56 protein-coding genes and 1 pseudogene (1 of these 57 only partly in view) are annotated in these 57,671 nt (G+C 48.1%); 16 read left to right on the top strand and 41 right to left on the bottom strand.

Going from position 1 to position 57,671, the window contains the following annotated elements:
- Both trmB and E6W40_RS02275 read right to left on the bottom strand, forming a co-directional pair.
- Nucleotides 1-403, bottom strand: partial view of a tRNA (guanosine(46)-N7)-methyltransferase TrmB gene (gene trmB, locus E6W40_RS02280; RefSeq protein ID WP_136603991.1) — the 5' portion only. Its footprint begins 353 nt before the window's first position; 403 of the gene's 756 nt are visible here — the first part of the coding sequence; it begins with the start codon at nucleotides 401-403; the stop codon falls past the left edge of the window.
- A gap of 248 nt (nucleotides 404-651) precedes the next feature.
- Nucleotides 652-840 (bottom strand): hypothetical protein, encoded by a 189-nt coding sequence (locus tag E6W40_RS02275; protein ID WP_136606794.1) that lies wholly within the window; start codon nucleotides 838-840, stop codon nucleotides 652-654.
- Nucleotides 841-1,193: 353 nt separating this feature from the next.
- Between E6W40_RS02275 and mnmL the strand changes: the two genes are divergently transcribed.
- The 4 genes from mnmL (at nucleotide 1,194) to E6W40_RS02255 (ending at nucleotide 4,803) form a co-directional block, all read left to right on the top strand.
- Entirely contained in the window at nucleotides 1,194-2,144 is a 951-nt protein-coding gene (gene mnmL / locus E6W40_RS02270) for a tRNA modification radical SAM protein MnmL/YtqA (protein WP_136603990.1), read from the top strand.
- Nucleotides 2,144-2,728 carry a tRNA 5-(aminomethyl)-2-thiouridylate-methyltransferase MnmM gene (gene mnmM / locus E6W40_RS02265; protein ID WP_136603989.1) on the top strand — a complete coding sequence of 195 codons (585 nt, stop codon included), beginning with the start codon at nucleotides 2,144-2,146 and terminating at the stop codon, nucleotides 2,726-2,728. The genes mnmL and mnmM overlap by 1 nt, the downstream gene beginning before the upstream one ends.
- A 97-nt stretch (nucleotides 2,729-2,825) precedes the next feature.
- Nucleotides 2,826-3,797 (top strand): type I phosphomannose isomerase catalytic subunit, encoded by a 972-nt coding sequence (locus E6W40_RS02260; RefSeq protein WP_136603988.1) that lies wholly within the window; start codon nucleotides 2,826-2,828, stop codon nucleotides 3,795-3,797.
- A gap of 70 nt (nucleotides 3,798-3,867) precedes the next feature.
- Nucleotides 3,868-4,803: an alpha/beta hydrolase gene (locus E6W40_RS02255; protein ID WP_136606793.1), complete on the top strand. Its 936-nt coding sequence runs from the start codon at nucleotides 3,868-3,870 to the stop codon at nucleotides 4,801-4,803.
- 109 nt (nucleotides 4,804-4,912) lie between these two features.
- On the opposite strand, the gene E6W40_RS02250 is transcribed toward E6W40_RS02255, so the two are convergent.
- From E6W40_RS02250 to E6W40_RS02235, 4 genes are all read right to left on the bottom strand, one after another.
- Entirely contained in the window at nucleotides 4,913-6,697 is a 1,785-nt protein-coding gene (locus tag E6W40_RS02250; protein WP_136603987.1) for a B12-binding domain-containing radical SAM protein, read from the bottom strand.
- Between the two features lie 18 nt (nucleotides 6,698-6,715).
- Nucleotides 6,716-8,578, bottom strand: coding sequence for a DNA helicase RecQ (gene recQ, locus E6W40_RS02245; RefSeq protein ID WP_136603986.1), 1,863 nt, complete (start codon nucleotides 8,576-8,578; stop codon nucleotides 6,716-6,718).
- Between the two features lie 214 nt (nucleotides 8,579-8,792).
- The gene (locus E6W40_RS02240; protein WP_136603985.1) at nucleotides 8,793-9,329 is read right to left on the bottom strand and encodes a hypothetical protein; all 537 of its coding nucleotides are present in this window, start codon (nucleotides 9,327-9,329) and stop codon (nucleotides 8,793-8,795) included.
- Nucleotides 9,326-9,676 carry a DUF6509 family protein gene (locus E6W40_RS02235; RefSeq protein ID WP_342774672.1) on the bottom strand — a complete coding sequence of 117 codons (351 nt, stop codon included), beginning with the start codon at nucleotides 9,674-9,676 and terminating at the stop codon, nucleotides 9,326-9,328. The genes E6W40_RS02240 and E6W40_RS02235 overlap by 4 nt, the downstream gene beginning before the upstream one ends.
- A gap of 97 nt (nucleotides 9,677-9,773) precedes the next feature.
- Between E6W40_RS02235 and E6W40_RS02230 the strand changes: the two genes are divergently transcribed.
- Entirely contained in the window at nucleotides 9,774-10,043 is a 270-nt protein-coding gene (locus tag E6W40_RS02230) for a PQ-loop domain-containing transporter (protein ID WP_136603983.1), read from the top strand.
- A gap of 105 nt (nucleotides 10,044-10,148) precedes the next feature.
- Nucleotides 10,149-11,246: an FAD:protein FMN transferase gene (locus E6W40_RS02225; protein WP_246072811.1), complete on the top strand. Its 1,098-nt coding sequence runs from the start codon at nucleotides 10,149-10,151 to the stop codon at nucleotides 11,244-11,246.
- Between the two features lie 7 nt (nucleotides 11,247-11,253).
- On the opposite strand, the gene E6W40_RS02220 is transcribed toward E6W40_RS02225, so the two are convergent.
- Together E6W40_RS02220 and E6W40_RS02215 are read right to left on the bottom strand one after the other, a co-directional pair.
- Nucleotides 11,254-12,192 (bottom strand): AEC family transporter, encoded by a 939-nt coding sequence (locus E6W40_RS02220; RefSeq protein ID WP_136603982.1) that lies wholly within the window; start codon nucleotides 12,190-12,192, stop codon nucleotides 11,254-11,256.
- Nucleotides 12,193-12,374: 182 nt separating this feature from the next.
- A complete protein-coding gene (locus E6W40_RS02215) occupies nucleotides 12,375-12,998 on the bottom strand; it encodes an NUDIX hydrolase (protein ID WP_425464905.1) in 624 nt (207 codons plus the stop codon).
- Between the two features lie 124 nt (nucleotides 12,999-13,122).
- Here E6W40_RS02215 and E6W40_RS29355 point away from each other — a divergent pair, with 124 nt between their 5' ends.
- Together E6W40_RS29355 and E6W40_RS02210 are read left to right on the top strand one after the other, a co-directional pair.
- Entirely contained in the window at nucleotides 13,123-13,281 is a 159-nt protein-coding gene (locus E6W40_RS29355) for a hypothetical protein (RefSeq protein ID WP_168928802.1), read from the top strand.
- A gap of 235 nt (nucleotides 13,282-13,516) precedes the next feature.
- Nucleotides 13,517-14,557: an LCP family protein gene (locus E6W40_RS02210; RefSeq protein ID WP_136603981.1), complete on the top strand. Its 1,041-nt coding sequence runs from the start codon at nucleotides 13,517-13,519 to the stop codon at nucleotides 14,555-14,557.
- Between the two features lie 95 nt (nucleotides 14,558-14,652).
- Here the strand turns inward: E6W40_RS02210 and E6W40_RS02205 are convergent, their stop codons facing one another.
- The 11 genes from E6W40_RS02205 to arfA all read right to left on the bottom strand — a co-directional run bounded on the left by E6W40_RS02205 (nucleotide 14,653) and on the right by arfA (nucleotide 28,317).
- Nucleotides 14,653-15,039 carry a rhodanese-like domain-containing protein gene (locus E6W40_RS02205; protein WP_136603980.1) on the bottom strand — a complete coding sequence of 129 codons (387 nt, stop codon included), beginning with the start codon at nucleotides 15,037-15,039 and terminating at the stop codon, nucleotides 14,653-14,655.
- Nucleotides 15,040-15,218: 179 nt separating this feature from the next.
- A complete protein-coding gene (odhB, locus tag E6W40_RS02200; protein ID WP_136603979.1) occupies nucleotides 15,219-16,454 on the bottom strand; it encodes a 2-oxoglutarate dehydrogenase complex dihydrolipoyllysine-residue succinyltransferase in 1,236 nt (411 codons plus the stop codon).
- 6 nt (nucleotides 16,455-16,460) lie between these two features.
- Entirely contained in the window at nucleotides 16,461-19,337 is a 2,877-nt protein-coding gene (locus tag E6W40_RS02195; protein WP_136603978.1) for a 2-oxoglutarate dehydrogenase E1 component, read from the bottom strand.
- 289 nt (nucleotides 19,338-19,626) lie between these two features.
- Nucleotides 19,627-20,511 carry a DUF72 domain-containing protein gene (locus E6W40_RS02190; RefSeq protein WP_425464904.1) on the bottom strand — a complete coding sequence of 295 codons (885 nt, stop codon included), beginning with the start codon at nucleotides 20,509-20,511 and terminating at the stop codon, nucleotides 19,627-19,629.
- A gap of 276 nt (nucleotides 20,512-20,787) precedes the next feature.
- A complete protein-coding gene (locus E6W40_RS02185) occupies nucleotides 20,788-21,762 on the bottom strand; it encodes a glycoside hydrolase family 43 protein (protein ID WP_136603976.1) in 975 nt (324 codons plus the stop codon).
- 44 nt (nucleotides 21,763-21,806) lie between these two features.
- A complete protein-coding gene (locus tag E6W40_RS02180) occupies nucleotides 21,807-22,085 on the bottom strand; it encodes a DUF6171 family protein (protein WP_136603975.1) in 279 nt (92 codons plus the stop codon).
- 10 nt (nucleotides 22,086-22,095) lie between these two features.
- Complete coding sequence (locus E6W40_RS02175) at nucleotides 22,096-23,577, bottom strand: alpha-N-arabinofuranosidase (RefSeq protein ID WP_136603974.1); 1,482 nt, start codon at nucleotides 23,575-23,577, stop codon at nucleotides 22,096-22,098.
- 57 nt (nucleotides 23,578-23,634) lie between these two features.
- Entirely contained in the window at nucleotides 23,635-24,468 is an 834-nt protein-coding gene (locus E6W40_RS02170) for a carbohydrate ABC transporter permease (protein ID WP_136603973.1), read from the bottom strand.
- A gap of 2 nt (nucleotides 24,469-24,470) precedes the next feature.
- Nucleotides 24,471-25,364 (bottom strand): carbohydrate ABC transporter permease, encoded by an 894-nt coding sequence (locus E6W40_RS02165; RefSeq protein ID WP_136603972.1) that lies wholly within the window; start codon nucleotides 25,362-25,364, stop codon nucleotides 24,471-24,473.
- Nucleotides 25,365-25,436: 72 nt separating this feature from the next.
- The gene (locus E6W40_RS02160) at nucleotides 25,437-26,771 is read right to left on the bottom strand and encodes an ABC transporter substrate-binding protein (protein ID WP_136603971.1); all 1,335 of its coding nucleotides are present in this window, start codon (nucleotides 26,769-26,771) and stop codon (nucleotides 25,437-25,439) included.
- Between the two features lie 19 nt (nucleotides 26,772-26,790).
- Nucleotides 26,791-28,317, bottom strand: a complete 1,527-nt coding sequence (gene arfA / locus E6W40_RS02155; protein ID WP_136603970.1) for an arabinosylfuranosidase ArfA — start codon at nucleotides 28,315-28,317, stop codon at nucleotides 26,791-26,793.
- A 390-nt stretch (nucleotides 28,318-28,707) separates the two neighbouring features.
- Between arfA and E6W40_RS02150 the strand changes: the two genes are divergently transcribed.
- Nucleotides 28,708-29,625 carry an ArsR/SmtB family transcription factor gene (locus E6W40_RS02150; protein WP_136603969.1) on the top strand — a complete coding sequence of 306 codons (918 nt, stop codon included), beginning with the start codon at nucleotides 28,708-28,710 and terminating at the stop codon, nucleotides 29,623-29,625.
- Nucleotides 29,626-29,746: 121 nt separating this feature from the next.
- Here the strand turns inward: E6W40_RS02150 and E6W40_RS02145 are convergent, their stop codons facing one another.
- From E6W40_RS02145 to araA, 5 genes are all read right to left on the bottom strand, one after another.
- Entirely contained in the window at nucleotides 29,747-30,874 is a 1,128-nt protein-coding gene (locus E6W40_RS02145; RefSeq protein ID WP_136606790.1) for a sn-glycerol-1-phosphate dehydrogenase, read from the bottom strand.
- A 70-nt stretch (nucleotides 30,875-30,944) separates the two neighbouring features.
- Nucleotides 30,945-32,615 carry a ribulokinase gene (locus tag E6W40_RS02140; protein ID WP_136603968.1) on the bottom strand — a complete coding sequence of 557 codons (1,671 nt, stop codon included), beginning with the start codon at nucleotides 32,613-32,615 and terminating at the stop codon, nucleotides 30,945-30,947.
- Between the two features lie 55 nt (nucleotides 32,616-32,670).
- The gene (gene araD, locus E6W40_RS02135; RefSeq protein WP_136606789.1) at nucleotides 32,671-33,366 is read right to left on the bottom strand and encodes an L-ribulose-5-phosphate 4-epimerase; all 696 of its coding nucleotides are present in this window, start codon (nucleotides 33,364-33,366) and stop codon (nucleotides 32,671-32,673) included.
- 77 nt (nucleotides 33,367-33,443) lie between these two features.
- Nucleotides 33,444-34,538, bottom strand: coding sequence for a GntR family transcriptional regulator (locus E6W40_RS02130; RefSeq protein ID WP_425464931.1), 1,095 nt, complete (start codon nucleotides 34,536-34,538; stop codon nucleotides 33,444-33,446).
- Between the two features lie 120 nt (nucleotides 34,539-34,658).
- Nucleotides 34,659-36,149, bottom strand: a complete 1,491-nt coding sequence (gene araA, locus E6W40_RS02125; protein ID WP_136603966.1) for an L-arabinose isomerase — start codon at nucleotides 36,147-36,149, stop codon at nucleotides 34,659-34,661.
- Between the two features lie 257 nt (nucleotides 36,150-36,406).
- On the opposite strand from araA, the gene E6W40_RS02120 reads away from it, so the two are divergent.
- Nucleotides 36,407-37,135: a YwaF family protein gene (locus E6W40_RS02120; RefSeq protein WP_246072810.1), complete on the top strand. Its 729-nt coding sequence runs from the start codon at nucleotides 36,407-36,409 to the stop codon at nucleotides 37,133-37,135.
- A 147-nt stretch (nucleotides 37,136-37,282) separates the two neighbouring features.
- A complete protein-coding gene (cysK, locus tag E6W40_RS02115; RefSeq protein ID WP_136603964.1) occupies nucleotides 37,283-38,203 on the top strand; it encodes a cysteine synthase A in 921 nt (306 codons plus the stop codon).
- Nucleotides 38,204-38,322: 119 nt separating this feature from the next.
- Here cysK and E6W40_RS02110 read toward each other — a convergent pair whose 3' ends face one another.
- Genes E6W40_RS02110 through E6W40_RS02100 form a run of 3 tightly spaced genes read right to left on the bottom strand, consistent with a single transcriptional unit; the run spans nucleotide 38,323 to nucleotide 41,755 of the window.
- On the bottom strand, nucleotides 38,323-39,930 hold the full coding sequence (locus tag E6W40_RS02110; protein ID WP_136603963.1) for an extracellular solute-binding protein: 1,608 nt from the start codon (nucleotides 39,928-39,930) through the stop codon (nucleotides 38,323-38,325).
- A gap of 42 nt (nucleotides 39,931-39,972) precedes the next feature.
- A complete protein-coding gene (locus E6W40_RS02105) occupies nucleotides 39,973-40,884 on the bottom strand; it encodes a carbohydrate ABC transporter permease (protein WP_136603962.1) in 912 nt (303 codons plus the stop codon).
- A gap of 16 nt (nucleotides 40,885-40,900) precedes the next feature.
- Nucleotides 40,901-41,755: an ABC transporter permease gene (locus E6W40_RS02100; RefSeq protein ID WP_342774705.1), complete on the bottom strand. Its 855-nt coding sequence runs from the start codon at nucleotides 41,753-41,755 to the stop codon at nucleotides 40,901-40,903.
- A 383-nt stretch (nucleotides 41,756-42,138) separates the two neighbouring features.
- Here E6W40_RS02100 and E6W40_RS02095 point away from each other — a divergent pair, with 383 nt between their 5' ends.
- From E6W40_RS02095 to E6W40_RS30325, 3 genes are all read left to right on the top strand, one after another.
- Nucleotides 42,139-43,872, top strand: a complete 1,734-nt coding sequence (locus tag E6W40_RS02095; protein WP_342774671.1) for a cache domain-containing sensor histidine kinase — start codon at nucleotides 42,139-42,141, stop codon at nucleotides 43,870-43,872.
- A gap of 14 nt (nucleotides 43,873-43,886) precedes the next feature.
- Complete coding sequence (locus E6W40_RS30330; protein WP_342774670.1) at nucleotides 43,887-44,516, top strand: response regulator; 630 nt, start codon at nucleotides 43,887-43,889, stop codon at nucleotides 44,514-44,516.
- An 80-nt stretch (nucleotides 44,517-44,596) separates the two neighbouring features.
- A complete protein-coding gene (locus E6W40_RS30325; protein ID WP_342774669.1) occupies nucleotides 44,597-45,472 on the top strand; it encodes a helix-turn-helix transcriptional regulator in 876 nt (291 codons plus the stop codon).
- A gap of 89 nt (nucleotides 45,473-45,561) precedes the next feature.
- Here the strand turns inward: E6W40_RS30325 and E6W40_RS02085 are convergent, their stop codons facing one another.
- The 3 genes from E6W40_RS02085 to E6W40_RS02075 form a co-directional block, all read right to left on the bottom strand.
- The gene (locus tag E6W40_RS02085; protein WP_136603959.1) at nucleotides 45,562-46,377 is read right to left on the bottom strand and encodes a DUF817 domain-containing protein; all 816 of its coding nucleotides are present in this window, start codon (nucleotides 46,375-46,377) and stop codon (nucleotides 45,562-45,564) included.
- Nucleotides 46,378-46,497: 120 nt separating this feature from the next.
- Nucleotides 46,498-47,022 carry a hypothetical protein gene (locus E6W40_RS02080; RefSeq protein ID WP_136603958.1) on the bottom strand — a complete coding sequence of 175 codons (525 nt, stop codon included), beginning with the start codon at nucleotides 47,020-47,022 and terminating at the stop codon, nucleotides 46,498-46,500.
- 220 nt (nucleotides 47,023-47,242) lie between these two features.
- On the bottom strand, nucleotides 47,243-47,944 hold the full coding sequence (locus E6W40_RS02075) for a YjjG family noncanonical pyrimidine nucleotidase (RefSeq protein ID WP_136603957.1): 702 nt from the start codon (nucleotides 47,942-47,944) through the stop codon (nucleotides 47,243-47,245).
- A gap of 356 nt (nucleotides 47,945-48,300) precedes the next feature.
- On the opposite strand from E6W40_RS02075, the gene E6W40_RS02070 reads away from it, so the two are divergent.
- Nucleotides 48,301-49,107, top strand: coding sequence for an SDR family NAD(P)-dependent oxidoreductase (locus E6W40_RS02070; protein WP_136603956.1), 807 nt, complete (start codon nucleotides 48,301-48,303; stop codon nucleotides 49,105-49,107).
- 84 nt (nucleotides 49,108-49,191) lie between these two features.
- Here the strand turns inward: E6W40_RS02070 and E6W40_RS02065 are convergent, their stop codons facing one another.
- From E6W40_RS02065 to E6W40_RS02025, 11 genes are all read right to left on the bottom strand, one after another.
- A complete protein-coding gene (locus tag E6W40_RS02065; protein WP_342774668.1) occupies nucleotides 49,192-50,121 on the bottom strand; it encodes a sugar phosphate isomerase/epimerase in 930 nt (309 codons plus the stop codon).
- Complete coding sequence (locus E6W40_RS29350; protein WP_168928801.1) at nucleotides 50,118-50,288, bottom strand: hypothetical protein; 171 nt, start codon at nucleotides 50,286-50,288, stop codon at nucleotides 50,118-50,120. The genes E6W40_RS02065 and E6W40_RS29350 overlap by 4 nt, the downstream gene beginning before the upstream one ends.
- A 67-nt stretch (nucleotides 50,289-50,355) precedes the next feature.
- Entirely contained in the window at nucleotides 50,356-50,748 is a 393-nt protein-coding gene (locus tag E6W40_RS02060; protein WP_136603955.1) for a VOC family protein, read from the bottom strand.
- A 105-nt stretch (nucleotides 50,749-50,853) separates the two neighbouring features.
- Nucleotides 50,854-51,012, bottom strand: a complete 159-nt coding sequence (locus E6W40_RS29345; protein WP_168928781.1) for a hypothetical protein — start codon at nucleotides 51,010-51,012, stop codon at nucleotides 50,854-50,856.
- Nucleotides 51,013-51,062: 50 nt separating this feature from the next.
- Nucleotides 51,063-51,602, bottom strand: coding sequence for a hypothetical protein (locus tag E6W40_RS02055; protein ID WP_136603954.1), 540 nt, complete (start codon nucleotides 51,600-51,602; stop codon nucleotides 51,063-51,065).
- Nucleotides 51,603-51,817: 215 nt separating this feature from the next.
- Nucleotides 51,818-52,570 carry an enhanced serine sensitivity protein SseB C-terminal domain-containing protein gene (locus E6W40_RS02050; protein WP_136603953.1) on the bottom strand — a complete coding sequence of 251 codons (753 nt, stop codon included), beginning with the start codon at nucleotides 52,568-52,570 and terminating at the stop codon, nucleotides 51,818-51,820.
- Between the two features lie 93 nt (nucleotides 52,571-52,663).
- The gene (locus E6W40_RS02045; protein WP_136603952.1) at nucleotides 52,664-53,554 is read right to left on the bottom strand and encodes a TIGR01777 family oxidoreductase; all 891 of its coding nucleotides are present in this window, start codon (nucleotides 53,552-53,554) and stop codon (nucleotides 52,664-52,666) included.
- A 34-nt stretch (nucleotides 53,555-53,588) separates the two neighbouring features.
- Nucleotides 53,589-54,038, bottom strand: coding sequence for a hypothetical protein (locus E6W40_RS02040; protein WP_246072808.1), 450 nt, complete (start codon nucleotides 54,036-54,038; stop codon nucleotides 53,589-53,591).
- Between the two features lie 48 nt (nucleotides 54,039-54,086).
- The gene (locus E6W40_RS02035) at nucleotides 54,087-54,524 is read right to left on the bottom strand and encodes a VOC family protein (protein WP_136603951.1); all 438 of its coding nucleotides are present in this window, start codon (nucleotides 54,522-54,524) and stop codon (nucleotides 54,087-54,089) included.
- 39 nt (nucleotides 54,525-54,563) lie between these two features.
- Complete coding sequence (gene pgsA, locus E6W40_RS02030; protein ID WP_136603950.1) at nucleotides 54,564-55,154, bottom strand: CDP-diacylglycerol--glycerol-3-phosphate 3-phosphatidyltransferase; 591 nt, start codon at nucleotides 55,152-55,154, stop codon at nucleotides 54,564-54,566.
- A 52-nt stretch (nucleotides 55,155-55,206) separates the two neighbouring features.
- Nucleotides 55,207-55,854: an HD domain-containing protein gene (locus E6W40_RS02025; protein ID WP_136606786.1), complete on the bottom strand. Its 648-nt coding sequence runs from the start codon at nucleotides 55,852-55,854 to the stop codon at nucleotides 55,207-55,209.
- Between the two features lie 508 nt (nucleotides 55,855-56,362).
- Between E6W40_RS02025 and E6W40_RS02020 the strand changes: the two are divergent.
- Nucleotides 56,363-57,671: pseudogene (locus tag E6W40_RS02020) on the top strand (IS1182 family transposase); the annotation flags it as partial.

The raw sequence follows: 57,671 nt of genomic DNA, 5'->3' as shown, positions 1-57,671 counted from the left end.
GGCGTGCATGCTTAGCTTTTGGCCAAGGATCACTGAAGTTCAGGAAAATCCGTTCGAGTTCCCCTTCTGCAAAAACTTCCTCCAGAAACTCCACATTTGCCAAAGCCAAACGCAAATTCGGAGGATCCTCGACATTACGCTCGGACCAGGCCAGGCGCGCCTTTTCACTAGACCGGCGAATCAGCTCATCGTACATATCGATACCTATAAAATTAATGTCGGGATTTCGGAAGCTCATTTGGCTGATGAACTGTCCTTTTCCCATGCCAAGCTCTACGTAAATGGGATGATAATTACCAAATAATGTATGCCATTTTCCTTTATACGACCGGGGATCAAGAATAACGAAGCCTTCCTGCTGCTCCAGATTCTCCCGGATTCCTTTTCTGCCGCGTAAACGCATGATATACCTCCGCTTTCATACTAAACTGACTGATATCCGAGCAATGAAAGGAATTCTGCTGCGGACAGCTACTGCAATATTGTGCCGAAGATGCGGCCAAATGTAAAGAGCTCCTGCGAATAAATTACAAATAAGCGGGCCGTACCCCCGAAAAAAAGAAAAAGAATCCCGGCCTCTCTGTAAGCAGAAAGGCGCAGAATTCCTTTTCCATATCTATTTGGAATTGGGGTCCAACGAATTCATTGTTGCTAGTCTAACCTATCTTGACACTGAAAATCAAATGTCTTTTCGAAGGCTTTTCGAATTTTGCGGCGTGCCTCCGCCGTCACCTCTGGATTACCGTTAAATTTGACGCCTGTCAGCGCAAGCGCTTCGTCGGGAGTCAATTCCACGGCAATTTTACCCTTACCTAAAGCTTCTGATGTTAAAGAATTCATCATTATCACCTCACGGATCATATGGTAGCCGAGACGTCATGCTTTTATGAATTCTATAATGTATTTACCCAAGATGAGAGCTGCTGACGCTAAAATAAATATAACATTCCGTGTAAGTTATTTCAATAAATCATATGCCCGTTTTTCGCCTATGATGACTTGATTCTTTGGCGCTCTCATACCTTTTATAGTTTTTTTTTGCTACAATAGAGCAAGTGTAAGAGAAAACGTCTTTCGGGCGTACTTGCACAGAAGTTCCGTACCGCTTTTTGATGTTATTTTCATTGCGGATATATCATCTAAAAGCCTGCCAGGTTGCAGCCTGGCTGACATGCAAAAAAGGAGTACCTCGAATGAAACCAATAACTGACGCTCCGCTTCTGTGGGGAGATAAAAGATTTCATACCTGGAATACCGAAATGCGCGGGGTGTTTGACGAAAAGGTCTTTAAGGTCATGCTCGATGCAGGCTTTACCTGCCCCAACCGCGATGGCACAATCGCCAGAGGCGGATGCACCTTCTGCAGTGCCAGAGGATCGGGTGATTTTGCCGGCAAACGCCGTGATGATCTTGTTACCCAGTTCAATGATATACGCGACAAGCAGCATCTGAAATGGCCACATGCCAAATACATCGGATATTTCCAGGCATACACCAATACGTATGCTCCAGTTGAAGAATTAAGGGAATATTACGAGGTTATTTTAGAGCAGCCGGGTGTCGTTGGTTTATCCATCGCTACCCGTCCTGATTGCCTGCCGGATGATGTCATCGAATACCTGGCCGAGTTGAACGAGCGGACATACCTATGGGTAGAAATGGGGCTGCAGACAGTTCATGACTCGACATCCGAGCTAATCAACCGCGCACATGACACACAGTGCTTCATCGATGCCGTTGAAAAGCTCCGCAAGCACAATATCCGGGTATGCGCACACATCATTTACGGTCTGCCTCAGGAAACTCATGAAATGATGCTCGAAACCGGTCGTGCCGTGTCAAAGATGGATGTCCAGGGAATAAAAATTCATCTGCTGCATCTTATGAAGGGTACGCCGATGGTACGGCAGTATGAAGCCGGCCTCCTGCGCTTCTTGGAACAAGATGAATACATCAAGCTGATTGTCGATACACTGGAAATGCTCCCTCCGGAAATGATCGTCCACCGTCTCACAGGCGATGCTCCGCGTAAGCTGCTCATCGGTCCGATATGGAGTATGAAGAAATGGGAAGTGCTCAATGGCATTGATGCCGAGCTGAAATCACGCGACTCATGGCAGGGTAAATACTGGAGGAACGCATAATGGGCTTTCTATCCGTGCTCAGCTTCGCGCACAAGCAGATTGAAGGCCGCTTACAGCCAGGTGACTCTGCCATAGATGCCACGGTGGGCACAGGGGCCGATACGGTATTTCTCGCCAAATTAGCTGGCTCTAAAGGCCATATCTACGGCTTTGATATCCAGGAGCAGGCACTTGAGCTTGCTAAGGAACGTATCTCCCGGGAGCCGGCTGACAGCTTGGCTTCCGTTTCCCTGTTCCTTGCCAGTCATGCTCGGATGAAGGAATCCCTTCCTCCCGAATCCCAAGGCAGCATCGGCGCCATCATGTTTAATCTTGGGTATCTGCCTTCGCAGGAAGCCGATAAGAAAATTATTACGGAGACCGAAAGCACCCTCCGCGCTTTGGACGCAGCGTTATTACTGCTTCGACCGAAGGGTATCATTACGTCGGTGCTCTACCCCGGCCATGCCGGCGGCGAAACAGAAGCTGATGCTGTTACAGCATGGGCTTCCCGTCTGCCGCAAGATCACTATCAATCCGTGATATACAGACAGCTCCAACGCAGCGATTCACCTTACGTTATTGCCATTGAGAAAAAGCGGTAGACCGCAGTGACACATTCATCATGTGCACCTTAACATATATAGATATGCGGTTTAATTCATTAATCAGATTATTTGACTATGAAAGGAAGATGCATCTATGACACAACCTTATCCATTACAATTCCAACCTGAATTCAAAGAACGCGTTTGGGGCGGCCGCGCCCTTGAGCAATTTGGACTCACCCCTCCCGAAGGACATATCGGTGAAGGCTGGATGATTGCCGATCATCCAAACGGAACGACTTCTGTCGTGAACGGTGAGCTGGCTGGGCAAGGACTCGACCAGATTCGTGAGCAGCTGGGCAAGGAATGGTTCGGCAGCAAGGGCTTTTCCGAAAAAAACGGACGTTTTCCGCTGCTGATCAAGCTGCTGGATTGCAATGACAATCTTTCAGTACAAGTACATCCAACCGATGATTACGAAGGCCTTCCAAAGGGCGAGCTCGGTAAAACCGAAATGTGGTATGTGCTGGATGCCAAACCAGGAGCCAAAATCATCTATGGTTTGAAGGATGGCGTCACACGCGAAAGTATGAAAGAGGCTTTGGAAAATGGAACCGTAATGGATACGCTGCAAGAGGTATCTGTTGCAGCCGGAGATACCTTCTATATTCCGGCCGGAACGGTCCATGCTCTCTGTGCAGGCGTAGTCGTAGCGGAAATCCAGCAAAACTCGGATACTACATACCGAATTTACGACTACGACCGTCCTGGACTCGACGGCAAGCCACGTGAGCTTCATATTGAGGATTCCTTAAATGTAACCGCATTTGAAGGCTCCGGCGCCACCACCATGAAGACAGACGGGCTCAACGCCGGGGAATGGCTTCAGCTTGCCCAGTCTCCTTATTTTATTGTTGAAAAGGGAATTGTGGGCGGATCCTGGAATCTTGAGACCACGCCGGAAAGTTTCACCATTCTTGTTATTTGCGAAGGCGCTGGTACACTGAGCTGGAACAACGGCTCTATGGAATATAAAGCGGGCCAATGCTTCCTCCTTCCGGCGAATCTGGGTTCCTACACATTGGAAGGACAGGCTACAGTACTTCGTTCTTATTTACCGGAATGAGATCGTCCCTTCCTGAAAGAAGCATAGATTAAAATATGGGTTCCGATTGGATGATGAGGGAGTGATGGTATTGCTCGAGCAAACCTTTACGATGACTGACCCGCATGGAACAGAATTACATGTGTATAAGTGGCTTCCCGATCCGGGAGTCTCCATCAAGGCAATATTGCAGATCGCACATGGCATGTGTGAGACAGCGGAGCGTTACGTTCGCTTTGCTTCTGCTCTGACTCAGGCAGGCATTGCCGTATATGCACCGGATCAGCGCGGTCATGGGCTAACTGCCGGCTCGATCGAGCGGCTTGGAGATATTGGAGAAAACGGCTTCCAGCTGATGGTTGAGGATCTCGCGCAGCTGGGCAGGATGGTGAGAGTCAATCATCCCGGGATTCCTCTCTTTCTGATGGGACACAGCATGGGTTCATTCCTGGTCCAAAAGATCATGATGACGAAGTCTGAAGGCTTCGACGGCTTTATACTATCCGGAACCAACGGACCTCGCGGCATGCTGCAGGCCGGCAAAGTCTTGTCTTCGATCCAGCGCTCGTTTCAGGGAGATACCCACCGCAGCCTGATGATGAATGCCATGGTCTTCGGCGGATTCAACCGCTCCTTCTCCCCGTCTCGTACGCGGTTTGACTGGCTGTCACGGGATCCGGATGAAGTCGACCGTTACATTGAGGATCCATTCTGCGGGGCAATCTGCACAACGGCCTTTTTCAGGGATTTTTTCGGTCTGCTTCAGGAAATACAGCAGCCTACCAGATACGAGGGCATTCCGAGGAATAAGCCCGTCTATCTCTTTAGCGGTGAGCGGGATCCTATCGGTATGAACGGTAAGGGCGTCCGCCGACTGGAATCTGTGTACCGCAAGCTTGGCGTCTCCGATGTGGAATGCCTCCTGTATCCGGAAGGGCGTCATGAAATGTTAAATGAGATTAACCGGGACGAGGTTACAGCCGACGTACTGGATTGGCTTGAGCGACATATCCCGGCTAATGTGTGAATGAAATCATCATCCATTTAGACGAAAAAAAGAAAATGCTCTTGGTCCTGTGAAGATTTCCCTTCACGGCCAAGAGCATTTTTTGCATGCATTGAATGATCAGTTATTTTTACTGGGCAGCAGAGCCTGCAGATGACAGCCTCATGGTGTAATAGATCGGTTGTTCGCTTTCATCCTGCTGGTAAAGCACCATCAGCAGCTGCTTCTCACGGTCCCCTTCTTCCAGCGGCTCTCCTGTTCCCCCTGTCAGCACATCATTCAGAGAGAAAGGAAGCACCTCAAGCACCGCATGCTTCTGCAGCTCGCGTTCGCTCAAATGGAGTTCAGCGAAGTTACCGGATACCGCCTCCGGCTGCTCCACAACCGTACGCATAAACAAGCTCCACTCGTCTTTTGTAATCGGTGTATCCCACCAGATTTTACGCGGTTTATATTTATGGTTGAGGAAATAATCCAGCTTCATCAGTCCGAGCACCACATCCATCCGTTTCACTCCCCGGTACGTCAGGAACGCAGACAAACGGGTGAACAAATCCTCAAGCTGGTGGCCGATTTTCTGCCAGTCCTGCCCTTCCCAGTAATCCCCGAACTCCTGGAAGAAATCGAATGGCGATTCAAACTCATGTTTCATTAAATAATTTAATGTGTGATCCAGGCGATGGGCGTTCCAGTATTTCTCCAGCACATCCTCCAGCCGCTTCAAACGGACAATATCTCCGAAAGAAAGCTTATGGCTGCCCAAAATTTCATACGGGGCTTGGTCCATATACGTATAATCGTACTTTTCAGCATTCATTCTGAGCCCGGTTCCCCGCAGCATCTTCAAAAATCCAAGCTGCAGTTCCTCCGGTCTGAGCGCAAACACATCATTAAAGGTTTTACGGAACGTATCATAATCCTCTTCAGGCAGACCGGCGATAAGATCCAAATGTTGTGCGATTCTTCCGCTGTTCTTGATAATATTGACGGTCCGTGACAGCTTCTCGAAGTTCTGCCGGCGCTTCACCAGTACATTCGTCGGATCATTCGTAGACTGAACGCCGATTTCAAACCGGAAAATGCCTTCCGGCGCGTTGTCTGCCAGATACTGAAGCACCTCGGGCCGCATAATATCCGCTGTTATTTCAAATTGGAATACGCAGCCGCGATTATTTTCAATCAGGAATTTAAACATTTCCATGGCGTAGGTATGGTTGATATTAAAGGTCCTGTCCAAAAACTTGATAATCTTCGCCCCGTTATCGATCAGATACGTGATGTCAGCCTTGACCCGCTCAATATCATAATAGCGCACGCCATTTTCGATACTCGACAGGCAGAACTGGCATTGGAACGGACAACCGCGGCTCGTTTCAAAATAAACGATACGCTTGCCGAGATTCGAAATATCCTCCTGAAAACGATGCGGTGTCGGAAGCACATTCAAATCACTTTTCGGACGGGGAGGATTGATGATGACTTCATCGCCTTTCCGATAAGCGATACCGTACACAAAATGATATTTCCGGTCTCCCTCGATCACCTGCAGCAGATGATGCAGCGTCTCTTCGCCTTCTCCCATGACGATGAAATCCACGCCACGCGCGCGATCCATCCAGATTCCTGTGTCATAGGAAACCTCCGGTCCGCCGAGGATAATCTTCACCTCCGGCATGACCTTCCGGACAATGTCGATGACTCTTAGCGTCTCTTCAATATTCCAGATGTAACATGAGAAGCCGATCACGTCGGGTTCCCGCTGGAACAAATCCGAAACAATATTCATCACCGGATCCTTAATCGTATATTCAGTCAGCTCAATATCAAACTCATGCTCACTGTAAGCCTTCAAAAGGCGGATCGCCAATGAAGTATGAATGAATTTGGCATTCAGTGTAGTTAAAATGACTTTCATGGATTCACATTCCTTCTGTTATTCATAATCGCTGTCGTCTTGAACCTCGCCCTGTTCCCGGAAAAAATCAAGGAAGGGCTGGCCATACTTGCGGAATTTCACTTCACCGACACCTTTAACATTCAGCATTTCTACTTCGGTCTGCGGACATACCACGCTCATCTCCCGCAGCGTTGCATCATTAAAAATAATATAAGAAGGTACATGCTCCTTGCCCGCCAGCTCACGCCGGATCAGACGAAGCTGCTCGAATACCGTCTCATTGACAGCTGATGGCGAATGGTCATGTCTGCGCGAGCCACCGGAGCGGCCACCCGCTGCCTCCGTAACTCCCTTGGCAGGCATACGCTGCATCACGCGGCGCTGCCCCTTCAATACCTCTGCCGCCAGCGGCTGCAGCCTCAGCACCGGGTACTGCCCCTCGGAGAGTACCAGGTAGCCTTCTGAAGCCATGACATTGATGATTTCAGATATTTCCTTTTCCGTCCGGTTGGACATCGCCCCGTAGGTCGACAGATCATCGAATCCATACTGGAGCACCTTCTTATTGCGGGAGCCTTTAAGCACTGAAGCCACCATGGATACGCCAAAGCGCTCACGCATGCGGTGAATGCATGAGAAGACCTTTTGCGCGTCAATGGTCATATCCACCAGTTCACGCTCATCCGTGCACGAACTGCAGATCTTGCACGGTTCATCCTGATGCTCCTCACCAAAATAATCCAGCATGGCATTGCGCAAACATCTCGTCGTATAGCAGTAATCCACCATCTGCTGGAGCTTGCGGTAATCATTCGTTTTACGTTCCGACTCCTGCGGGTTCTGCTCAATCAAGAACTTCTGTGTCATAATGTCCTGGGCGCTGAACAGCAGGATGCATTGGCTGGGTTCACCGTCACGTCCCGCACGTCCGGCTTCCTGAATATAAGCCTCCATGTTTTTCGGCATATTGAAGTGAATGACATACCGCACATTGGATTTGTCGATTCCCATGCCAAAGGCATTCGTCGCCACCATAACCCGAATATCATCATACAAAAAGGCTTCCTGGCTTGCAGCCCGCTCATCATCGGTCATACCGGCATGGTATCTTCCTGCCGCAATACCAGAGCTTCTCAGGCGTTCATATAAATCATCTACGTCCTTGCGGGTCGCGGCGTATATAATCCCCGGCTCATGTGCATGCACTGCGGCGTACTTCAGCACAAACTCGCGCTTGTTCTCTCCCCGCAGCACCGACATGGCCAGATTATCACGGCCCAGACCCGTAACAAACACTTCCGGCTGCTCCAGACGCAGAAGGCGAACCATATCCCCCGTAACTTCCTGTGTCGCCGTAGCCGTAAAGGCCGCTACGATCGGGCGCACGGGCAGACTCTGGACGAATGGGGCCACCGACAGGTAGCTTGTCCGGAAATCATGCCCCCACTGGGATACGCAGTGAGCCTCATCGACCGCTACGCAGGAAATGGACAACATGTTCATCTCGTCCCGGAACCAGTCCACTTCAAGCCGTTCAGGCGCGACATAAAGCAGCTTCAGATCCCCGCGTTTAGCCGCGCGAATCCGTTCGTTAACCTCTTTGCCGCTCAGTGTGCTGTTGATATACGCAGCCGGGATGCCCATCGCGGTCAGCGCATCCACCTGATCCTTCATCAGCGAGATAAGGGGCGAAACGACCAGCGTCAGTCCCGGCAGCATCAACGCAGGAATCTGGTAACAGATCGACTTGCCTCCGCCCGTCGGCATAATACCCAGTGTGTCGCTTCCATCGAGCAAACTGAGGACGATTCTTTTCTGGCCTTCCCGGAAATCCGGATAGCCATAATAGGTTTGCAGCAGCTGCTGTGCCCGTTCCAGTGTCATCATCTCTACACTCATAAACTTAAGAACTCCTAACGAAATCTATTGGAAAATGGTTTTGAAATTTTCAAGAGAATACGATCGCTTCTTAAAATCTTATGAAAACGACTACCCTTAAGTTTAACGGGCTTTACAGGAATGAGCAACTGCATGTACATTTTTTGGAAACATGCATTATGGCATGCAAAAAGCCGGCAGTTCCCTGCCGGCTTTCTTTTGCAGATCGAGACGTCTATCCTTCTTCTTTCGGTTCCCCTGCCACATCCCACCGGCTCCGGTATTTCTCCAGCAGCGGGTGCAGATCGTCCGGCTTGTCCGCCAAAATGATGCGCAGCTTTACGATCCATTCGGCAAATGAAGAATAGGAAGCAAATAAATTAGCCATCTCAGGTGTGAGGTAAAGAAAATGCGGTGCAGGATATTTCTCAGTCAGATGCCGCAGAGCTGAATCCATCGGGGTGTATTTTTTCCGTTTCGCTTCAAAACTCTCAATAACCGCTTGAGAACCGCGATCCTTCTTCCAGCTTTCAAGCTGCTGCTCCCTCTTGTAATAAGCTCTGACCGGATGCTTAAGCATACGTCTTACCGTTTCTTCATGCAGCGGGTACAGCACAAATCGCGAGAAATTACGTTCCTCCGCTATGTTCTCCGCCTTATCCAATTCTTGATCGCTTGTATCCTCAAAGATGTCATAGTAGATCAGCGTACCTTTGTACTGCTCTTTTGGCGGTTCATACCCATAGGGCACGGTCGTAGCAACATGCTTCATTCCTCAGCATCTCCCAGATGATCACGACAGAATGCCTCGATCACCTGTACCTCATCGTCCTCCAGGTCAAAATCGAGGTAAACCTCTGTTGACTTCTCATACAAGTCGTATTTAACGAGTTTGCCTCCATCCTCCTGATCACTGTATAAAGCCCGTACAAACAGTCCGTTCTCCGAATAAAGCTCATCATCCTCCGGTACTTCAATATCCAGCTTATACTCATAACGCTTGCCCTCCAAAATGCGGAATGGGTCCTTGATATGTTCTACCTGAAATTCCGTAATCGTCAGCATCATGTCATCCTTTCCAAATTCGGCTTCTTTTCTTAGAAGGTCATATTTTGCCATTACTTCTTATTCTAACAGACATCAAGCAGAACATTCACGTTTCTGGGCATCTGCTGCATATATTAACCCCAAAAAGATCAGACGGGAGAGCTTTTAGATGATATATGCAATCATGCAGCTTATTGGCGGGCTAATCCTGGCCGTTGCCTGGATTCCACAAATCATTCAAATTCTGCGGACCAAATCCGTTAAGGATCTCAATAATAAAACATTCCTGTTTCTTGTGGCCGGTATTGCACTCATGGAGGTGTATGCCGTTCATATGGCACTCGGAGGCGTAGGGTTTGCCTTTCTGATTACGAACTCCGTATCGCTTCTCATTATGCTCACGATCCTCGGATGCATCCTCAAATACCGAAAAGGATAATTTAAAATTTTTTCTACATGAGGAATGACACAGCGGGCTCCCCCACCCGCAGGTATGATGTGATTAGAAGAAATGACGAAGAGAATAAGAGCCATGGGGGGATGGATGATGAAACGAAAATGGATGATAGGGATGCTTGCATTGGTGCTCATCGCAGCCGGTGGTGCGGCCGTTTTTGGACGGGGCAGCCTTCCTTTCTTATCCGGAGCCGGTCCAGAGGCCAAAGCCGAGGCTAAACAGGCGGCAGCCATTTCAGAAACCTACTTTATATTCGATACCGTTGTGAATGTGAAGCTGTACGGGGAGCATGCATTGCCTCAACAGCTTGATGACATTAAGAATCTTTTGGAAACCATGGACCAAGAGCTGAGCCGTACATTGCAGACCAGTGAGCTGTATAAAGTCAACCAGAGTGCGGGTAAGCAAGCGGTTCATGTATCGCAGGATACGTTTGATGTGGTGAAAAAGGCTCTGGATTACGCCGTACAAACCGGCGGCTTGTATGATCCCACTGTCGGACCGCTGGTCAGCCTCTGGAATATTGGCAACGAGGGGGCGCATGTTCCGGCCAACAATGAGCTTGCTTCGGCTAGGAGCCTGATCGGGTATAAAAATGTTCTTCTGAATTCTGAGGAGAGAACGATTAAGCTGACCCGGCCTGGAATGGCGCTTGATCTCGGGGGGATTGGCAAGGGCTATGCCGCCGACCGCGTGGCCGCATATCTAAGGAAACATCAAGTGGAAAGCGCGATGTTTAATCTTGGGGGAAGCAGCATTATCGCTTTGGGGAGCAAGCCCGGTGGGCTTAGCTGGAATATCGGTCTGCAGGATCCCGACCAAAGCCGTGGCACTTCACTTGGCAGCATGCAAATCCATAACAAAACGATTGACTCATCCGGCGTTTACGAACGCTTTTTCGTGGAAAACGGAGTCAAATACCATCATATTCTCGACCCGCGGACAGGCTATCCAAGCCAAAGCGGGCTCAAAAGCGTGACCATCATTTCCGATTCGGCAGCGGATGCCGATGCACTATCCACCGCCGTGTTTATTATGGGGCTTGAAGAAGGTTTGAAATATATCGAGAAACAAGCAGGTGTAGAGGCTTTTTTCATCACGGATGACAACCGGATCTACAAATCGTCTGGTCTGAAGGATCAAATCCATTTTAACAATCCGGAGTACACGGTAACCGCGCCGTAAGTAAATGTCAGGAAAGCCAGCCAATCATGAGCGGCAGCAGGATGAACGAAGCCAGTGTGGTCCATAAGATACAGCGTGTCACAACCTTCGGTGCTGCATCGAACTGCTCTGCCAGAATGACCGCATTTACCGCAGCCGGCATAGAGCTGAGAATCAGAATAACGTTAAACAGCGTACCATGTACACCCATCAACAACAGAAGCAGCATGGATGCCAGCGGGGAAAGCACCAGCCGGAGCGACATACCGGCATAAAATGCCTTTTGCGCCACAGCTGAATAAACGGCCTTCGCAGCGCCACCGGTATTCACACTGACCATCTGCGCACCCAGGATAAACAGGGCAACCGAAGAATAGGCTCCCGATACCATGGATACTCCCTGCTCCAAGCCCTCTGGCAATGACCATCCACTCATACGAAGTAAAACGGCCAGCGCAGCGGCGTACACCGATGGTAGCTTGAAGATGGACAGTGCTGCCTGCTTCATGGAAAAATGTGAACGTGCCGCAAAATATACCCCGATCGTATTCACAATGATAATCTGTAAAATAACATACACCGAGGCCTTATCCATTCCGGCTTGGCCGAAGGCCAGCAATACAAGCGGCAGACCGTAATTGACGCAGTTGGTGAAGAGGGCCACCAGGGTAAGACCCGAACGTTCCGCCGCAGGCAGGATCAACAGCTTGCCAAGCCCGGCCGCGAGCGCCCAGAGCAGCAGCATGTTCAATATCGTAAACAGTACGGTCTGAGTTACATCTCCATATGAAATATCCGCGTGCATCAGCGTCTCAAAAATAAGCGCAGGGCTGAGCAGATACAGGGATAGTGTGGAGAGCGGCTTGGTTTCCATTTTCTTAAAACGCTTAATCAAAGCCCCGCCGATCACAGGCAAGGATATAGGAAGAAATACTTGATATATGGTATGGACAAAAGTAGACAGCATGATGCCCCTCCTCAGTTGCAGCGTTCAGCAGTATAAATTGGATAGCAGCTACAATACTACAAAAACAGCTACCATCCGTCCAACAGTTAATTTCTATAAGCTTATAGGCGAGGAAGATGGTAGAACGTTTGAGGCAAAAGAAAAACTGCTGCAACAGGCAGCAGTTTGATCAGATATATTCATCAATCGAATACCGGAATACGCTGCGGATTCTTCAGGAGATCAAACATGAGCTTAATCTGTTCTTCAGTATTCCGGTTTTGTGAAAGCTGCGGCAGCTCGTCTTTGCCAAAAAACGCTACGCCGCTGGTTTCGACTCCTTCTTGAGCTTTACCGCCGATAATTTCGCAGTGAATAAACAGCTTGTAAGCATGATAAGGAGCGGGCGGGTTATGCTTGTGATTATCCAGCACAGCAAGCAGGTGCAGCGTCTTGACCTCATAACCCGACTCTTCTCTGACTTCCTTTACCGCAATTTCAGACGGGGAAAGCAGCAGATCGGCCCAGCCTCCAGGCAGTGACCACTCTCCTTCCTCTTTCTCTCTCACCAGCAGAATCTGATCATCCTGAATCACAACGCCGCGGATATCCACCTTCGGTGTAGCATAGCCATATTCGCCTGCGAAGAGGTCCAGCAGCTTGCTGCTCTCCACATCCGTGTATTGTCCCATGATCTCCAGACTGAGCGCACGGAGCTGCTCATAGCGTTCCTTGTCATAAACGTCTTTGGTATATGCCAGACCCGTCTGAGCAATCCCCTGAATTTGTTTGGCCCAATCCAGCCATTTTAACGTTGCTTCCATCATATGCATGTTCCTCTCCAAAAAAAATTTATGTTTTTATTGAGAAAGATTATCATTGAGAATGAGTTTATGATACAATGATTCTCAGAGAAGCAATTTACAATCAACGGTTAAGGAGTCGACGAGCATGGTGAAAACATCGGCGCAATGCGCAGAGATGCGGATTGACGATTATTTGGATCTTCTGAATCTCGCAAAACAGCTGAATGACATCCGATGGCAAAAGGAAATCATCCGAAAATTGGAACGTCTTAACGATAGACTGCAAACCCCTGCCCTGTACTAGAAGGAATGGTCCCCCTTTATATATAATCCATTCTAAGCTCATTTGAAAAGACGGCACATCAAGTCGTCTTTTTTTGCTGCCTTGATGTTGAAAAATATCGGTTGCTGGCGATTGACATGAGCCCATGTGTTGATTTTTTTTAAGAGAATACTATAAAATAGTTTAATAGCATAAGAAAATTTTGTAAATTGTTGTCCAGCAGCTTGACCCATGACGAACCAAACAGGAGATTTAGATGGAAAATCAAGAGCCGCAAAGGCTGACACGCCCCCGAAAAAAAAAGAAAAAGAAACGCAAAGGAACCTGGCTGCTTATCACGCTTGTTTGCCTCCTACTCATAGCAGGAGCAGGTTACATATTCAGGAAGCAAGCCGCATTACTCGCTTTTGATACCTTAATGAAAGATACCGTTACAGAGACATTGGATCAATCCTACGAAAAAATCGACGAAGAGGTTAAGCCGGATAAGGTTCAAAACCCATTTTCCTTACTCCTGCTTGGAACGGATGAGCGCAAAAATGAACCTGGACGCTCCGATACGGTCATTTATTCTGTCGTACGCCCAGAGGATAGCAAGATTCTTCTTATTTCCATACCACGAGATACATACACCGAGATTGCTGAAGAAAATAAGAAGAGCAAAATTAATGCCGCTTATGCGCGCGGAGGAATTAAACGAAGCGTGGATACGGTTGAAAATCTGGTTGGAAATAATGTCGACTTCTATGCCACCATTAACTTTCAAGGCTTAAAAGACGTGGTCGACAAGCTTGGCGGTGTGCATCTGCCGATTACCAAGGTCATTGAAAACAAGCAGAAGATTCATGAGAAGCTGCGGATCGAGCCTAACAAATCAATTTATGACGGTGACGACGCACTAAGTTATGCCCGCTATCGTGAGGATTCTGATTTTAATCGAACCATGAGACATCGGGTTCTTATTGATGCCGTCATGGCCAGAGCGCTTGAGATCAAAAACATTACGAAAATTCCGGACCTGATCAAGGTCGCCGGAAACAATTTCAAAACCAACATGAACTCCACGTTCATGATCGACCTGGCCAAATCCTTCTATGAAGGCAGCATGCCTACCTTCAGTAACTATATGCTTAAAGGCAAAGGAGCCATGCGTGATTCCATCTGGTATTACGATCCGGATGAGGAGGATATCGAATATATCCGCAAGCTGATTACCAACTGGCATGATCCAAGCACGCCTGCAGACCAGCTGATGCAGCCGTCGATGGAGGATGGTTCAAATGCCAGCGGCCAGTAAATGAAGACAATACCGCTGTGATATGATTAAAAAAGGGCATCTCCAGATCCGACTTACGGAGCTCTGGGGATGCCCTTTTAACGTTGAAGTGTATTCTAACGGATACGTTTTCCAGTCCAGGAAGATATACCGCCCATTAGGTTGTTCACTTCCGGAAAACCGCTCTTCAGCAGCATTTTAGATGCTTGCTTGCTTCTCATGCCGCTCTGGCAATAAATGAAAACATCACTGTCCTTGGTGATTTCTGAAGCTCTGCTTCCAATTTGGGACAGGGGAATGTTGACAGCGCCCGGAATATGCCCTGATTTGAATTCATGGACTTCCCGGACGTCAATCAGATGCTTATGTTTGGACTGCTCCAGCTTCTTGCGAAAGGGTTCGTCACGAAGCTGCACAAGCCCCTTAACAGGTGCGAACATGCGATAGAGCATCCATAAGACGAAGAGTGCCAGTACGATATAAAATATGGTTGATGAAGTCATAAATAATCCCCTTTTCTTCTCTTGGAGCAAAAATATGTGTATGAATTGGCATACCCTATAGGGTATATAAACAGCATAATTCAGTCCTACAGAAAAGTCAACGGATGTACGTTTTTAATACATAGCAAAAAGCCGAACCGCAATGTACGGTTCGGCTTTTTTCATATGATATCGATTGATCAGCCTTCAAGCAGCAAGGATTCTGGATCTTCCAAGAGTTCCTTAACCGTCACGAGGAAGCGGACAGCTTCACTGCCATCCACGATCCGGTGGTCATAAGACAACGCAATGTACATCATCGGACGGTTCTCCGAGCGTTCTGCGTCAATCGCTACCGGACGAAGCTGGATTTTATGCATACCTAGAATACCTACTTGCGGCGCATTCAGGATTGGTGTAGACATCAGGGAACCGAATGTACCACCATTCGTAATCGTGAACGTGCCTCCTTGAAGCTCAGACAATGCCAGAGAGTTATTGCGTGCTTTCGAAGCAAGCGAAGCAATTTCCTTCTCGATTTCGGCAAATCCCAGACGATCCGCGTCACGAACGACCGGAACGACGAGGCCTTCCTTCGCCGATACGGCAATACCGATATCATAATATTTCTTCACGATGATATCCTCACCGTCAATTTCAGCATTCAGATGCGGGAATTTCTTAAGTGCACCCACAACAGCCTTCGTAAAGAAGGACATGAAGCCCAAACCGATCTCATGCTTCTCTTTAAAAGCATCTTTACGGCGTTTGCGGACATCCATGATAGCCGTCATATCCACTTCGTTGAAGGTAGTCAGCATCGCAGCAGTGTGCTGTGCTTCAACCAGGCGCTTCGCAATCGTTGCCCGGCGGCGGGACATGCGTGTGCGCTCAGCCGGTTTGCCTGGCTGGCTTACTTCAGCCGGTGCTGCCGCAGGGGCTGGAGCCGATGGGCGTGGAGCCGGTGCTTCCGTATGACTCTTCACGTTATCCTGGAAGATGCGTCCCTTCGGATCACGGTTAACCTGTTCCAGATCAATGCCTTGCTCGCGTGCAAGCTTGCGTGCTGCCGGTGATGCTGCAAGGTAAGAATCCCCTTCTTTCGCAGATTCAGCCGGTGCAGGAGCACTAGGAGCAGCTGGTGCTGTCTTCTCTTGTGCCTTCGGCTCTTCTTTAGCTGGAGCAGCTGCAGCCGCTTCACCGCCTGCAGAAATTCTGCCCAGAACTTCGCCGATTTGAACGGTGTCACCATCGTTTCTCAAAATCTTCTCGACCACGCCGGATTCCTCGGCACTGATTTCAAGATTGACCTTATCTGTTTCCAGTTCCAGAAGAACATCCCCCTGGTTAACTGCGTCCCCTTCTTTGACATGCCACTTAAAAATAGTTCCCTCTGTGATAGATTCACCCATTGCCGGTACTGTAATTTCGCTCACTGCCTGCTACCTCCCCAGTGCGATGTTATGCTTAATAGATTTTTGGTTCAATGCTGTAGATACGATTTGTTGTTGTTCAAAGCTGTGTATCTGTTGGAAGCCGCTGGCGGTACTCGAACGTTCCGGACGACCGTTGTAATTTACTGGCGTACCTTGTGGTGCCACTCTGCGGAGATGAGGCTCGATATAACGCCAAGCACCCATGTTTTCCGGTTCTTCCTGTACCCACAATATTTCCTTAACATTTGTAAAACGTGCGAGAATCTCACGAACTTCTTGTTCAGGGAATGGGTAAAGCTGTTCTACACGGAGGATATGCAGCCAATCCTTCGCTTCTTCTTCTTTATCGAGTGCTTCCTCAAGCTCCACGGCAATTTTACCGCTGCAGAGAACTAGGCGCTCAACACGCTCAGGATTTCCGCCAAGACCTTGTTGTTCAAGCACACGCTTGAAGTGTCCTTCGCTAAGCTCCTGTCCGTTTGATGCAACACGCGTGTTACGGATGAGGCTTTTCGGCGACATCACGATCAGCGGGCGTGCATCTTCACTTTCGGTCAATGCTGCCTGACGGCGAAGCAAGTGGAAGTACTGAGCTGCACTGGACAGATTAACAACGGTAAAGTTCTCTTCGCCGCCAAGCTGGAGGAAACGTTCCAGACGTGCACTGGAGTGCTCTGGTCCCTGTCCTTCATAACCGTGAGGAAGCAGCATTACCAGACTTGATTTTTGTCCCCATTTAGAACGTCCAGCCGAGATGAACTGGTCCGTGATCACCTGCGCGCAGTTCGCGAAATCACCAAACTGGGCTTCCCAGATGACAAGCGTCTCTGGAGAATATACGTTGTATCCATATTCAAATCCGAGCACCGAAGCCTCGGAAAGCGGGCTGTTGTAGATCGCAAAGGATGCCTTCGCCTGCGGAAGCTCGTGAATCGGGCAGAAGGTCGAACCGTTCTTCGTATCATGCAGCACCAGGTTACGGTGTGCGAACGTCGCACGTTCGGCATCCTGGCCTGTAAGACGGATCGGCTTACCGTCAGCAATAATGCTTGCGAAGGCCAGCGTTTCCGCTAGACTCCAGTCTACCTTTTCACCATCGTTTAATGCGGATTCGCGGCGTTCCAGAATACGCTGCAGCTTCGGATAGACATTAAAGTCGGCCGGACGTTTCAGCAGATCCGTATTGATTTCACGCAGCGTGTTCAGAGGCACGCCCGTCTTAATCGCCTTGATCCGGTCTTCAGCAGGTGTTTGCTGATGAGAATTCGCCGGCTCCTGCTCTAGATCCTTAATCTTGTCGTAAGCATCCTTCATGCGGTTTTGAACCTGCTGAATCATATCATTGGACTGCTCTTTATTCACCACGCCTTTTTGGTTCAGTACATCTGCATAGATGCTGACAACACGCGGGTGGCTCTTCACTTTGTTATAAATGAGCGGCTGCGTAGTATCCGGATCATCCGTTTCATTATGTCCGTATCGGCGGTAGCCGACCAGATCAATCAGGAAGTCCTTCTTAAATTTATTGCGGTATTCGCTCGCAAGGCGGATGGCGGACATACATGCTTCCGGATCATCAGCATTCACATGGACGATCGGAATCTCGTAGCCCTTCGCCAGGTCACTTGCATAATGAGTCGAACGGGAATCCCGGCTTTCGGTCGTGAAACCGATGTTGTTGTTGGCGATGATATGGATCGTACCGCCGTTTTGGAAGCCAGGAAGCTTGTTGAAGTTCAGTGTTTCCGCCACAATGCCTTCGCCAGGGAAGGCGGAGTCGCCGTGAATCAGAACTGTCGCGGCCTTGTTCACATCCTGCTGCGGATAGCCTGGCTGCGTGCGGTCTTCCTGCGCTGCGCGGGCAAAGCCTTCAACAACCGGATTGACAAACTCAAGGTGACTCGGGTTATTCGCAAGCGTAATCCGGGTCTGCACGACACTGCCATCCTTCAGGACACGTTTTGCGCCCAGATGGTATTTCACGTCGCCGGTCCAGCCGAAGTTGATGCCCATCGAGCCTTCCGAAGGGAACAGCTTCTTGTTTGGCGAATGGTGGAATTCAGAGAAAATCTTATCGTATGGCTTGCCGAGTACATGAGCCAGAACGTTCAAACGGCCGCGGTGTGCCATACCCATCAGGATATGCTCTGCGCCTTCGTCGGACATGATGCGTACCATTTCGTCGAGCATTGGAACCAGCACGTCATTACCTTCAATAGAGAAGCGTTTCTGTCCTACAAAGGTACGGTGCAGGAATTCCTCGAACTGCTCAACTTCGATCAGTCTCTCAAGCAGGTTCGTTTTCTCCGACTCACTCAGGGGAGCAGGGAAAATTCCGCTTTCGACATGACGGTTCAGCCATACGCGCTCTTCCGTGTCATGCACATGGCTGAATTCAAAGGCAATGGTTCCTGTATATGTTTGACGCAGCTTCTGGATGGCTTCCCAACCGGTTCTAACATTCTCAGGCGCCCCGTCCCAGATCAGGGATGCAGGGAAAGCCGTTAGATCGGACTGACTCAGTCCGTATTGTTCAGGTTCAAGTATGCGTGTGTCCGGCTTCGGAATGATGCCGAGTGGATCGATGTCTGCAGCCAGATGGCCGTATGCACGGATATTCCATACAAGCTTACCGGCATCCACACCCTTCTTCAGCATGCTGCTGTCGATTGGCGCGCTGGCGGATGCTGCGTTTACCGGTGCCAGTGCAGCCGGCGCAATTGGAGGTGCGCCCCACATCTGAAACACTTTGCGGAACGTTTCATCCACAGAATCAGGATCTTTCACGTAACGTTCATACTGTTCCTGAACATATCCCAGGTTGGGGCCGTAGTAGTTTTCCCAGGCTCCCTGCGTTTGTGTGTCATTCTTATTGGTTATCATCGCTAAAGTGATACCTCCGCCTTGATTTTTTAATAGTCATATAGAATGAGTTGACCTTCGAACCATTCTTCTATGCGTTGGACGGAAATCTGAAAAAATGATTCTTGTAAGCCGTTTCACCATAAATGAAAGCGGCTCAACTTCTATTATAAACATATCTTCTCCATACCTGAAATAACCATTTAATATAGTTATGATCTAAAAAACAGATCAATCAGGACAAAAGGGCATTTTACATATGACAATGTTTACAACACGGGTCATATCTTCCATAAAACTTATAGGTTCTTTAATCTTCAAAAAGCATCAATTGGTCTGGAGGCAGCTCGGGAGCATCCAAATTCAATAAATTCATCAGCTGTATAGCATTACCCGCAGCGTCACCGCCGGAGTTATTATTAAATATGACCCAGCAGTTTTGGGTCGATTCGAGTAATTTGTTAATATTTCCCTCCCATTCCATAAGTTCTTGCTCATTGTACCGGTACAGGTATCTGACCTCCCGCCAATTGGGCTGTCCGCTCGAATGCCACCCGGCTGCATTCCGGCCATGAAGGCGGACGAGTGTGAAATCGTCCCGAGTCGGTTCAAGAATCATCGGTACGGACCCTTCGCCAGCCTGCGGTTCATCGCAAATCGAATGAATCCAGCCTTCCTCCCTCATAAAAGCGAGTGTCTTGTCCATCATTTCCCCATGGAACCAGCTTTGATGCCGAAATTCGAGAGCCAGCGGAAATCCGTCCATCCATTCCCGGGTTCTGCGCAGCATTTCAACATGCTTCCGATCACAATCAAACCATGGCGGATACTGAAACAATATCGCCCTCAGCTTGCCCGCCTTCTGCATCTCTTCTGCCGACTCCCGAAAAGCCTGAAACATGGACCTGGTGTCCGCAAAGGGGATTTTCCCACGGGCATGTCCCGTCATTCCCTGATATGCTTTGACAATAAAACCGAAGGAATCGGGCGTCTGTTCGCTCCATTTCTGCATTCTTTCCGGTGAAGGCACAGCATAAAAGGAGCTGTCAAGCTCCACAATCGGAAATCGGTTGCTGTATACCTGAAGCTTCTCTCCCGCTTTGGTCCCTTTTGGATAAATTTCATCATGATCTCCCCAGCCCGAAAGGCCGATTTGAACATTTTTATCATCCAGCTCTGTATGGTTCAACGGCAATCGACTCCATCATGTCTTAGTATGACCAACTATTTTCTTCCAATAACTTTATTCCTCTATAATACCCTTTAACCTTAAACAGCCATAATCCATCATAAAATGCGGAATTCGTGTTATTTCATGCTCCGCTCAGTTCCTTCCAACATATAATCGCCTTCTGCAATAGTATACATTTTATTCGCATGCAGGTTCATATCAGCCGTTATGATGCAATAATTCACAAAAAAAGAGCCCGCTGTTTTGAAAGCGGACCCTTTTATCGGCATTAGCTTAGTTTTACTTCATTTCCTTAACCGGTGCATCCGGAGCCGGAACACCGAAGTCTGGCATCCCGTCCTCATTCCAGGTAAACATCTGAGCTCTGGTATGGCGGTTTGGATCATACAGCGGATCACCTGTAATTTCTTTATAATTACGGGCATGATACACGATCACATCTTTTCCATCCTCCGAAACCGTAAAGCTGTTATGCCCCGGTCCATATTGACCATTTTCTTCCGATGTCTGGAATACGGGCTGAGATGATTTCACCCAGGAAGCAGGATTCAGCAGGTCGGACGATTCATCCGCATACAGCAGGCCCATGCAATAGTTGTGATCCGTAGCACTGGCTGAGTAACTGATATAAATGCGCCCATTCCGCTTCAGAACCGCTGCTCCCTCATTGACTTTAAAACCAATGATTTCCCAAGGGTATTCCGGAGTCGAGATCATCACCTGTTCCCCCGTTAACGTCCACGGATTGCTCATGACCGAGATATACAGATTCGAATTCCCCTCGATTTCCGGATCCTTTTGCGCCCATACGTAGTACAGGACGTCATGATGTTTAAACGTGGTTGCGTCCAGAGCGAACGATTCCCATTTTGTACGAATCTGTCCCTTTTCAACCCATTGCCCTTCCATTGGATTGGCCGAGTCATTCTCCAGCACGTACATCCGGTGATCGAATAAGCCAGCTTTTGTCTCCGTCGTCCGTGCAGCTGCAAAATAGATGTACCATTTGCCGCTTATATAGTGAAGCTCCGGCGCCCAGATATTCGCGCTGAGCGGGCCGCTGTCATATTTTCGCCATGCCACTGTTGGCTCAGCTTCACCCAATCCCTGCAGGGTTCGGGATCTGCGAATCTCAATCCGGTCATACTCTGGCACGGAAGCTGTAAAGTAGTAATAATGATCGCTGTGCTTATACACCCACGGGTCGGCTCGCTGCCATACGATAGGATTGTTGTATTCCTGGTTTGTATTCATGTTGGTTTCTCCTTTATGTAGCACAGTTTAGTCTGGATTGGAATTCACAGGGCTGCCGACGAATCCCATTTCGGAACGAGAGGAAACGGGCAGACAGACTCCTGCAAGCGGGCCCTTACGGCAACCAGGCAGCCGCAATAGCGGCAGGTGGTTCCATACTGGAGGCCAGGGCATTGCTGACATTGCTCCATACGCCATGCGTATTCTTCGTCCGGCACGCTTTCTCTGCCACGGGTCGCAATTTCCACAAGCCGTTCCAATTTTTCAGATGAGATCTGAACACTCTCCATGCATCCTCTACACTGATTCTGACGCTGCTCCATCAAAGCCACCTTATTTCAGATCCAGAACAACTACCGAGGCAGGCGGAAGTTCAACAATCAGCTCGCCTTCTTCCAGCTTGGCCCCGGTAAATGTCACCGGTGCAACCTCGTTAGGATGTTGGAATGTGTTATGGGCATTCAGTGAAGAATGTGCAAGGATGGTACCTGTCACCTGCTTGTCTTCCACTCCTTCCAGAAGGCAGCGGACTGAAACACTTTCCGCATGATGAAGGTTACAGATGGACAAGTGAATGACGCCATTGGCATCCACAGAAGCGGACATGTTAATCTGCGGAATCATCTCTGCTCCATGTTTATACATTGGACTATCAAACGATACATCCAACAGCTCGGCATCCTGATGTACTTTATACATATGAAATACATGGTACGTCGGAGTGAGCAGCATCTGATCTCCCTCTGTCAGCACCATGGCTTGCAGCACATTGACCACTTGGGCGATGTTTGCCATTTTCACGCGTTGACTGTACTTGTGGAAAATGTTGAGATTGGTACCGGCGATCAATGCATCGCGAAGCGTATTTTGCTGATACAGGAATCCCGGATTCGTGCCCGGCTCGACATCATACCAGCTGCCCCATTCATCAATAATGAGCCCGACTCTGCCTTCAGGATCGTATTTATCCATGATTTTGGAATGCTTGACGATGAGTTCTTCCATATACAACGTGTTCTTCATCGTGGAGAACCACGCATCCACACCGTATTCCGTTGCAGAACCTTTGCTTCCGGACCACTCGCCCGTAGGCAGTGTATAGTAGTGCAGGCTGAGACCATCCATCAGTCCTGCGGCTTCACGCATCAGGACCTCTGTCCAGTGATAGTCGGCGGTATTGGGTCCGCAAGCGATTTTATATATCCGGTTACCGCCGTAATTTCGGACATAGGTAGAATAGTGGCGGTACAGATCCGCGTAGTATTCCGGCCTCATATTCCCGCCGCAGCCCCAGTTTTCGTTCCCCACACCGAAAAAGGGCAGCTTCCACGGCTCCTCACGCCCATTTTCCTTACGCAGGCTGGCCATCGGCGATTCTCCGTCAAGAGTCATATATTCCACCCACTGCTGCATTTCCCGTACGGTGCCGCTGCCCACGTTTCCGCTGATGTAGGGCTCGGTTTGCAGCAGCTCGCATAAGCGCAAAAATTCATGCGTACCGAAGTGGTTATTTTCCTCCACGCCCCCCCAGTGATTGTTAATCATCCGTGCCCGCTTTGATTTGGGGCCGATGCAGTCCATCCAGTGGTATTCATCCGCAAAACAGCCGCCAGGCCAGCGCAGTACCGGTATATTCAGATTCTGAAGTGCCTTCAGAACATCATTGCGGTAACCCTCCGTATTCGGGATGGGCGAATCTTCTCCTACCCATATGCCTTCATAGATGCATCGGCCGAGATGCTCGGCAAATTGTCCGTACAAATAACGGCTGATCGTCCCATGGGTCTGCTGCTTGTTAATATGCATTTTAATCATCAAATCTTCCTCGCTCTCTGCCAGTTGTTTTATTGAAAATCATTTTTTTAAAACGGTCTAGCCTTTAACCGCACCTGCCGTCATGCCATCGATAAAGTATTTCTGGAAGGCGACGAACAGGATGAAGATGGGGATAATCGAAAAGAAGGACCCTACGATAAGCAGATCATAGTTGTTGCCGTAAGGAGTAAGCAGCGTCTTCAGACCAATGGGCAGCGTGTACTTTCTATCATCGCTGAGAACCATGAACGGCCACAGGAAATTGTTCCAGCTGTTCATTCCGTTCAAAATCGCCATGGCTGCAAACGACGGCTTCATGATCGGCAAAATCAGACGAATGTATATTCCGTATTCGGAGGCGCCATCCACACGGCCTGCCGAAATAATTTCCTTGGGAATGCCACTGAGATATTGTCTAAAGAAGAAAATCGTGGCCGCACTCGCGACCCCGGGCAAAATAATCGCAGAGTAAGAGTTCATCAGTCCAATGTTGAAAATCAGCGTATAGAGCGGAAGCAGCAAAATCTCAAATGGAACCATCATAATGAGTAGCACACATATAAAAAGAATGTTTTTTCCCTTAAATTCATATGCCGAAAAGCCATAGGCCACCGTCGCGCTAACAATCAGCGTCAGAGCAACCTGAGCAACCGTCAAAAATAAGGAATTAAAGAACCATGTAAAATAGGCATGATCTCCCGTAAACAAATAAGCGAAGTTATCCAGGCTCATCACGGACAGATCAAACCGCAGGTTAAGACCGTAGCGGATGAGATCCCCGCCTGGCTTAAACGAGGCAATCGTTACCGCATAGAATGGAATGAGAATAAGAAGACCCACAACCGCAAAAAAGATAAAGAGGACTGTTTTCAACACCATATCCTTTTTCATGCTTAATCCTCCTTCTTAAACATTCCGGAGAATGCCAGTTGAGTCAGGTTGATAATCATCGTGATGGCAAGCAGTACAATGCCGACTGCCGCCGCATAGCCCAGATTATTCTTCTCGATCCCTTGACGATACAAATACCCCACGATGGTAAGACCGATATTTTTGGGGGAGTTGTTTCCGTTCCACAGCATCATGCTCTCGATGAACATCGCAAGACCGGCGTAGATACTTATCGTAAGGACGTAAATCGAAGTGGGTTTAAGCAGCGGCATCGTGATTTTCGTGAACTTCTGGAACCTGGATGCACCGTCAATCGATGCAGCTTCGTAATAGTCATCCGGAATATTCTTGAGCCCCGAAAGGAAATAAAGCATATTCACCCCGGTCCATCTCCATGTGGCGAGCGCCACCAAAGCAATATATCCTGTTACCTGTCCTTTCAAAAACTTCATGGGTTCGATGCCGAAGAGGCCGAGGATGCTGTTGATCATCGAGCCTTCCATCTCACCAAACATCAGCCGGAAAATCGTACCCGCTACAACAACCGAAGTGAGCGCCGGGAAGAAGAAGGAAGATTTAAAAAATTCCCTTGCCCACATCAGCTTACTGTTGATCAGTACGGCAAACAGCATTGGAAACGGAATCAAAATGACAAGTGTCAGCACCATGTATATCGCGCTGTTAGCGACTGCTTTGAAAAAGGTCTTGTCACCCATGAGCTTGGTATAATTATCAAAGCCCACCCACTGCGCATCCTGTCCAAGCGTCACCTTTTGAAAGCTCATGCTCAGAGAACTCCCTAGCGGATATACCCAGAAAATAAGAAAAATCAAAATGAATGGCAGCACGAACACATAAGGAGCAACTTTTTGCGAATACAGAAATCTTTTTATCATAGCCTCCTACCCCTTTTGGAAAGAGAGCTACTCTGGTACAGAGCAGCTCTCAAGTTTTGGTACCATGATTGCTTATTTCAATTCTTGCTCGATTTGCGCCTGAGCATCATCCAGTGCTTTCTTGATGTCTTTTCCGTCCTCAAAGATCTCGTTTAGGGTCACTGTGCAGAGTATGTTATTGATGGTAGGACTGGCTGGAGTGGATTTGATAAGCTTAATTTCACTTTTAATGTCATTCAGTACGTCAAACGGGTTGTTGACGAAATACTTAACGAACTTGTTTTCCGGATTATGGGTCACATCCTTCATATCCCATACGTCCATATTGATCGGATCAAATCCGAGCGTATTCCAAATTTCAATATTGGCATCAAGGGAGAGCTTGGCATATGCAATGAATTCTTTAGCCAGTTGAACGTCTTTGGCTGTTTTGGTTACAACGGTTGCCGTACCTCCACCGCCATAAGAGCGCGGCATGCCCTTCTCGATGACAGGAATCGGTGCAATGGCGATTTTGCCGGAAAGGTCAGCCATGTAGTTGGTGTAACGGGACATCTCCCATAGCGGCATGAATGCGGTAGCATAATTCCCTGAATTGAATTCGCCATAAGCCTCTTCAGTATCCGGCTGGCCGCCTGCTATGGTTGCAATCACGTTGTTGTCCTTCAGATCCTTCAGGATGGAAAGCCCCTTGATCATTTGCTCGGAATTCACTTTCGGATTACCAGCCTCATCGGTAAAATCAGCTCCCTGCTGGGCAAGCATCATGGATTCCTGCCATGTGGCACTGGTGTCTGCAGTTCCCATGTACTTGCCGGTTTTCTCGTAGACCTGCATGCCCGCTTTCTTGAAATCATCCCAGGTGACGATGGTTTTATAATCAACGCCTGCTTCCTTCAGAATTTCCGTGTTGTAAAAAGCAACGGAGGCTCCGACATGCGTGGACAACCCGTAAACGGTCCCATCTTTGCTGTACAGATCCAGCTGTGATTGGACAACGGTGTCTTTGTACGGTTTCACCACATCGTCCAGAGGCTCAAGCTGCGGAGTGCCCTTCATGAAGTCGGGGTATTTGCCAAGCTCGATGTCCGCAATATCCGGCGCGCCTACCCCGGTCTGAACAGCAATCGACAGCTTGTTGTGCATGTCATCGTATGGCATAACGGTTACATTCAGCTTGATCTGGCGGTCCGGATTTGCTTTGTTCCATTTTTCAAGCATTTTCTCAAAGTGCTGTCCATGCAGTTCTACAAATGTCCAATAAGATAATTCCGTTGCGCTTTCCCCCGCCCCGGCGTCCAGCACCGAGGTTTCCCCTTTGGAAGACGAGGACGACTTGGCGCCGCATCCCCACAAAAGCGATGTCATCGTAAGCACCAGCAGTGTAACCAACCATTTTTTCTTCATACTTGACCCTCCTGCATTTTTATTTGTCGTCATAAGTCTTTTTCAAACGTATAACATTCCAGGAAGCTGCGGATAAGCGGGCGTGGAGTAATCCATCCCTGCATACTGCCCCTCCTCCGGAATGAGGTTTAACTTTTTCTTCGGCTGCGGTATTTACCGCCTTCAAATCCTCGTGCTCCAGAACGATATGTTCAACCAGCTGGTAGCCGGCGAAGCTGCGGACATCGCATTCCAAATCCAGCGGATCGGTCAGATTGCGGTTCAGGGCAAAGATAGTCAGTTCTTCCTCGGCTTCGTTATGAACAACAGCACTATCCAAATAAGGAACATCTGTATAGTCCTGAGCATCGTATTTCGGTGAGTTGATGATTGGCTGTAGTGATGTGCCGCGTCCAAACAGCGAAGCGTGAAGGTATGGATAAAATATCGTCTGCTTCCAGGCCCGGCCGCCAGCTTCCGTCATGATGGGTGCGATGACGTTGACCAGCTGCGCCAGACAGGCCATTTTGACACGGTCTGCGTGGCGGATCATCGTAATTAACATACCGCCGACAAGCAGAGCATCTTCAAAATTATAAATATCCTCCAGCTGCGGAGGACCTACGCCCCAAGGCTCGATTTGGGTATCCGCTTCGTTCGAATGGTACCAGACATTCCATTCATCGAAGCTGAGATACATCGTTTTTTTGCTGCGTTTTTTCGCTTTGATATAATCACATGTGGCCGTAACCGTCCGGATAAAATGCTCCATATCCATCGTTCTTGCCAGGAAGTTTGCTGAATCTCCATCTCTATTGCCATAGTACTGGTGTAAAGATATGTAATCGGCAACCTCGTAGGTGTGATCGAGTGTGACAGCTTCCCATTCTGGAAAGGTCGGCATCCCGGTACTTGAGCTCCCACAAGAGACAAGTTCGATATTGGGATCAACCAGACGCATAGCCTTTGCGGTCTCATATGCCAATCTCCCGTATTCTACGGGTGTCTTCTGTCCGATCTGCCAAGGACCGTCCATTTCATTGCCGAGACACCAGGTTTTCACCCGATGAGGCTGTTCGTATCCATGACTGCGGCGCAGATCACTGTAGTAGCTTCCGGAAGGATGATTGCAATATTCAAGCAGGTTGCGGGCTGCATCCACACCCCGGGTTCCCAGATTGACTGCCATCATTACCTCTGAGCCGACTTCCTTCGCCCAGCTCATGAATTCATTCGTTCCTACATCGTTCGGTTCCGTCGTTCTCCAGGCCAATTCAAGACGCTTGGGCCGAAGATTCGCTGGACCAACGCCATCTTCCCAGTTATATCCCGACACGAAATTGCCCCCAGGATATCGGATAATCGGGACCCCCAGCTCCCGGACAAGCTGCTTCACATCTCCGCGAAAACCAAGGCTGTCTGCCATTGAATGGGAAGGCTCATAAATTCCGCTATATACCGCCCGTCCCAAATGCTCTATAAATGATCCATATATGCGATTATCAATTTCTGCGATTCTAAAGGCCTTATCTACGATAACCCTTGCCTTCTGTGCTGTGGATGACATTTAATCATCACCTTTCCATTTAATTTATATTTATATAAAACATTTTACGTTTTATTAAATGAATCCGCTTACAGGTATAAAATAACATATGGAAAATGGAATGTAAACGATAAAGTATAAATCTTTTTAGGTTTTTATAAAATTAATTTTTATTTCAATGGATATAGTCATGAAATTCTTGCTAAACTCTCGAATTAGGCTTACTTTTCACATTATATTTCAATTTAGTTTAAAACAAACATAGATAATACACATCTAGACATTAACAAATCGTGATATTCTAGCAAAAAAAGATTGAATACTATCTTTAACGACTACGTTAGTTTATAATTATCTAAAATAAATGAATGCAATTTTATCCATTACCTACCGGAAGAGGGTTTCGTTTATATGATCTACATCAAGGATTTGATGAGCGGTATTGATATTTTTAAAGCATTGAGCTCTGAAATCAGAATCCAGATCCTCGAATTGCTTGCCAAAAACCAGACTCTCAACCTGAATGACCTTGCGGGTAAGCTTAATTTGAGCAATGGAGCCATTACGATGCATGTCAAAAAGCTTGAGGAAAGCGGGCTCATTGAAATCAACACCAGTGTTGGCAAACATGGTATTCAGAAGATATGCTACCTTAATAAAGACAAGCTGATGGTGGACCTGCGCAGCAAAGATGTGAAGAATTTATATGAAGTAGAGATCCAGGTAGGACATTATAGCAACTATCAAGCATTGCCTACATGCGGCTTGGCGACCAAAGACAGCATTGTAGGAGATTTTGATGATCCCCGCTATTTTGCTGATCCGCAGCGGATCGATGCCGAAATCATATGGTTGACGGAAGGGTTTCTGGAATACCGGATCCCCAACTATCTGAAGCCTAACCAGACATTCCGGGAGATTCAGTTCTCGATGGAACTGGGCTCTGAGGCTCCCGGCTTCTGTGACAATTACCCGTCGGATATTTACTTCTATATCAACGGGATTGAGATCGGCATATGGACCAGTCCCGGAGACTTCGGGGATGCACGCGGCACCTTCAATCCGGACTGGTGGCCGCCTCATCTTAACCAGTACGGTATGCTGAAGCTGATCCGGATCAATCATGAAGGCAGCTTTATCGATGGCTGCCGGATTTCGGATGTTACCCTGGACCAGATCAATCTTGACTATAAAAGCGAATTGACCTTCCGCATCGCCGTTACGGAGAAGCCCGAGAATAAAAGAGGCTTGACCATCTTCGGCAAAAACTTTGGCAATTACGGCCAGGATTTGTTGGCGCGTGTGCTTTATGACGTGAAGGAAGGTTAATCAAGCCGCAACACGGCAAACGCCAGCTATCGAATAGGGACCTGAAGTATGCGGTTTATGCTTCAGGTCCTTTGTTGATTTTCTTGGACTGCTGACTCTATATAGATAACAGCCTCCTGAACTAAGCTTCATTTAATGCGCGCAGCATCGTACGGCGTTCGCGCACATGATGTGCTTCCCGCAGACTTCGTTCTAACAACGCATTGTCAATTCCGAGCTCTGCCTTGCTTACAGGACCACCAGCACGCTGGAGCAGCGAGCGGATCTCTCCTTCTGAAGGCACCTCTTTCAGCCATTCCCGTATGATTGCCCCATGCTGGCGCAGGGCTTCTGGCTCTTGACCCGGATAGAACCCGCGATCAACCGCATTATGGTAAAGGCGTGATATTTCAGCGCAGGCGACGCCTACCTTGGCACCATGCAGCAGCGCCCGGCTGCCTCTGCGCAAATATTCCATCTCCCAATAATGGGATACATGATGCTCTGCACCCGAAGCCGGATGGGACTGCCCAAAGATCAGCATGGCAATTCCGGATTCGATGAGAGCTGTCATGAGAATACGAATTCCTTCCTCTGTCCGTTCTCCGATATCATCCACATGCTCCACACATGAACGAAGCGCTTTTTCCGTCATCACTGCCGACGGTTCATGATAAGGCTCATCTGCTGTAAGATGAGAGAACTTCCAATCAAATAGCGAGGTATATTTGCCGAGCATATCCCCGAATCCCGCAGCGACCAGCTTCTGTGGAGCTTTAACCAAAATATCCAGATCTGCGAAAATTGCCACAGGTGCTGATGCCAGAAATGTCTTCTTGACGCCGCGAATAATCAGCGGAGCTCCTTTTGAAGTAAAACCATCTACCGACGGGGCTGTAGGTATTGAAATAAAAGGCTTGCCCGTCTTATAGCATGCAAAGCGGACGATATCATGAATGGTGCCTGAACCCACAGCAATAACGGCGTCTGTCTTTTCAGGATCAACCTCGATCAGCAGCTGCAGGAGCGATTGTTCATCTGCAACGACATCTCTCGCAGCTCCCGGATCAATGATACACAAGCTGGTCCTTCGGATCGTCTTCCGCAGTTCCTGCTCCAGCTGCTTGCCCGCAGCCTCGTATGTGTTTGCATCGGCCGTAATAATCACTTGCTGATACCCTTTTTCCTCCAGATACGCAGCCGATTTCTTGATGGCGCCCTTTTCCAGTACTATTTGATCCAGACCCTGTGTCTCCATGCCCTTGTTCATGCTTATCCCTCCCACGAACTGTTCACCAGCAATGAGGCCCCATTCCTGCGAAATAATCGGTGTTTCATCTTTATTCAACGGACTTTTTAATGCTCTTCAGCCGTTTCATTACGTCATTTTCACCGCGGCCAAAATAATCATGGAGAAGGTTGTACTCCCGATAAAGACGATCATAAACCTCAACATTTTCCGGAATCGGCTTAAATGTCTCATCCTTCACCCTTGCCATGTTCTCAGCTGCTGCAATGACCGTGTCATTGCCACCCGCAGCCTCACCGGCCGCCACAGCTGCAAAGATCGCCGCCCCCAGCGCAGGCGTCTGTTTGGAATCCGCAACGAAAATCTCACGGTTGGTCACATCGGCATAAATTTGCATTAGGAGTTTATTTTTCTGCGGCAATCCTCCGCATGCGTACAGGGCATCGACATGAACGCCGCTCGAATGGAAGGCATCCACAATTTTGCGCGTGCCAAAAGCCGTTGCCTCCAGCAATGTCCGGTAAATCTCCTGGGGTTTCGTCAGCAGCGTCATGCCCAGCATCAAGCCTGTCAAATCCGTGTCAACGAGTACGGAACGGTTGCCGTTCCACCAATCGAGCGCCAGAAGACCGGTCTGTCCCGGTTTATAAAGTGCTGCTTCCTTCTCCAGCCACGCATGAACTCCCAGCCCCTCGCTTTCTGCCGCTTCCTTCACATAGGCCGGAAGCGCTTCCTCAACATACCATTCAAAAATATCTCCTACCGCTGATTGCCCCGCCTCATAGCCGAATAATCCAGGTATAATGCCATCTTCTACGACTCCGCACATACCTTCAACCTGCTTCTCTTCCGTACCGAGCAGCATATGACAGATCGATGTTCCCATCGCCATCACCAGCTTTCCGGGTGTAACGACTCCTACGGCAGGAACTGCGGCATGGGCATCGACGTTGCCTACCGCTACAGCTATGCCAGGTTTCAGCCCCATCATCGCCGCCATCGGCTCCGTCAACCCACCGGCATTTGTTCCGAGAGGAATGACATCCCCGCGAAGCTTGGTCTCTGTCAGGTGCTCCAGCCGCGGATCAAGCGCCTTGAAATATTCATTGTGGGGATACCCTTCCTGCTTATGCCAGATCGCTTTATAACCAGCGGTGCAGCTGTTGCGGACGATTCTGCCCGTCATTTGCGAAATAACCCAATCCGTCGCCTCCAGGAACAGATCCGTCTGCTCATAAATCTCCGGTGCCTCATCCAGAATCTGCCACACCTTGGCGATCATCCACTCCGATGAGATTTTGCCTCCGTATCTGGGAAGGAAGGCTTCGCCGCGCTGCGCGGCAATCCGGTTAATTTTATCCGCTTCCGGCTGTGCCGCATGATGTTTCCACAGCTTCACCCAGCTGTGGGGATGATCCTGAAGCTCCGGTTTCAGGCATAGCGGCTCCCCCTTCGCATCCACAGGCAGCATGGTGCAGGCTGTAAAATCAATGCCGATCCCGATAATGTCTTCCGGATCGATTCCCGATTCCCTGACGACGGCAGGCACCGAGCTTCTCAGCACCTCCAAATAGTCATCCGGATGCTGAAGTGCCCAGTCATGTGCAAGCTTCTTCCCCGATCCCGGCAGACGTTCATCCATCACATGATGCGGGTAAGCGGTAACGTGGTCGGCCACTTCCTGACCGTTTGACAGCTCAACCAAGACGGCACGTCCGGACTGCGTTCCGTAATCCACTCCGATGGTATACTTTTTGCCCATATGAATCCCTCCAGATCGCAAACGAGTTATGATTGCTGACTATGATTATCGATTATCATTTCTGTCCATAATACGCATTCACTCCATGCTTCCGCAGGAAGTGACGGTCCAGCAGCGTTTGGTCCATCGGCTGACAGTCCGGATTCAGCTGCAGCATCCGTGCGGTTATTTTGGCAACCTCCTCCAATACTACAGCATTATGGACCGCATTATGTGCATCGTTTCCCCAGACAAAAGGCGCGTGGGCATGCACAAGTACGCCCGGAACCTGGCCCGGATCAAGCCCCAGCTCCTGGAACCGCTCCACAATGACATTGCCGGTCTCCAGCTCGTAAGCGCCCTCAATTTCTACTTTGGTCATTGGACGCGTCACCGGGATTTCCCCATAAAAATAATCCGCATGCGTGGTCCCCGAAGCCGGTAGCGCGCGCCCCGCTTGTGCCCAGCTTGTTCCCCATGGCGAATGGGTGTGTACAATCCCCCCGATATCCGGAAATGACCGGTATAAAACCATATGCGTAGGCGTATCGGAGGATGGACGCAGATCCCCTTCAACAACGCTGCCTTCCAGATCAACAACCACCATGTCCAGCGCTTGTAAATCCTCGTAAGGTACACCGCTTGGCTTAATGACGAACAATCCGCTTTCCCGGTCAATGCCACTTACATTTCCCCATGTAAAGGTAACGAGTCCGTGTTTAGGCAGAGCCAAATTGGCCTCCAGCACCTGCTGTTTTAATGCTTCCAGCATCACAGCCACTTCCTTCCCTCTTCGATTGTACGTACAAGTTATCGTATAAGAGTCCGCATCCGGCAGACTCTGTTCACTTACCCTTTATTTATCTTCGCCACTGAATCCCGTTCGATCAGCTCAGGCTCATAAACCATGTCTTCTGCCTGCTCTCCCTGCTCAATCATGGCTATAAGCCTGCTTGCGGCGGTCTGTCCCATCACCGTTTTGGGATGCGTCAGCGTTGTCAGCTTGGTACCCGAAGCGGATGCCAGACTGGAGTCATCAAAACCGATGACTGATACATCCTCAGGAACTTGAAGTCCGCTTGCAGCAACAGCTTCCATCAGCATCACGGCAAGCTCGTCGTTATAACATACGAACGCCGTTGGACGCTTCTCTCCTTCAGCGAGCATCTGAAGAGCCTGCTGATAAGGGAAATCCGACTTCTGCTCAGTCGTGTATGTAACGACTCGTTTGGGAGAAGCACTGATTCCAGCCGCTTTATGTGCTGCCAGGAAACCCTTCAGCCGATTTACGCCCTGAAGATCATCACGTTTGAAAAAACCTGCGATCTGCGTATGGCCTTGCTCGAGCAAATACTGCGCTGCTTTATAGCCCCCGGCTTCATCATCCACCTTAAGACAAGCGCATTCCAGTTCCCGGTACTTTTCGTTGATCATCAGATAAGGAATGCCTTTTTCTTGAAGCTCCAGAAAGTATGCCAGATTCGGATTGCCTTCAGCACTCTTTGTCGGCTCAATGATCAGTCCGCTAAGCGGCTGACTCGTCATCAGCTGAAGGCTCTCCATCTCTTTCTCCTTATTGTTATCCGTACTGGACAGGAGGAGTCTGTAGCCTTGGCTGCGCAGCTCTGCTTCTGCTCCCCGCACGATATGCGGAAAAATGTAATCCGATATATAGGTTGTAATAATGCCAATCGTCTTCACCTGCTCGCCTTCGCGGCGTTCAGGACTCCGGGCAAAGGTTCCCTTCCCCTGAATCCGCTCAAGCCAGCCCTCCTTCTCCAGCTCTCCAAAGGTCTGGCGGACCGTCTGGCGGCTCATGCCGAACTGCTCTGCGATTTCGTTCTCCGAAGGCACCTGTTGTCCGCGCTGGAGCTTTCCCGATTCAAGCCAGGACAGCAGTTCATTTTTTAATTGAATATATTTAGGAATTCGTCTGTTATTCATCATTCACCTCAGCGAAACGCTCTAGATTAAAACCTTGCCGGATCTTGCAAACAGCCGATATCGGAAGGCTTTTCTTATTATGGTTATTGTATCATAGGCTGGGCGAATACAGACAAGCAGTTACGATCGTAAGCGGTAAGCCGCATCGCTCCACAGAAGCTCGTTTTTGAAGCGTTGAACCGATGTATTCTTATCGATAATGACGGCTTCGATTCCGGCCATTTCGGCAAAGTCAGCCAGATTCTCGGCAGTAATCGCATAAGACAGAACCGTATGATGTGCTCCACCTGCCATAATCCATGCCTCTGCTGATTCACGCAAGGAGGGCTGGGGTTTCCATAGCACACGCGCTACCGGCAGCTTAGGCATCGGCTTTTCGATCTTCACGCCGTCGACCACATTCACAAGCAGGCGGAAACGGTGTCCCAAATCGACGAGGGATGCGTTCACAGCCGGGCCATCCTGACCATCAAATACAATACGGGCCGGATCTTCCTTGTCACCGATGCTAAGCGGATGAACCTCGACAGATGGACGTGTAGCCGCTATTGTCGGACATACCTCCAGCATATGTGCGCCAAGAATCATATGATTCCCCGGTTCAAAGTGGTAGGTGTAGTCTTCCATGAACGACGTGCTCTTATTGTCCGCCAGCACCTTCAGTACACGGGTCAGCGCCGCTATCTTCCAGTCTCCCTCTCCGCCAAAGCCATAACCGGCTTCCATCAAACGCTGTACTGCAAGTCCCGGAAGCTGCTTCAATCCATGGAGATCCTCGAAGGTGGTCGTAAAAGCACCGAAGCCGCCCTCCTCCAGGAAACGTCTCATCGCAATTTCAATACGGGCCTGATACGCTATTGCGTTCCGCACGGGTCCGTCGTTGAGCCCTGCCTTCGTGATGCTGTACTGCTCCGCGTATTCATTCAGAAGCGCCCTCACTTCATGATCGCTGACTTCATTTAATACCTGCACAAGATCCCCTACGCCATAACCGTTTACCGACCATCCGAGCTTGATTTGTGCTTCGACTTTGTCACCATCCGTTACCGCTACTTCACGCATGTTATCGCCAAAACGTGCCACTTTCAGGCGGCGGCTCTCGGCATATGCTGCTGCCGTACGCATCCAACCGGCAATGCCTTCCCGCACTTCACGATCCTCCCAGTGTCCAACGACTATTTTACGGGCGATCCCCAAGCGTGCGCCGATATGGCCATATTCTCTGTCACCGTGTGCAGACTGGTTCAGATTCATAAAATCCATGTCCATGGTCTCCCACGGTATATCCCGGTTAAATTGCGTATGAAAATGAAGCAGCGGCTTCTGCAGCTGCGACAGCCCTGCGATCCACATTTTTGCAGGAGAGAAGGTATGCATCCACGTCATAATTCCTGCACAGGTCTCATCGCTGTTCGCCTGAACGATCAAATTGTATATTTCATCCGGCGTGGTCACAATCGGCTTGAATACGACCGGATAGTTGAACAAAGGATCCTGATCGAGCTGCTCTGCGATAATCCGGGAATGCTCGGCTACCTGGTCCAGCGTCTCTGGTCCATATAGATGCTGACTGCCTGTTACAAACCAAAATGAGTGCGGTTTCAAATTCATCTTGTTAGCGCCTCCCAAAGTTATGTGTATGTCATCATCACCTTGTACATACATATTCTATTTATTTTATAATATTAATTAATGGTACGTACAAGTTGTATGGCTACATTTTATTCCTGGCTTTTCAAAAATGCAAGCAAAAATTTGGAATCAACAATGAAATCAGTTTGCAGAACCGGCCGTTCAAATACTTCGCCTTGCGTTCATCCATGATATGGATATCATGGTAATATAAATATCTTTCAGGAGGCATGACCATGAGCAATCCGTTTGTCCTGTTCTCTTCTCCCCATCTGCTCGCACTCCTGCTGCTCGTTGTTACTTCGCTTCTGCTCTATGCATTCAGGCACCGACTCCAACGCAGCCCCCGGAACAAAAAGATTCTCCGCTATACGCTGGCCGCTATTCTCGCAGGCTCCGAAGCCGTTCTCGATATCTGGAATATCACTGAAGGTACGTGGAGCCCCAAATACACATTACCTCTAGAGCTCTGCAGTCTGACGCTGCTGCTATCCATCATTATGCTTCTGTCAAAGAGCCGCCTGCTGTATGAAATTCTGTTCTTCGCCGGTATTGGCGGAGCTTTGCAGGCACTGATTACGCCTAATCTCGGTTATCCCTTTCCGCATATCCGTTTCTATCAGTTTTTCGCCGCCCATATTTTGATCATTCTAGCATCCCTCTATATGACCTGGATCGAAAATTACAGGCCGACATGGAAGTCCATCGGATTGACCATGATTTTCTTGAATGTCGCAGCTCTTTTAGTGGGTATTACAGATTACTATGTAGGCGCAAACTATATGTTCCTGATGCATAAGCCTTCAACGGCATCCATACTGGACTGGCTTGGCCCCTACCCCGTTTATTTGTTAGCAGAAGAAGGCATTGCCCTATTGATATTTACGATCATGCTGCTCCTGTTTTTTGTTATTCCGGAAAAAATATCCCGAACGGGTAAATCTCGCGATCATTCCGCGATATAAAGACATGGTTTTATAGGCTGTTAGCATCAAAATGAATAAGTCTGAGAAACTCTTCTTTAATTGTGCATTCGACTTGGAAGAACTATAATAAACGGAGAAGTCTATCGGTTTAGTGTGATATAACATCATAAAGGAGCGCTATTAACCATGACACAACCCAAAGTAGTACAAAATATAACTGAGCTAATTGGCCATACCCCTGTCGTCCGGCTTCACCGCCTGGTTGGTGCAGAAGATGCCGAGGTATACGTAAAGCTCGAATACTATAACCCAAGCGGAAGCGTGAAGGACCGCGCTGCCTTCAATCTGATAGAACAGGCAGAGAAAGACGGACTGCTCGCGCCCGGCTCCACGATCATTGAGCCTACCAGCGGCAATACCGGGATCGGTCTGGCCATGAATGCTGCGGCTAAGGGTTACCGCGCCATCATGATTATGCCTGATAATATGACGAAGGAACGGATCAATATTCTCAAGGCTTATGGCGCAGAGGTTGTGCTGACTCCTGCCGCCGAGCGCATGCCGGGAGCCATCCGCAAGGCTGAAGAGCTGAGCAGGGAGATTCCTAACAGCTTCATTCCGCAGCAGTTTGAAAATAAGGCCAATCCAGACATTCACCGCCGCACCACGGCACTGGAAATTATCGAGCAGATGGAAGGGCGGCTGGATGCCTTCGTTGCCACGGCAGGAACTGGCGGTACCATCACCGGTACCGGTGAAGTCTTGAAGGAGCGGATTCCCGGCATCGGCATCTATGTCGCGGAGCCCAAAGGCTCGCCAGTGTTGTCTGGCGGCCAGCCGGGACCCCATAAGCTGGTGGGTACAAGCCCGGGCTTTATCCCTGCCATTCTGAATACCGATGTGTATGATGAGATTTTTCAGGTAACCGATGAAAATGCCATTGAAACAACGCGGAGACTTGCGAGAGAAGGCATTCTGGTAGGTCCCTCCGCCGGCGCTGCCGTATGGACTGCTCTGCAGGTGGCCCGGCGTCTTGGTCCCGGTAAGCGGGTGCTATGCATCGCACCGGATACGGGTGAACGTTATTTAAGCATGGGAATTTTTTAAAACAAGTAAAAACCGCATCAGCCAAAAACGATTACCCGTTTTTGGCTGATGCGGTAACTCTAAATTATGATCTGATTGTAATCCCCTTACCTCTCCATAAAACCGGAAACTCCATCCCCCTATTTGACGCTATTATAGCGATCGTAAGCATCCGTACGGATTTTCACCAGCTTTTCAAGTCCCATTTCATTCAGCTTCTTAACATAAGCATCCCATTGCTCGTCAATGCCGCCTTTCGTGACCCACTGGGCACGGTTTGTTCTTACATAGGTGTCGATATCTGTTGTAAGCGTCGGCAGCTCCTGGAATTCTTCCGATGTATACATGACATTCGGGAATGGTGTTGTCACATATTCTTTGCCCAGTTTATCAATTTCAAGCTTCAATCCGTCTCCGTTGGCAGGATCCAGAACGATATTCTTTTCAAAGCTTGGATTTACATACTTCGGACCAAAGTCACGGAGGGAGCTATCCCAATACCAGGCGTCCGCACTGGTACCTGCTGGCGGATTCATAAGTGTGAAGGTACCGTCGTCATTCTTTTTAATTACCGTATCCATCGCGCCCCAGAAGTTCTGAATGCTGGCTTCATTGGTATAGAATTGATCTGCCCATCTGGCTACTACCTCTGGATTCTTGCAGGAAGTCGTAATAAGCAGCTCGTTACGTCTATAGCTGAGTCCATTCGGGTCACCCACTTGATAACGCTTTCCATCCGGCCCGGCAATGGTCGGGATCGTCACGTATTGATCTTTCCATTTGCCGAATACAGCATCAGGCGTCCACTGATTCGTGAATCCAACCAGCGCGACATCCGGATTTTGCTGTTTTGCAGTCAGCATGGTGTTATCTTGGGTGAACAGCTCTTGATCAATCAAACCCTCCGAATACAATTTATGAACCCATTTGATCGCTTCTTTATACTCGTTAGAGGTAGGAAAATAAACCGGTTTTCCGTCCTTGACCATCATGCTGGTTGCGTTCAGATCCGTAATTCCGAAAGGAGCCAGCAGATCTACGCTGATATCTTGTGAACCGCTGAAGGGGATTTCATCCTTTTTCCCGTTACCGTTCGGATCATTGTCCTTGAAAGCTTTGAAAACGTTGTAGAGATCATCGATCGTTTCAGGAACCTTCAGCCCCAATTTATCAAGCCAGGCTTTATTGATTACCGGCTGATTCTGCGTCACCGGCCGGGACGGCAGTCTTGCCGGCAGCGAATACATTTTTCCATCAGGGAATGTGCTCAGCTTCTTCAGCTCCGGTGATTCCGATATGGCAGCCTTAAGGTTCGGCATGTACTCATCAATATAATCATCCAATGGACGGAAAGAACTGAGGTTATTTACGATATCCGAGTCGGAGAACGCAATATCACCAAGCACAACATCGGGCATCGTACCGCTCGCGAGCATGATGGATTTCTGCTCAGCCCAGTCATTGGAAGACATGACCTGCCAGTTGATCTTCACATTCGTATCCTTTTCCAGATTTTGAAGCCATGTATTTTTTGTAAAGGTATCGCCCATGTTGCCCCAGCGGACGGTTAATACATTCAATGTAATCGGTTCTTTTACGATAGGAAGGCCCGTTTTGTTAAAAGATGAATCCGAATCGGCGGATGATTTACTTGCGTCTTTACTTCCGCTGCATGCGGTCATTCCAACCAGAAGTGTCGAAATAACGCCAAGCGTAATCAAAAATCTGGCTATCCTTTTTTTACCCATTCCAGAAATCCCCCTAATATTCATTAAATTATAACCGGTTATTTATTCCTTGACCGCTCCGATCATCACCCCCTGGTTAAAATACTTCTGCACAAATGGATAGACACACATAATCGGTATCGTGGACACGATAATGACGGAATAACGCATCATGTTGGCAAGCCGTAATGCAATATTGGCCGCTTCGCCGCTCCCTAGGCTGGACTGCATCTGGTTGGTGATGAGGATATTCCGCAGAATTAACTGCAGAGGATACAGATTCGGATTTTTCAAATAGATCAAGGCGTTAAAATAGGAATTCCAGTACCCGACAGCGATCCATAAACCAAGTACCGCGATGATCGCCTTGGAGAGCGGCAGAACAACGAGGGCATAATACCGGAGGTTACCGCATCCGTCGATCTGCGCCGCTTCCCACAGATCACCCGGGATACTCGACTGGAAGAAGGTTCTCGCCACAATGATGTCATAAACCACAACCGAAAACGGAAGCACCATAACCAAAAACGTATTGTACATATGGAAATCGCGGATGGTCAGGAACGTCGGAATCAATCCGCCGCTGAAGAACATCGTAAAGATAAAAAACAGGGAAATGAACTTGCGCCCAACCAGGTCTTTTCTTGACAGCGCGTAGGCTGCCGATATGTTGACGACCAAGCCGATCGCTGTGCCTGCAACCGTGTACAGAATCGTATTTCTGTATCCGATCCATATATTTTCATGCTTGAGCAGTTCCTTATAACCGTCGAATGTAAAGCCTTTAGGTAACAGCCATACCTGTCCATTGCCAACGGCCGAAGGGTCACTGAAGGACGCGATGATGATGAAATACAGCGGATAAATAAGAATGAGCAGTAAAAATACAGCAAAGATATAGAGCAAAACCTCCATGACGCGGTCGGAAGACCGGTTGTTTACTTTCCCCGCTGCGGTGCTCGCTATCACTTCCATAAGATCCCCTCCCCCGCTACCATAGACTGTTGTCGCTGAGCTTTTTCGAAATTTGATTCACTACAATCAACAATACAAAATTAATCAGCGTATTGAAGAGGTTAATCGCCGATGAGAAGCTGTACTGGCTGCTGAGCAGGCCGATTTTGTACACATAAGTGGAGATCACTTCGCTTGATGAAATGTTGAGATTGTTCTGCATCAAGTATACTTTTTCAAAGCCTACGCCCAGCAGTCCGCCCATACGGAGAATGAACAAGGTTACCGCCGTGGGCACAAGCATCGGAATATCGATATAACGTATTTTCTGCCACCGGCTCGCACCATCGACCGTCGCTGCTTCATACAAGCTCGGGTCAACCGCGGATAATCCGGCGATAAAAATGATACTGTCCCATCCGGCATGCTGCCACACATCCGACCATACATAGACACTGCTGAAAAGACTGGCGGAACCCATCAGGTTTGGGGCTTCTCCGCCAAATAGCCGGTAGATGTTACCGATCAATCCATTGCCTGGTGAAAACAGGATCAGCATCAATCCCACCATAACAACCGTAGAAATAAAATGCGGCATGTAGGTTACCGTCTGAAATACCCGTTTGAACCGGTTCACCCGCATTTGATTCACCATCAGTGCAAGTATAATCGGGATCGGGAAGGTGACGATGCTGTATAGACTGATAATCAGCGTATTTTTGATCGTTACTGAAAATTGATACGAATGAAAGAACTTTTCAAAGTACTTCAGTCCTGCCCAGGGGCTTCCCGTTATACCAAGTGCGGGACTATAATCTTTAAACGCAATCACAACACCGTACATCGGCTTGTAGGAAAATAATAGCAGCAGTACGACCGCCGGCAGCAGCAGCACATATAGTCCCCAGTTTCTTCCGATCCGCCCGAACGTACGCTGGATTGTGCTGCTGGATGAATTCAACTTCAGAAAGACTCCCCCTTCCCACTTTTTCTTCTGTCAACCGCGCTTTAGTCAGATGCTGATTCTCTAAACAAGATTTATTATATCTGCTCCATTCAAGCTAAACCGGACTTCGTAAAAGCATTATCCGGACCCTCTTGATCCAAGGCCTATCCATCCATGGGAAAACCTAACAATATCCAGACTTTTTGATAGTACTATCCGGACTTTTGGAAAAAAACATACCTTCACACGTTTTGTTATGATCGGGGGATCGATATAATATCAATTAAAGCGCATTCATTTTCTTAGGAAGAGATAAGAGAGGTTTTTTCATGAGGCTTATGGCGAAAAAAACGGGCAAACCGTATCCGGTGAAACATTATGTTAACATTATGCTCTTCACTTTATTTACTGCGCTGATTCTGGACTTCATCATTAGTGATGCTTCCATCTCGATCGTCAAGCAGCAGTCTACACGATATTTGAAGGACACCGCCGATCTGTATATCAACCGAATCAATCATGATTTTGCCTACATCAACCACTACATGGGCTGGACCCTGGCCAACGATGAGATCGTGAAAAACATGAATAAGTACGACACCCATTCCACTGAATTTCTAAAGTCAAACACGCAGCTTCATCAGCGGTTTACCGAACTGCAGAAAAATTACGGCCAGGAGTACAATTTTTTCTTTTATTTAAAGAAGAAGGATTTCCTTTTGAACTGCTCCCCCTTAAGTATCCAATATCCCGATTACCTGGATTTAAAAAAACAGGTGATATCCTACGCCGAAGATAAAAACGTATATGAAAAGTTTTATTCCGATTGGACTCCCGTTCTTGTCAAAGACAAATATTACATTATCAATATTGTGCCTTACCATGACAGCTATCTGATTTGTCTGATCTCCGCAGATGATTTGATCCGGCCGCTCAGAGCCATCAATCTTGGAGAAAACGGTTCCGCTTCATTGATGAATGAAAACCGTGAGAGCATCTCTACTCCGATTGGAGTCAGTGAGAAAGAGCTTCAACTCAACACTTCCAAGCCGGCGCTCCTCAGCTTCGTACAATCCCAGACAACGGTCAGCCGGCAGTTCTCTAACGCTTCGTTCCGTGTACAAATGGTCATCCGGTTCGGGACGTTCGAGAAAATTATGGTAGCCCAGCTGTTGATTATTTTACTCGCGTTGTTCATTGCTTTTATTCTGTGCGTGGTCATGATCTACTTCAACAAACGGGTGCTGAGACCAATCCAGACTTTCTCGGATAATCTGACCCAATTGAATGAGGACAACGAGAACCTGGATTTTCAAAGCAGTAAGATTATCGAGCTGGAACAGGCCAATCTGCAAGTGAAGGATCTGATTGAGCAGATCCGGAGATTTAAGATCGATATTTACGAGCGGGAACTGGATAAACAGCGAATTCAGCTGGACTATATGAAACTGCAAATTAAGCCCCATTTCTTTCTGAACTGCCTCACGAACATCTACAGTATGGCGCAAATGCAAATGTACGAGGAAATTGAACACATGACTTTATCCACTTCCCGGTATTTCAGGTATATCTTCCAGAATGGTCAGGATTTTGTCAGGCTAAAGGATGAAATTGATCATGTCAGAATCTATTTGGATATTCAACAGCACCGGTACCGGAATGCATTCGCTTATACCATTGAGGAGAATGTGGATACGGAGGACATCAGCATTCCCCCGCTTGTGCTCCAGACCTTTATCGAAAATGCGGTGAAATATGCCGTTTCCAGAGTAAACCAGGTGCAGATATCCCTTTCGGTCTGCCGTTTGATCGATAAGGACGCAGAGATGGTCATGATAAAAATATCCGATAGCGGACCCGGTTTCCCTGCCCATATCCTGGATCAGCTCACCCATGGACATCCTTTGGATCAGAGCGATGGAACGCATATCGGCATCATGAACACCCTGCAGAGACTAGATCTGCTCTACCGCCGGAAGGCAGAGATCCAATTTCTTAACCGTGAAGAAGGCGGCGCCTGCGTTACCATCTGCCTTCCATTTCATCCGCTCGAATCATTGTGAAGGGAGAGATCCAGATGAACGCTTTGCTGGTCGATGACGACTATTTTGTCGTGACAGCGCTTGAAAAGAAGATTGATTGGAAGGCGCTCTCTATTGAAAATATATTTACGGCCTATAACGTTTCCCAGGCAAGGGGGATTTTGCAGCAGCATCCTGTTCATATTCTCATTTGCGATATCGAAATGCCTCAGGGCAATGGACTGGAGCTGCTGGCGTGGATCCGTGAGGAAGAGTACACCGTTCAGACCATCTTCCTAACCAATTATGCGGATTTTAATTATGCCCAGAAGGCTATCGAGCTGCAGAGCTTTGACTATTTTCTGAAGCCGATTGAGTTCGATAAATTGACCTTGATCATCCGGAAGGCCGTGTCCAAAGCATATGAAGAAAAGAACATCGAGAAGGCCATCAAGGAAGGATACTTGTGGAAAAAAAATCAAAATAAAATTGTTGAGCATTTCTGGCGCAAACTGATCTCGGGTAAAACCTTTCCTTCCGATCCAGCTGTCATCGCCCATTCCATTGCTGACCAGAATCTATCCTATCAAATCTCGGATATGTTCCTGCCTGTACTCATCAAAGTATTTCCTTATGACACCAGCCTGGCAAGGAAGATAAGGATCTGTTTGACTATGCGCTTCTGAATGTACTATATGAACTGTTTCAGAGTTCCCACTATTCCGTTGAAACTATCCTGGAGTACAAAGATTACAACTGGATCGCCATGCTGAAATGGAATCTGCCTCCAGAGCCGTATCAAATGGAAGAGATATGTACTTCATTTATTCAAAAGGCCAACCAATTTCTAAGATGTGATGCCTGTTGTAACATTGCAACCGTTTCAGCCCTGCCGGCTGTGCATCCCGTTATCAGGCAATTAATCCATATGAATGAGGAGTTGATCAACAGCCGCAATCAAATCTTTTATCTGGAGAAATACAATTATCAAGAGGCGGCTTATACCCCTCCTGATTTGGGACTTCTGGAAGAGCTGCTGAACCAGTCTAATCCTGCGGCATTTTTCGAAGAGATCCATCGTTACCTGTATAGTCTAGTGAACAACCAATCCATGAATGCATCGCTGCTTCGCTTGTTCCGGCTCGACCTGGTTCAGCTCGTCTACTCTTTTCTTAAGAGCAAAGAGATTGAGGCCCATAAGCTGTATACAGGAAGAACGAATGATCAGTTGTTTATACAGTCTCTGAATTCGATAGAAGATATGGAGAAATACCTCACCTACTTGGTGAATACCGCCACGAAGTATCGGGATTTCGCAGAGCAGCCAAGGTCCGTTGTCGAAGAAATCCAGCAGTACATCAGCAGGCACTATGGAGATGACCTGACAAGGATGAGTCTGGCGGAAACCGTCTACCTGAATCCGGATTACCTGGCACGTCTGTTTAAAAAAGAAACCGGGGTATCCTTGGGAACCTACATTATTGAAGCCCGTATCCGCATTGCAAAGCATTTGTTAAAAACGACCCCTATGTCGGTCAATGCGATTGCCAGCAAAGTCGGATACTCTAATTACTCCTACTTCTCCAAGCTGTTCAAGCAGGAAACCGGCTGTACACCATACGAATACCGGAATCTGCATTAAAAAGGCGCTTTGCCGTAGAGAGCTCCGAAAACGATACAGTTTCAGGAAAAAACTCAACCCAGTACCATGTCGGTGCTGGGTTGAGTTTTTTATTTGATCTGCTCCTGCAGTGGAGCAGCGCTTTGATCGGCTGCCTGTTCATTTTCTTTCACTCTTTTCAACTGTGCAACGATGATAATGCTGATCACCACGAGCAGGAACCAGGAGCTGATTTTCCCGATGTGTACAATTCTCCAGACATGATCCTGGTCAGGGTACTGCCACGCTCCAAAGAAGGTGGATATGTTCTCTGCTACCCAGATAAAGAAGCCAGTCAGCACATAGGACAGTACCATCGGCATCCGGTAGGTTTTACCTGCAACATCGAAATATACGACCGTTCTAAAAAAGATGATTGCCAGCAGCAGCGTCAGCCACCAGCGGATATCCCACAAATAATGGTGGGTGAAAAAGTTCAGATAGATGAGGATACTAATACCCACGGTCCAAAAGGCATGCGGCCAGTTGGTGATCCGCAGATTCAAATTCCGCCAAGCCTGGCAGATATAGCTGGCTACGCTGGCATACATAAAGCCGCTGTATAGAGGAACGCCGCCAATTTTGCTCCAGCCTGCTTCCGGGTACGACCACGAGCCCATATGTACCTTGTATAATTCGAGCAGCAGCCCGATGATGTGAAACATGCAGATCACCTTAAACTCATCCCAGGTTTCCAGTTTGAATACCAGCATCAGCACCTGCGCAAGGACGCATACCAGCAGAATAAAATCATATCTCGGTAAAAACGGGATATGCAGCAGCTTCGAAGCGGCCAGCGTCAAGAAGATAACCGCCGGAAAAATGCAGGAACGGGCTTCCAGCAAGCCGAATATGAGGAATCTGTATAGGGGACTAACCCTTTTCATAGTGCTTTGTTCCAACTTATCACCTTCATTCATATCATTCGTTCAGGAATTGCTTCAATATTTTAACACTCATCATAACAAAATAAAATCCGCCATCCAGAAGATGACGGATCTTTTTGTTTAAGGGATATACTGCTGTACAATTTTGACGACTTTGCCGTCCTGGATCGTCAGGTGATACGGAAAGCTTTTCATGTCCATCAGCTTGTCGTTGTTCATAATGGCCAAATACTTGTCGAGCGATACGGCTTCGTTCCACTTGATCTCCATACCTTCGTAGGTTCCATCATGGTCATAAAGCTGCATCAGCACCGTTGCATCTGGAGCGATTTCATAGGTTTGAAGCGTTTTATCATCATTCACAATGTAATAGCCGTCAGGTGCTCCGCCTAATTCCTCAGCTGCATCCTTATCTTGTTCCGCAAACTTCTGGTCGGCTGCGGCGCCTTCATACCAATCAATCGGATCTGCCTGAATACTCAGGCGTCCGTTATCCTGCTGTATTGTAGAAATCAAGGCTGTTACTGTGTCCTCGCTCGGAGGAACCGGTGTGTATTCCTTATCCGTTCCGACTGCACTGGCCGATGTGATAAAGCTCAGCAGGGCGACGATCATGAGGGTAGCAAGCAGCGTGATTTTTTTCATTGAAAATATCTCCTTTATGGACAATGTATTTCATTTCCATATCATCCATTACCCTGCTGAGTTTTTTTCAAACGAGATTGAAGAAAAAATCCCGGAATAGCTCCAATCGGGCGCGGTGATCTTATAGATTTACTATAAATCATCCCTTGCGCCAAATCGTCACAATAAGGTTACAGCCACGTCAAATTGTTGTCATGAACGATACGCTTTCATATATCAATTAGGCTCTGCTGCGCTCCAGAATCTCTTTCAGCTCAGCCAAGTCATGGATCTCGTAGGTTGGTACAATGCCTGTTGTGTTCGGAAGACGGTTCGGGTTATACCAGCACGTATCTATCCCTACATTGTTTCCGCCTTGAATATCCGAGGTCAGGGAATCTCCGACCATCAGCATTTTCTCTTTCTCCGCGCTTCCAATTTTGGAAAAGGCATGCTCAAATATGCCCGGCTGCGGCTTCTGAAAGCCCGTATCCTCGGAAACGATCACCGCTTCGAAGAAATCCTTGAGTTCTGAGCGGCCAATCCGCCCAAACTGTACCTGCTTGATGCCATTGGTGATAATCGCCATGCGATAACCGTTCTCCTTCAAATAGAGGCAAAGATCCAGCGCCCCGGCCAGAACAAACGCCTGCTCCGAGAGTGATTCAATATATCGGTCGCTGATAATGCCTGCGTCTTCATTCAGTCCCTGCTCCAGACAAAATCTCCGGAATCTTTCCACCCTCAGCTCGGTCGAATTAATCAAACCCTGCTCCAGCTCCTGCCATAGCCCGTGATTAATCCGGTTATAGCAATCCGTTATCGCCTTATCCATCGGATCAAGTTTCATGCTCGTAAGTACGCTGGACAACGCGAGCGATTCGGACATTTTGAAATCATACAAAGTTTCATCTGCATCTAATAAAATCCATTCGTAAGACAAATCGTAGGCCTTCCTTCTTCGTTAAAATAGGCTTTTTTCTGCCCTGTATCCCATTAGTGTAAGTGAAGCGCCACATTTTATCCACTTTTCCAAAGCAGCTTAACAAGACACTCAGGTTGAATATGAAGCTATTTTAATGATCTTTCAGCTTGACCCGATATGAAGCATATTTACGCCAAAAATGAGGGAAAATAAGCAACCACTAACGAGATTTGAGTTTTCGGTACTTTTTATCTCCGAACCCTATATTTGATTTTCTGAATTTAGCAGTGATATAATGCTCAATGCTTATTATACTTCAGTTTTAAGGGACTAAGCTGTTAAGTAAAAAAAAACAATTGAAGGGTGGCATAAATATGGGACGTGTACAAGGTAAAGTAGCCATTATTACAGGAGGGGCATCCGGAATTGGTTTGGCATCTGCTCAGCTGCTAGCCAAAGAAGGTGCTAAAGTGGTTCTCGCTGACTTTAACGTAGAAGGTGCGGAGAAAGCGGCTCAAGAACTTGTAAGCCAAGGGTTTGAAGCTAAAGGCATGTTCCTCGACGCTTCCAAGGAAGCTTCTATTAAAGAGGTTGTTGAGAAGACCGTTGAAGCTTACGGCACAGTGAATGTTCTGTTCAATAACGTCGGCGTAACCAATTTGCAAAAGGATCTCGACATCGTGAACATGGACATGGATGAGTGGGATCGTCAAATGAACGTCAATCTGAAAAGCGTGGTATTCGGTTGCAGATACGCGATTCCTCATATGATTAAAGCCGGCGGCGGATCGATTATCAATACCGCATCGATGTCCGCATTCGCGAGTGATTCTGTCCGTACTGCTTACGGTACTACGAAAGCTGCTGTAGCAAATTTAACGAAATATGTAGCGACCCAATACGGCAAGCAAAATATCCGCTGCAATGGCGTAGCTCCAGGCTTGATCTTGACGCCTGCTGCCCAAAATAATCTTCCTGAAGCCATGAAGCATATGTTCGAAAAGCATAACGCGCTTCCATACCATGGTGAACCCGAGGATATTGGTTATACCGTACTGTTCCTCGCATCGGATGAGTCGAAGTTCCTAACCGGACAAACGATCCAGGTTGAAGGCGGCCATTATCTGGCCAACCCCACCGTTCCTGAAATGCGGGAATTCGCAGCCAAACAACAACAATAATCACCGTTAATTAAAAGCACACAACCACCGCAGATGCGCGGGTGTTGTGTGCTTTTACTCGTTAAGCTGCCCATTGTTCCATCGTTATTCAGCTCCTTTCTTATTTGGAATGGCCGATAACAGCTCCGAAACCCACTCGTAGCATCGCTGCAAATCCTCATCATTGACCAAATCTGAACGGTGTTCGAACTGGATTTTCACATTCGGATTCTCTTCCCTGATAATGTGGAGATATTCGGCGATCGGCGCCCAGCCGTCGGACTCTAGCTGCTCAGGCAGAACCGGATATCGCAGCTTGATAAAGCCGTCACCGTACTGCAAATTCCATAGATGGATGACTTCCGCATATTTGGCGTATTTCCGCATGATCGGGATAGATTGAAATGATGGATCCCTTCTCTCCTGCAGGTACAGTCTTCCGGTATCCAGACAAAGCCGGATCAGGTGGTACCTCTGCAGCAGCTCCTCTAGAACATCTGAATCATACACATATTTGTTCAGTGCATCGAATTCCAGTACAGGAACGAAGCCGTATTGTCTGCTTCGCTCTGTCAGCCACTGAAAAAGCTCCTCCGTCCGCTGCTTATACTCTTCGAAGGGATACTCGCTTTCGTAAACATATTCCCTGCGGTCGCTGAAATGCCATCTGCTCCAGTCCACCCGATCATCCAAAATGACCGGCTTGGGATAATGAAACAGAATATAGGCGGGATCCAGACCCATCCGCAAAATTTCATCCAGTTCTTCCTGAATCAATCGGTATGCTTGATTCCGTTCCTCCTCATCAGGCGAGAGAAACAGGGCATCGCGGATAACGAGCCCTCGATCCCGGAGCGGAAAATGAATGCCCACCTGGAAGGAATGCTTCTGCGCTGCCTGGATTAACTCCAGAACATCCTCCTCCGTTTGGAGCAGGCAGGCTTCGATTCCGTAAAATTCATCGCGGAAATCCCGGTCGAATTTATGCTTGTCAAATGTACCATACTGCCCGATCAGAAACCGCTGCATGCTCATTTTCTGTCCCATACTACGATAAATAGCGTTGCCAAAGGGCCGATTAAAAGCGAGATCAGAAACCAGTTCAGTCCGCTCCGGTTTTTCCCCTGAGCCAGTCCGGCATTGATTAAGGCCAATGTCCCCCATCCAACCACGTAACCGCCTGAACCATTATTCATATTCATAGCCCCCTCCTAAAAATATAAAGCCGCTGTCACTACATATCATGACAGCGGCGGATTGTCTTGCTTCCTAACCCTTCTTGCCCGATCCAAAGCCAATGGAATAGTTATCCGGATCCGTAATGGAAAATTCCTTCCAAGCTCCCCAATCCGCTTCCGTGAGAACAGGCTCCTGAATGAATTGAGCTCCTTTGGCTTTCAGTTCTTCATACAGCTGATCCAAATCATTGTGCGTATCGACATACGCATATGTATCCCATGCTGCCGCCTGATCCTTCCCCTGCTTGTTCGGCTGCACATCTCCCGATTGTACGGATTGCAGCAGTTTGAATCCAAGCGCAAATTCATCACGCACAGCCCAGAAGTCATTCACCTCGCAGCCAAGCACCTTTTCATAGAAATCCTTGGATGCGGCGAGATCTGACACCAATCGAACCTGAACGGAGTACTCAATTTTACTCATTCTATCATCCTCCAACGAATTGTCAAACCAGGCCAGGCATATCATCAATGCCGCAGCACAACACATTTTTTAACAAAATTATACCATTTTCATTACTGTAATCTATCATAATCTATGGGATTTTTCAGCCAAATAGATATCGAGTGCTTTAATCGCCCGTACAGCGAAACGGATAAATAAAATCATGCAGGCAATCCCCAAACCAAAAAATCCCAAACTAATGATTAATGGAATAATACCGATAATTCCTGTTCCAGTATCCAAATTCATCTTCCTCTCTTATTGAGATCTCAGCGCAAAAACTTACTCGGACGCTATTCCATACTTTCGTACTCTTCTGCAACCGACATTGGTATTTTCTCGGTATGCATATTTCCCTGATTGTCTTTCCAGCTCATCTCCATATACGAGTATCCCAGATCTTCCTTGGTCTCTTCGAGCTCCCAGAAATATGGCGTGCCTTGAATCGAGGCTATTTCTTTCGTGTTCTCCAAAAGACTGACTGTCCCGTTAATAGATGATTCGGTGTGACTGAGAACCGCTTGCGGCTTTTCTTTCGCAGGCTGCTCATAAAATGAATAGCTGAAATAAGTGGAATCCTGAATATTCCCGGGGGCGCCCAAATAGGTTAAGCTTCCTTTCCCCCGATAGGTGGAAGATGCCGTTCTAATGATCATGAAATTATTCACCTGCCAATGTTGGCTCTTCCCATTCAGCATGAAGGCTTCCCAAGCCTTACCGCTTCCCGAAAGCTTATCCTCACTGGAATTCCTCATCAGCAGCAAGCTTAGCGTCAACCCATTGGTCACCAGCAAAACCGTGATAACAGCTATGCACCACTTTTTAACAGTCATCCGATGACTCCCTCCAGTTTTTGAACACAAAAAAACCGGCAATGTACTCAGCCAGGTCTGTCTGTACTCGGATGTGAATATCTGCGGCCACAGCAATCACCCACTATTTTACACTAAATCCTAATTCAGGGACACATCTCATTCTATCATTTTACATAAAAATACCCGAATCCCGGCAAGACCGGAACTCGGGTATTTGCAGCAACTGAAGCGGATCAGAAGGTTTCCTTCAGATAAAACGGCTTGCATTGACTCTCAAAATAACTCTCCAGCCCGGAGCTTCCATTCAGCTCAATGAATTCTACAGGCGGGAATTGCACCTGTACCGATTCAGCCACTTTGCCAGCCTCGGCAATAATGTTGTCGCCTTTGCCGATATAGCTAACCGCAATCAGGGTACGCGGCGCTCTGTCGGTGCGCGGGTTAAAGGATTGGGCATTATAAGCGCAAATGACATTTTTCAACCGCTCAAAGAGGGTGCTGAGTTCAGCCAACAGTTCTGCCGGCGGCTCTGATGGCGGGCCAATCATGGTTTGGGTATTCTTTTCCACCACATAAGCCTCTGGAGCGTTAAACACGGAACCATCCAGGATCGATTCAATTTCCCGTGCACTAAATTCCTTGCCAAAAGGGGAACCCGGGTTAAGAAGGATATCCGCGCCTTTGGTCAGCTGGAAAAAATGCAGTGCATTGATCGCCAGGTATTGAACCGGCTCTTTGATAAAATCCTGCATGCGGGTGAGTGAAGAAAAAATAGGTACGTATCTTTTTCCATTCATTTCAACGCTCAAAAGCTGTACGGACTGCCCCGCGGTCAGCTCCGTTTTTTCTTGCACAGGGGTTGTCCCGCCCTGAATCGTGTAGATTTCGGAATTTCGCAGTTCGTTATAAAAGTCAGGTCTGGCAGAGGGCTCGTTAACTGCTTTGGCAAGCTTCTCTTCCAGCGTATTTGTAGCTTCTAAAGACATGGTTGAGGCTCCCTTCAGGAAAGTATCGGATAAAGGACCAATATAAGTAGTGTACCTCTCTTTTGCAATTAACTAAAGCCCTAACCCCAATATTTATGAGGGAATGATTTCGTTGAGAGCTTCCTTCAATGTAGGATATTTGAAACGGTATCCCGCCTGTTCCAGTCTCTCCGGGATGACCCAGCGGCTTTTGAGAATCAGTTCGGTTTCAGTTTGTATGACACCGGCGCCCATTTCCAGCATCCAAGCTGGAGCAGGCAGGCCAAAGTGCATTTTCATCGCTCGGCGAAGCTCCTGCATCAACTCCCGATTGGTAACCGGGTTCGGGGACGAGACATTAACAACCCCACTCAGTTCCGCATGGTCTCTCAGAAATAGAATAATACCAAGGATGTCATGCAGATGAATCCAGCTGAATTTTTGGCTGCTGGGTCCCTGAATGCCGCCGAGTCCAAATCGGACCAGATTTTGGTAAGGAATCATAACACCTCCGCCCTGTCCGAGAACGATCGCTATTCTGAGTGCTATCTGACGGGTCTGGGGAACAGAGAATGAGAAAAAGGTTTGCTCCCATGCCTTGGCCACATCCACCGAAAAACCGGAGCCGATCTCTCCGTGCGCTTCCGTCATGGGCCGGTCCTCCGCATGCCGGTAAATGGTTGCTGTACTGGAATTGATCCAAAGAGCCGGTGGATGCTCACAGGCTAGTACCGCTTGTCCCAGAATCATGGTTGTTTCCGTTCTGGAGTTCATAATTCCGGCTTTATTTTCCGCATTGTAACGGCAGTTCACGGACTTACCCGCCAAATTGATCAGCATGTCAGCATGCTCCAGCGCTTCCCGGATCCCATCCGTATCATCCCATGAAATATGGCCTGCTCGTCTGGAAATGATAAACACCTCATAGTCAAGCTGTTTACACTGATTTTCCAGATAGGTTCCGATAAAACCCGTTCCTCCGGCAATGACAACCTTATGTTTCATTCTTGTTGTCTCCTTTCCCATGGATCGTAGGGGTTCATTGTTTACGCCTGCTGCGGCGATTGTATACGACGAAGACGACCAAGACGACCAAGACCAATAGGGCAGCTCCTATCATATACATCCACCATAATCCGTTATTTTTTGGTCTTTCATCAGCAGCATATGTTCGTTGATATACGGCTTTTACATACGTATCGGCATCCGTTTTTACAGCAATCTGCTGCTTGAAATCAATGCCATTGATCGCATAGTAAGGTGTTCCTTTCGGATACTGATTGGAGAAATTCCCGCGGTATGTGCCTTCCTTATCGGAGAAGCGGGTTACTTTTCCAATTTGATTGCCGATAAGCTCCGAACTCACCTCTTCCATTGTAACCGCATATACGCTGCTATTATATACCACGAATGAATAAGCCCAACTTGCCGATGCCTCCGTATGAACGAAAAGAAAGAAGATGCACATGAGTGTTGCAATCTTTTTCATGATATCCTCCATCCTCAGACGCTTCTCACTTTCTAGACTCTGGATTTCCTACTTGAAATGATCCTTAATTTCATCCTGAGGGTCCCACTTCGACCAAGCTGCTTCCAGCAGATTGCCTTCCGGGTCTCTGAAATAAAAGTATTTCGCCTCGCCCTCACCTAACGTATGAAGCTCTTCCACCGCAACTCCTGCATTCTTCAGCTTATCGTATGTATACTTAATATCAGGGCAGTTTAGAGCCATAACGGGGAATGGTTCACCGTTTCTGGTGATTTCCAGCTGCTGCTTATCATGTGTTTCAATCAGAAGCATCGCGATGGAGTTCAAATGCGGATGATGAAGCACGGCCAAAAGGGAACCGCGGTCTTCAAATTTGTCCATCAGCTTAAAATCCAGATGCTCGGTATACCATGCAATAGACTCATCGATTCGGGTCGTAGGTATGTAAACATAACCAATACGCAGAAAGGAAAAAGAATGTGTCACCGATAAAACCTCCCATTTTTTTTAAAAAAACTGCTAGTACTACATATCATTCAGCTTGAGGATCTTGAAGTTTTGAACGAGATAGTTGATTCCCGAAATCAGCGTCAGGCATACCGCAAGCAGCATTAGGATGTTATCCACCTGAATGGATGTGAACCACTGAAAAGGATAATTTCCGAGCAGCACAGCCACGATCGCTATCACCTGCAGGACCATTTTCCATTTCCCAAGCTTATCCGCGGCCAAAGCGATGCCTTGAGCGGAAGCAATCATGCGAAGACCTGTGATGACAAACTCCCGGCTGATCATAATCACAGCCACCCACGAAGCAATCATATCTGCTTGTACCATCATGATCAGCGCGACGGAAATCAGCAGCTTATCGGCGAGCGGGTCCAGCAGCTTTCCCAGATTGGTGATTTGGTTATATTTTCTCGCGACATATCCATCTAATTTGTCTGTACCGGAAGCAAGCACGAAGATCCCGATGGCTATGTATACACCATAATTGTTCAAGAACTGGATGATCCCGCTGACTTCAGCCAGCCATGCCGGCCATTTTGTAAAAAACAGCATGAAAAGCGGAATAAGCGCGATCCGGGCCATCGTAATTCGGTTGGCGGTATTCAAGTGGAATGGCTCCTTTCAATAACCGGTATTTTGAAGGGTGGGAGGAGCCGGATTAGTCCCGGACCTTCCATTCACTGTAAAACTGCTTCAAATACAGCTCCATAAACGCATGTCTTTGCTCCGCCAGCTCTCTGGCGTATGAGGTATTCATCAAATCTTTCAATTTCAACAGCTTTTCATAAAAATGGTAGATAGCCGTTTTATTGCTCGACCGGTAATCCTCCTGTGCAAGAATCTCCTCACTCAGACCGGGATCATGAATAATACGCCCCTTGGCACCCGAGTATACGAATGTTCTGGCTATTCCGACTGCGCCAAGCGCATCCAGACGATCTGCATCCTGAACGACCTGGCCTTCCAGCGTCTTCATCGGCGGGTTCTTGCCACCGTTATAAGACATGGTCGAAATGATGTCCATCACCTGGTCGATCAGATCCATGTCCGTGGTATGCTCTAGCATCCAGGAGCGAACCTTATCCAGTCCCGCTTCTTTGCTATCGTTCAGCTTTTCATCAGCCACATCATGCAGCAGTGCCGCCAGCTCGCATACAACCGCATCCGCATGCTCTTTGCCGGCGATTTCCAAGGCCGTGTTTCTCACCCGCTCGATATGCCACCAATCATGACCGCTCGCCTCACCGGATAACTCCTGTTTAACAAATTGTTCTGCCTGCTGAATGAATTCGGAATATTTCGTCATGATGCCCCTCTTATTCTCCCGTTTCACCGGATAGTATTGATCTGCTGTAGAGACAACAAGGCCCGGCTTAAGAATCACGCATATATTCTTAAGCCGGGCCACAGCGTTGTCTATATAGAAATGAAAGGTACGTTGGTTTCTATGATTATACAACAGGATCACCTGCGGGCAAAGGCCCTGACAACAAACGAAAAGAGGCTGTCCCAAAAGCCATGAAATAGCTGCTTGGGACAGCCTTGTTTTTTACGTAGGATATACTTAGACTTTTTGGGTGGACGCTGCGCGAACGGACCATTGTTCCAATCGCTGTGCTCTCCAGATTTTTTTCATTCCCCTTAGCGGTGAAAATCCGGAGACCAAGGCGACCGCTGCCGCTTTTCCACAATCCGTCCGTCCTCTCCGCTGTTTATGCGGGGAATGGATCTTCAATCTTTAAAAAAACACAAAAAAGAAACCTTTCTTTTGGTAAAATGGAAGTGTGCCCAACCATTTCAAAGGAGAGGTTTCTTTGTACATTCAATATACCATGGACCAACTTTGTTTGCCAATGGATCTAGAAGAAGATATTCCAGAAAACCACCTCGTTCGTGTCGTGAATGCTGCCGTCAATCGATTGGACGATGCCATTTTTGACGCTGCCTATCCCGGCGGCGGCCGTGACAGTTACCATCCCAAAATGCTCACCAAAGTCATCATCTACGCCTACACACAGCGCATCTATTCCTCAAGACAAATCGCCAAAGCCATCCGGGAACACATCCCCTTTATGTGGCTAGCCGGACGGCAACGTCCGGATTTCCGCACGCTTAACCGCTTCCGTTCGGAGCGGATGAAAGACGTCCTCGAAACCGTGTTCTCCGCCGTACTTCAATTTCTTGCAGATGAAAAGTACATCTCCTTGGAACATTATTTCGTAGATGGTACCAAGATTGAGGCCAATGCCAATCGTTACACCTTCGTCTGGGGTAAAGCGGTCAGCAAACACAAGACCAAACTGCAAGAGAAGGTACATGCACTTTTCTCCACCATCGAAGCCGCAGAGCATCAGGAAGAGCGCGAGCATCACGGCAAAGACCTGACCGAACTCGGTGAGGCTTTCGAGTTGGATAGCAGCAAGCTCGAACAAGTCACGCAGCAACTGGAAGCTCAGCTGCTGAAACATCCCAAGGATACCCCCTTAAAGAAAGCCGTTCGGAAGCTTCGGAAGGACTTGCTTCCAAGACTTGTGAAGTACGAACATTACCAAAAGTTGCTTGGAAATCGAAACAGCTTCAGCAAAACTGACACGGACGCCACCTTCATGCGGATGAAAGAAGACCACATGCGAAATGGACAGTTAAAACCGGGATACAATGTGCAGATTGGCACGGAAAATCAGTTCATTTTAGCCTACAGTGTCCACCAAAGACCCACGGATACCCGTTGTTTAGAGCCTCATCTGGAAATAGCACGGCGGATCTTGGGGCAACATCCACAGACAATCATTGCAGATGCAGGCTATGGAAGTGAAGAGAACTATGCCTATCTGGAAAAGGAAGAGATCACAGCAGTCGTTAAATACGGCAGTTACCATAAAGAAAAGAGCAAAGCGTGGAAAGCAGATGTGAGTAAAATCGAGAATTGGACGTACAACGCAGCCGAGGATAACTGGACGTGCCCCGCCGCGCAAACACTGCATTTCCACAGAGAAAGCAAGGAAACACTAGAAAGTGGATATGAGATTCGCAGGCGTCATTACCGAAGTCAAAGCTGTGAAGGCTGCCCGCTGAAAGATCGGTGCACAGTAGCGGTAAGTCTGGAAAGGCTGCGATACCAAA

The sequence above is a fragment of the Paenibacillus dokdonensis genome (assembly GCF_004916975.1).
Classification (GTDB): domain Bacteria; phylum Bacillota; class Bacilli; order Paenibacillales; family Paenibacillaceae; genus Paenibacillus_AQ; species Paenibacillus_AQ dokdonensis.
Note: the sequence above shows the minus strand (reverse complement) of the source record. Positions and strands in the feature narration are given on the sequence as shown.

What these genes read in the sequence shown, in the direction of transcription:
- E6W40_RS02275 (WP_136606794.1), bottom strand. Translation starts at nt 840, where the DNA reads ATGAATTCTTTAACATCAGAAGCTTTAGGTAAGGGTAAAATTGCCGTG.
- mnmL (WP_136603990.1), top strand. Translation starts at nt 1,194, where the DNA reads ATGAAACCAATAACTGACGCTCCGCTTCTGTGGGGAGATAAAAGATTT.
- mnmM (WP_136603989.1), top strand. Translation starts at nt 2,144, where the DNA reads ATGGGCTTTCTATCCGTGCTCAGCTTCGCGCACAAGCAGATTGAAGGC.
- E6W40_RS02260 (WP_136603988.1), top strand. Translation starts at nt 2,826, where the DNA reads ATGACACAACCTTATCCATTACAATTCCAACCTGAATTCAAAGAACGC.
- E6W40_RS02250 (WP_136603987.1), bottom strand. Translation starts at nt 6,697, where the DNA reads ATGAAAGTCATTTTAACTACACTGAATGCCAAATTCATTCATACTTCA.
- recQ (WP_136603986.1), bottom strand. Translation starts at nt 8,578, where the DNA reads ATGAGTGTAGAGATGATGACACTGGAACGGGCACAGCAGCTGCTGCAA.
- E6W40_RS02240 (WP_136603985.1), bottom strand. Translation starts at nt 9,329, where the DNA reads ATGAAGCATGTTGCTACGACCGTGCCCTATGGGTATGAACCGCCAAAA.
- E6W40_RS02235 (WP_342774672.1), bottom strand. Translation starts at nt 9,676, where the DNA reads ATGGCAAAATATGACCTTCTAAGAAAAGAAGCCGAATTTGGAAAGGAT.
- E6W40_RS02230 (WP_136603983.1), top strand. Translation starts at nt 9,774, where the DNA reads ATGATATATGCAATCATGCAGCTTATTGGCGGGCTAATCCTGGCCGTT.
- E6W40_RS02225 (WP_246072811.1), top strand. Translation starts at nt 10,149, where the DNA reads ATGATGAAACGAAAATGGATGATAGGGATGCTTGCATTGGTGCTCATC.
- E6W40_RS02220 (WP_136603982.1), bottom strand. Translation starts at nt 12,192, where the DNA reads ATGCTGTCTACTTTTGTCCATACCATATATCAAGTATTTCTTCCTATA.
- E6W40_RS02215 (WP_425464905.1), bottom strand. Translation starts at nt 12,998, where the DNA reads ATGATGGAAGCAACGTTAAAATGGCTGGATTGGGCCAAACAAATTCAG.
- E6W40_RS29355 (WP_168928802.1), top strand. Translation starts at nt 13,123, where the DNA reads ATGGTGAAAACATCGGCGCAATGCGCAGAGATGCGGATTGACGATTAT.
- E6W40_RS02210 (WP_136603981.1), top strand. Translation starts at nt 13,517, where the DNA reads ATGGAAAATCAAGAGCCGCAAAGGCTGACACGCCCCCGAAAAAAAAAG.
- E6W40_RS02205 (WP_136603980.1), bottom strand. Translation starts at nt 15,039, where the DNA reads ATGACTTCATCAACCATATTTTATATCGTACTGGCACTCTTCGTCTTA.
- E6W40_RS02195 (WP_136603978.1), bottom strand. Translation starts at nt 19,337, where the DNA reads ATGATAACCAATAAGAATGACACACAAACGCAGGGAGCCTGGGAAAAC.
- E6W40_RS02185 (WP_136603976.1), bottom strand. Translation starts at nt 21,762, where the DNA reads ATGAATACAAACCAGGAATACAACAATCCTATCGTATGGCAGCGAGCC.
- E6W40_RS02180 (WP_136603975.1), bottom strand. Translation starts at nt 22,085, where the DNA reads ATGGAGCAGCGTCAGAATCAGTGTAGAGGATGCATGGAGAGTGTTCAG.
- E6W40_RS02175 (WP_136603974.1), bottom strand. Translation starts at nt 23,577, where the DNA reads ATGATTAAAATGCATATTAACAAGCAGCAGACCCATGGGACGATCAGC.
- E6W40_RS02170 (WP_136603973.1), bottom strand. Translation starts at nt 24,468, where the DNA reads ATGAAAAAGGATATGGTGTTGAAAACAGTCCTCTTTATCTTTTTTGCG.
- E6W40_RS02165 (WP_136603972.1), bottom strand. Translation starts at nt 25,364, where the DNA reads ATGATAAAAAGATTTCTGTATTCGCAAAAAGTTGCTCCTTATGTGTTC.
- E6W40_RS02160 (WP_136603971.1), bottom strand. Translation starts at nt 26,771, where the DNA reads ATGAAGAAAAAATGGTTGGTTACACTGCTGGTGCTTACGATGACATCG.
- arfA (WP_136603970.1), bottom strand. Translation starts at nt 28,317, where the DNA reads ATGTCATCCACAGCACAGAAGGCAAGGGTTATCGTAGATAAGGCCTTT.
- E6W40_RS02150 (WP_136603969.1), top strand. Translation starts at nt 28,708, where the DNA reads ATGATCTACATCAAGGATTTGATGAGCGGTATTGATATTTTTAAAGCA.
- E6W40_RS02145 (WP_136606790.1), bottom strand. Translation starts at nt 30,874, where the DNA reads ATGAACAAGGGCATGGAGACACAGGGTCTGGATCAAATAGTACTGGAA.
- E6W40_RS02140 (WP_136603968.1), bottom strand. Translation starts at nt 32,615, where the DNA reads ATGGGCAAAAAGTATACCATCGGAGTGGATTACGGAACGCAGTCCGGA.
- araD (WP_136606789.1), bottom strand. Translation starts at nt 33,366, where the DNA reads ATGCTGGAAGCATTAAAACAGCAGGTGCTGGAGGCCAATTTGGCTCTG.
- E6W40_RS02130 (WP_425464931.1), bottom strand. Translation starts at nt 34,538, where the DNA reads ATGAATAACAGACGAATTCCTAAATATATTCAATTAAAAAATGAACTG.
- araA (WP_136603966.1), bottom strand. Translation starts at nt 36,149, where the DNA reads ATGAATTTGAAACCGCACTCATTTTGGTTTGTAACAGGCAGTCAGCAT.
- E6W40_RS02120 (WP_246072810.1), top strand. Translation starts at nt 36,407, where the DNA reads ATGAGCAATCCGTTTGTCCTGTTCTCTTCTCCCCATCTGCTCGCACTC.
- cysK (WP_136603964.1), top strand. Translation starts at nt 37,283, where the DNA reads ATGACACAACCCAAAGTAGTACAAAATATAACTGAGCTAATTGGCCAT.
- E6W40_RS02110 (WP_136603963.1), bottom strand. Translation starts at nt 39,930, where the DNA reads ATGGGTAAAAAAAGGATAGCCAGATTTTTGATTACGCTTGGCGTTATT.
- E6W40_RS02105 (WP_136603962.1), bottom strand. Translation starts at nt 40,884, where the DNA reads ATGGAAGTGATAGCGAGCACCGCAGCGGGGAAAGTAAACAACCGGTCT.
- E6W40_RS02095 (WP_342774671.1), top strand. Translation starts at nt 42,139, where the DNA reads ATGAGGCTTATGGCGAAAAAAACGGGCAAACCGTATCCGGTGAAACAT.
- E6W40_RS30330 (WP_342774670.1), top strand. Translation starts at nt 43,887, where the DNA reads ATGAACGCTTTGCTGGTCGATGACGACTATTTTGTCGTGACAGCGCTT.
- E6W40_RS30325 (WP_342774669.1), top strand. Translation starts at nt 44,597, where the DNA reads ATGCTGAAATGGAATCTGCCTCCAGAGCCGTATCAAATGGAAGAGATA.
- E6W40_RS02085 (WP_136603959.1), bottom strand. Translation starts at nt 46,377, where the DNA reads ATGAAAAGGGTTAGTCCCCTATACAGATTCCTCATATTCGGCTTGCTG.
- E6W40_RS02080 (WP_136603958.1), bottom strand. Translation starts at nt 47,022, where the DNA reads ATGAAAAAAATCACGCTGCTTGCTACCCTCATGATCGTCGCCCTGCTG.
- E6W40_RS02070 (WP_136603956.1), top strand. Translation starts at nt 48,301, where the DNA reads ATGGGACGTGTACAAGGTAAAGTAGCCATTATTACAGGAGGGGCATCC.
- E6W40_RS02065 (WP_342774668.1), bottom strand. Translation starts at nt 50,121, where the DNA reads ATGAGCATGCAGCGGTTTCTGATCGGGCAGTATGGTACATTTGACAAG.
- E6W40_RS29350 (WP_168928801.1), bottom strand. Translation starts at nt 50,288, where the DNA reads ATGAATATGAATAATGGTTCAGGCGGTTACGTGGTTGGATGGGGGACA.
- E6W40_RS02060 (WP_136603955.1), bottom strand. Translation starts at nt 50,748, where the DNA reads ATGAGTAAAATTGAGTACTCCGTTCAGGTTCGATTGGTGTCAGATCTC.
- E6W40_RS02055 (WP_136603954.1), bottom strand. Translation starts at nt 51,602, where the DNA reads ATGACTGTTAAAAAGTGGTGCATAGCTGTTATCACGGTTTTGCTGGTG.
- E6W40_RS02050 (WP_136603953.1), bottom strand. Translation starts at nt 52,570, where the DNA reads ATGTCTTTAGAAGCTACAAATACGCTGGAAGAGAAGCTTGCCAAAGCA.
- E6W40_RS02045 (WP_136603952.1), bottom strand. Translation starts at nt 53,554, where the DNA reads ATGAAACATAAGGTTGTCATTGCCGGAGGAACGGGTTTTATCGGAACC.
- E6W40_RS02040 (WP_246072808.1), bottom strand. Translation starts at nt 54,038, where the DNA reads ATGAAAAAGATTGCAACACTCATGTGCATCTTCTTTCTTTTCGTTCAT.
- E6W40_RS02025 (WP_136606786.1), bottom strand. Translation starts at nt 55,854, where the DNA reads ATGACGAAATATTCCGAATTCATTCAGCAGGCAGAACAATTTGTTAAA.